Source organism: Streptococcus sp. SO4, assembly GCF_030440055.1.
Lineage (GTDB): Bacteria > Bacillota > Bacilli > Lactobacillales > Streptococcaceae > Streptococcus > Streptococcus nidrosiense.
The window spans coordinates 1-57,671 of the sequence record NZ_JAQFJI010000005.1 but is presented as its reverse complement, the minus strand read 5'-3'; the positions used below and the strand labels follow the sequence as shown (position 1 = coordinate 57,671).

The 57,671-nt window shown below is 40.7% G+C and carries 53 protein-coding genes, 13 tRNA genes and 1 rRNA gene (1 of these 67 running past the window's edge); 4 read left to right on the top strand and 63 right to left on the bottom strand.

All coding sequences use genetic code 11. The annotated features are described in order from the left end of the window. The 8 genes from PCY08_RS04160 to PCY08_RS04125 all read right to left on the bottom strand — a co-directional run. A protein-coding gene (locus PCY08_RS04160; RefSeq protein WP_301559510.1) for an SIALI-17 repeat-containing surface protein crosses the window boundary here: on the bottom strand, nucleotides 1-653 show its 5' portion. 2,617 nt of this gene lie to the left of the window's left edge; the window shows 653 of its 3,270 coding nt (coding positions 1-653); it begins with the start codon at nucleotides 651-653; its stop codon lies off the left edge, out of view. Nucleotides 654-1,276: 623 nt separating this feature from the next. After that, entirely contained in the window at nucleotides 1,277-5,431 is a 4,155-nt protein-coding gene (locus PCY08_RS04155) for an SIALI-17 repeat-containing surface protein (protein ID WP_301559509.1), read from the bottom strand. 371 nt (nucleotides 5,432-5,802) lie between these two features. Next, the gene (locus PCY08_RS04150) at nucleotides 5,803-6,786 is read right to left on the bottom strand and encodes an acetylxylan esterase (protein ID WP_301559508.1); all 984 of its coding nucleotides are present in this window, start codon (nucleotides 6,784-6,786) and stop codon (nucleotides 5,803-5,805) included. A 437-nt stretch (nucleotides 6,787-7,223) separates the two neighbouring features. Then, nucleotides 7,224-8,150 (bottom strand): ATP-binding cassette domain-containing protein, encoded by a 927-nt coding sequence (locus tag PCY08_RS04145; RefSeq protein WP_301559507.1) that lies wholly within the window; start codon nucleotides 8,148-8,150, stop codon nucleotides 7,224-7,226. A gap of 10 nt (nucleotides 8,151-8,160) precedes the next feature. Continuing rightward, a complete protein-coding gene (locus PCY08_RS04140; RefSeq protein WP_000589653.1) occupies nucleotides 8,161-9,228 on the bottom strand; it encodes an ABC transporter ATP-binding protein in 1,068 nt (355 codons plus the stop codon). 8 nt (nucleotides 9,229-9,236) lie between these two features. Next, the gene (oppC, locus tag PCY08_RS04135; RefSeq protein ID WP_075228298.1) at nucleotides 9,237-10,163 is read right to left on the bottom strand and encodes an oligopeptide ABC transporter permease OppC; all 927 of its coding nucleotides are present in this window, start codon (nucleotides 10,161-10,163) and stop codon (nucleotides 9,237-9,239) included. Continuing rightward, on the bottom strand, nucleotides 10,163-11,659 hold the full coding sequence (locus PCY08_RS04130) for an ABC transporter permease (RefSeq protein ID WP_301559506.1): 1,497 nt from the start codon (nucleotides 11,657-11,659) through the stop codon (nucleotides 10,163-10,165). The genes oppC and PCY08_RS04130 overlap by 1 nt, the downstream gene beginning before the upstream one ends. 65 nt (nucleotides 11,660-11,724) lie before the next feature. After that, nucleotides 11,725-13,704: a peptide ABC transporter substrate-binding protein gene (locus PCY08_RS04125; RefSeq protein ID WP_045762691.1), complete on the bottom strand. Its 1,980-nt coding sequence runs from the start codon at nucleotides 13,702-13,704 to the stop codon at nucleotides 11,725-11,727. A 182-nt stretch (nucleotides 13,705-13,886) separates the two neighbouring features. Here PCY08_RS04125 and PCY08_RS04120 point away from each other — a divergent pair. Beyond that, nucleotides 13,887-13,957, top strand: a tRNA-Cys gene (locus PCY08_RS04120). Between the two features lie 111 nt (nucleotides 13,958-14,068). On the opposite strand, the gene PCY08_RS04115 is transcribed toward PCY08_RS04120, so the two are convergent. The 11 genes from PCY08_RS04115 to PCY08_RS04065 all read right to left on the bottom strand — a co-directional run bounded on the left by PCY08_RS04115 (nucleotide 14,069) and on the right by PCY08_RS04065 (nucleotide 23,138). After that, nucleotides 14,069-15,400: a hemolysin family protein gene (locus PCY08_RS04115; protein WP_301559505.1), complete on the bottom strand. Its 1,332-nt coding sequence runs from the start codon at nucleotides 15,398-15,400 to the stop codon at nucleotides 14,069-14,071. 255 nt (nucleotides 15,401-15,655) lie between these two features. Then, complete coding sequence (locus PCY08_RS04110) at nucleotides 15,656-16,486, bottom strand: DNA/RNA non-specific endonuclease (RefSeq protein WP_301559504.1); 831 nt, start codon at nucleotides 16,484-16,486, stop codon at nucleotides 15,656-15,658. Between the two features lie 206 nt (nucleotides 16,487-16,692). Then, complete coding sequence (locus PCY08_RS04105; protein WP_080980079.1) at nucleotides 16,693-16,887, bottom strand: DNA-directed RNA polymerase subunit beta; 195 nt, start codon at nucleotides 16,885-16,887, stop codon at nucleotides 16,693-16,695. Beyond that, the gene (gene murA / locus PCY08_RS04100) at nucleotides 16,874-18,160 is read right to left on the bottom strand and encodes a UDP-N-acetylglucosamine 1-carboxyvinyltransferase (protein WP_301559503.1); all 1,287 of its coding nucleotides are present in this window, start codon (nucleotides 18,158-18,160) and stop codon (nucleotides 16,874-16,876) included. Before murA ends, PCY08_RS04105 begins: the two co-directional genes overlap by 14 nt. A gap of 25 nt (nucleotides 18,161-18,185) precedes the next feature. Next, nucleotides 18,186-18,416, bottom strand: coding sequence for a DUF1146 family protein (locus tag PCY08_RS04095; protein ID WP_000615324.1), 231 nt, complete (start codon nucleotides 18,414-18,416; stop codon nucleotides 18,186-18,188). 56 nt (nucleotides 18,417-18,472) lie between these two features. Then, on the bottom strand, nucleotides 18,473-19,510 hold the full coding sequence (locus tag PCY08_RS04090) for a SepM family pheromone-processing serine protease (RefSeq protein WP_000730763.1): 1,038 nt from the start codon (nucleotides 19,508-19,510) through the stop codon (nucleotides 18,473-18,475). Next, nucleotides 19,494-19,982 carry a pantetheine-phosphate adenylyltransferase gene (gene coaD / locus PCY08_RS04085; protein WP_301559502.1) on the bottom strand — a complete coding sequence of 163 codons (489 nt, stop codon included), beginning with the start codon at nucleotides 19,980-19,982 and terminating at the stop codon, nucleotides 19,494-19,496. Before coaD ends, PCY08_RS04090 begins: the two co-directional genes overlap by 17 nt. Further along, nucleotides 19,972-20,511 (bottom strand): 16S rRNA (guanine(966)-N(2))-methyltransferase RsmD, encoded by a 540-nt coding sequence (rsmD, locus tag PCY08_RS04080; RefSeq protein ID WP_301559501.1) that lies wholly within the window; start codon nucleotides 20,509-20,511, stop codon nucleotides 19,972-19,974. The genes coaD and rsmD overlap by 11 nt, the downstream gene beginning before the upstream one ends. A 60-nt stretch (nucleotides 20,512-20,571) precedes the next feature. Further along, nucleotides 20,572-21,564, bottom strand: coding sequence for an aspartate--ammonia ligase (gene asnA, locus PCY08_RS04075; protein ID WP_045762699.1), 993 nt, complete (start codon nucleotides 21,562-21,564; stop codon nucleotides 20,572-20,574). Between the two features lie 96 nt (nucleotides 21,565-21,660). Further along, nucleotides 21,661-22,344 (bottom strand): Bax inhibitor-1/YccA family protein, encoded by a 684-nt coding sequence (locus PCY08_RS04070; RefSeq protein ID WP_049502926.1) that lies wholly within the window; start codon nucleotides 22,342-22,344, stop codon nucleotides 21,661-21,663. 53 nt (nucleotides 22,345-22,397) lie between these two features. Continuing rightward, nucleotides 22,398-23,138: an RNA methyltransferase gene (locus PCY08_RS04065; RefSeq protein ID WP_301559500.1), complete on the bottom strand. Its 741-nt coding sequence runs from the start codon at nucleotides 23,136-23,138 to the stop codon at nucleotides 22,398-22,400. 33 nt (nucleotides 23,139-23,171) lie between these two features. On the opposite strand from PCY08_RS04065, the gene PCY08_RS04060 reads away from it, so the two are divergent. Together PCY08_RS04060 and yidC are read left to right on the top strand one after the other, a co-directional pair. Further along, nucleotides 23,172-23,450, top strand: a complete 279-nt coding sequence (locus PCY08_RS04060; RefSeq protein WP_001174501.1) for an acylphosphatase — start codon at nucleotides 23,172-23,174, stop codon at nucleotides 23,448-23,450. A 77-nt stretch (nucleotides 23,451-23,527) separates the two neighbouring features. Further along, nucleotides 23,528-24,454, top strand: coding sequence for a membrane protein insertase YidC (gene yidC, locus PCY08_RS04055; RefSeq protein ID WP_045762702.1), 927 nt, complete (start codon nucleotides 23,528-23,530; stop codon nucleotides 24,452-24,454). 83 nt (nucleotides 24,455-24,537) lie between these two features. Here yidC and pflA read toward each other — a convergent pair whose 3' ends face one another. From pflA to PCY08_RS03990, 13 genes are all read right to left on the bottom strand, one after another. Further along, nucleotides 24,538-25,332, bottom strand: a complete 795-nt coding sequence (pflA, locus tag PCY08_RS04050) for a pyruvate formate-lyase-activating protein (RefSeq protein WP_301559499.1) — start codon at nucleotides 25,330-25,332, stop codon at nucleotides 24,538-24,540. 133 nt (nucleotides 25,333-25,465) lie between these two features. After that, nucleotides 25,466-26,719: a diaminopimelate decarboxylase gene (locus PCY08_RS04045; protein ID WP_301559498.1), complete on the bottom strand. Its 1,254-nt coding sequence runs from the start codon at nucleotides 26,717-26,719 to the stop codon at nucleotides 25,466-25,468. A 72-nt stretch (nucleotides 26,720-26,791) separates the two neighbouring features. Further along, nucleotides 26,792-27,616 (bottom strand): pur operon repressor, encoded by an 825-nt coding sequence (purR, locus tag PCY08_RS04040; protein ID WP_045762704.1) that lies wholly within the window; start codon nucleotides 27,614-27,616, stop codon nucleotides 26,792-26,794. A 102-nt stretch (nucleotides 27,617-27,718) separates the two neighbouring features. After that, the gene (locus PCY08_RS04035; protein WP_301559497.1) at nucleotides 27,719-28,660 is read right to left on the bottom strand and encodes a 3'-5' exoribonuclease YhaM family protein; all 942 of its coding nucleotides are present in this window, start codon (nucleotides 28,658-28,660) and stop codon (nucleotides 27,719-27,721) included. Then, nucleotides 28,650-29,906 carry a DNA recombination protein RmuC gene (gene rmuC, locus PCY08_RS04030; RefSeq protein ID WP_301559496.1) on the bottom strand — a complete coding sequence of 419 codons (1,257 nt, stop codon included), beginning with the start codon at nucleotides 29,904-29,906 and terminating at the stop codon, nucleotides 28,650-28,652. Before rmuC ends, PCY08_RS04035 begins: the two co-directional genes overlap by 11 nt. 1 nt (nucleotide 29,907) lies before the next feature. Next, the gene (locus PCY08_RS04025; RefSeq protein WP_301559495.1) at nucleotides 29,908-30,570 is read right to left on the bottom strand and encodes a thiamine diphosphokinase; all 663 of its coding nucleotides are present in this window, start codon (nucleotides 30,568-30,570) and stop codon (nucleotides 29,908-29,910) included. Further along, entirely contained in the window at nucleotides 30,533-31,189 is a 657-nt protein-coding gene (gene rpe / locus PCY08_RS04020; RefSeq protein ID WP_301559494.1) for a ribulose-phosphate 3-epimerase, read from the bottom strand. Before rpe ends, PCY08_RS04025 begins: the two co-directional genes overlap by 38 nt. Before the next feature lie 10 nt (nucleotides 31,190-31,199). Beyond that, on the bottom strand, nucleotides 31,200-32,078 hold the full coding sequence (rsgA, locus tag PCY08_RS04015; RefSeq protein WP_301559493.1) for a ribosome small subunit-dependent GTPase A: 879 nt from the start codon (nucleotides 32,076-32,078) through the stop codon (nucleotides 31,200-31,202). A gap of 1 nt (nucleotide 32,079) precedes the next feature. Then, nucleotides 32,080-32,952 carry a 16S rRNA (adenine(1518)-N(6)/adenine(1519)-N(6))-dimethyltransferase RsmA gene (rsmA, locus tag PCY08_RS04010; RefSeq protein WP_301559492.1) on the bottom strand — a complete coding sequence of 291 codons (873 nt, stop codon included), beginning with the start codon at nucleotides 32,950-32,952 and terminating at the stop codon, nucleotides 32,080-32,082. A 19-nt stretch (nucleotides 32,953-32,971) separates the two neighbouring features. Beyond that, nucleotides 32,972-33,685, bottom strand: coding sequence for a dimethyladenosine transferase (locus tag PCY08_RS04005; RefSeq protein WP_301559491.1), 714 nt, complete (start codon nucleotides 33,683-33,685; stop codon nucleotides 32,972-32,974). An 89-nt stretch (nucleotides 33,686-33,774) separates the two neighbouring features. After that, nucleotides 33,775-35,202, bottom strand: coding sequence for an SseB family protein (locus tag PCY08_RS04000; RefSeq protein WP_045762711.1), 1,428 nt, complete (start codon nucleotides 35,200-35,202; stop codon nucleotides 33,775-33,777). Between the two features lie 132 nt (nucleotides 35,203-35,334). Next, on the bottom strand, nucleotides 35,335-35,898 hold the full coding sequence (gene rnmV, locus PCY08_RS03995) for a ribonuclease M5 (protein ID WP_045762712.1): 564 nt from the start codon (nucleotides 35,896-35,898) through the stop codon (nucleotides 35,335-35,337). Further along, nucleotides 35,895-36,671, bottom strand: a complete 777-nt coding sequence (locus PCY08_RS03990) for a TatD family hydrolase (RefSeq protein WP_301559490.1) — start codon at nucleotides 36,669-36,671, stop codon at nucleotides 35,895-35,897. The genes rnmV and PCY08_RS03990 overlap by 4 nt, the downstream gene beginning before the upstream one ends. Before the next feature lie 154 nt (nucleotides 36,672-36,825). Between PCY08_RS03990 and PCY08_RS03985 the strand changes: the two genes are divergently transcribed. Next, complete coding sequence (locus PCY08_RS03985; RefSeq protein WP_045762714.1) at nucleotides 36,826-38,670, top strand: APC family permease; 1,845 nt, start codon at nucleotides 36,826-36,828, stop codon at nucleotides 38,668-38,670. Nucleotides 38,671-38,852: 182 nt separating this feature from the next. Here PCY08_RS03985 and rpmH read toward each other — a convergent pair whose 3' ends face one another. The 31 genes from rpmH to rrf form a co-directional block, all read right to left on the bottom strand. Beyond that, nucleotides 38,853-38,987, bottom strand: a complete 135-nt coding sequence (gene rpmH / locus PCY08_RS03980) for a 50S ribosomal protein L34 (RefSeq protein ID WP_000831905.1) — start codon at nucleotides 38,985-38,987, stop codon at nucleotides 38,853-38,855. 144 nt (nucleotides 38,988-39,131) lie between these two features. Beyond that, entirely contained in the window at nucleotides 39,132-40,346 is a 1,215-nt protein-coding gene (locus tag PCY08_RS03975; RefSeq protein WP_045762715.1) for a pyridoxal phosphate-dependent aminotransferase, read from the bottom strand. 684 nt (nucleotides 40,347-41,030) lie between these two features. After that, entirely contained in the window at nucleotides 41,031-42,491 is a 1,461-nt protein-coding gene (gltX, locus tag PCY08_RS03970) for a glutamate--tRNA ligase (protein WP_301559489.1), read from the bottom strand. A 130-nt stretch (nucleotides 42,492-42,621) separates the two neighbouring features. Beyond that, a complete protein-coding gene (locus PCY08_RS03965; protein WP_000018249.1) occupies nucleotides 42,622-43,971 on the bottom strand; it encodes a glucose-6-phosphate isomerase in 1,350 nt (449 codons plus the stop codon). 169 nt (nucleotides 43,972-44,140) lie between these two features. Further along, nucleotides 44,141-44,830: a gamma-glutamyl-gamma-aminobutyrate hydrolase family protein gene (locus PCY08_RS03960; protein WP_045614750.1), complete on the bottom strand. Its 690-nt coding sequence runs from the start codon at nucleotides 44,828-44,830 to the stop codon at nucleotides 44,141-44,143. A gap of 288 nt (nucleotides 44,831-45,118) precedes the next feature. Further along, complete coding sequence (locus tag PCY08_RS03955; RefSeq protein ID WP_301559488.1) at nucleotides 45,119-46,885, bottom strand: ABC transporter ATP-binding protein; 1,767 nt, start codon at nucleotides 46,883-46,885, stop codon at nucleotides 45,119-45,121. Nucleotide 46,886: 1 nt separating this feature from the next. Next, complete coding sequence (locus tag PCY08_RS03950) at nucleotides 46,887-48,593, bottom strand: ABC transporter ATP-binding protein (protein WP_301559487.1); 1,707 nt, start codon at nucleotides 48,591-48,593, stop codon at nucleotides 46,887-46,889. Between the two features lie 191 nt (nucleotides 48,594-48,784). Beyond that, nucleotides 48,785-49,486, bottom strand: a complete 702-nt coding sequence (locus PCY08_RS03945; RefSeq protein ID WP_301559486.1) for a histidine phosphatase family protein — start codon at nucleotides 49,484-49,486, stop codon at nucleotides 48,785-48,787. 99 nt (nucleotides 49,487-49,585) lie between these two features. Next, nucleotides 49,586-50,023 carry a competence type IV pilus minor pilin ComGG gene (comGG, locus tag PCY08_RS03940; protein ID WP_301559485.1) on the bottom strand — a complete coding sequence of 146 codons (438 nt, stop codon included), beginning with the start codon at nucleotides 50,021-50,023 and terminating at the stop codon, nucleotides 49,586-49,588. Further along, nucleotides 50,001-50,462 (bottom strand): competence type IV pilus minor pilin ComGF, encoded by a 462-nt coding sequence (gene comGF / locus PCY08_RS03935; protein ID WP_301559484.1) that lies wholly within the window; start codon nucleotides 50,460-50,462, stop codon nucleotides 50,001-50,003. The genes comGG and comGF overlap by 23 nt, the downstream gene beginning before the upstream one ends. Continuing rightward, on the bottom strand, nucleotides 50,425-50,727 hold the full coding sequence (gene comGE, locus PCY08_RS03930) for a competence type IV pilus minor pilin ComGE (RefSeq protein ID WP_301559483.1): 303 nt from the start codon (nucleotides 50,725-50,727) through the stop codon (nucleotides 50,425-50,427). Before comGE ends, comGF begins: the two co-directional genes overlap by 38 nt. After that, nucleotides 50,690-51,124, bottom strand: a complete 435-nt coding sequence (gene comGD / locus PCY08_RS03925) for a competence type IV pilus minor pilin ComGD (protein ID WP_301559482.1) — start codon at nucleotides 51,122-51,124, stop codon at nucleotides 50,690-50,692. Before comGD ends, comGE begins: the two co-directional genes overlap by 38 nt. Then, complete coding sequence (gene comGC, locus PCY08_RS03920; protein ID WP_049528341.1) at nucleotides 51,087-51,410, bottom strand: competence type IV pilus major pilin ComGC; 324 nt, start codon at nucleotides 51,408-51,410, stop codon at nucleotides 51,087-51,089. The genes comGD and comGC overlap by 38 nt, the downstream gene beginning before the upstream one ends. Continuing rightward, on the bottom strand, nucleotides 51,411-52,454 hold the full coding sequence (gene comGB, locus PCY08_RS03915) for a competence type IV pilus assembly protein ComGB (RefSeq protein WP_301559560.1): 1,044 nt from the start codon (nucleotides 52,452-52,454) through the stop codon (nucleotides 51,411-51,413). Then, nucleotides 52,375-53,316 (bottom strand): competence type IV pilus ATPase ComGA, encoded by a 942-nt coding sequence (gene comGA, locus PCY08_RS03910; protein WP_301559481.1) that lies wholly within the window; start codon nucleotides 53,314-53,316, stop codon nucleotides 52,375-52,377. The genes comGB and comGA overlap by 80 nt, the downstream gene beginning before the upstream one ends. 58 nt (nucleotides 53,317-53,374) lie before the next feature. Beyond that, nucleotides 53,375-53,752, bottom strand: a complete 378-nt coding sequence (locus tag PCY08_RS03905) for a DUF1033 family protein (RefSeq protein ID WP_007555701.1) — start codon at nucleotides 53,750-53,752, stop codon at nucleotides 53,375-53,377. Nucleotides 53,753-53,889: 137 nt separating this feature from the next. Beyond that, a complete protein-coding gene (locus PCY08_RS03900; protein ID WP_000649456.1) occupies nucleotides 53,890-54,948 on the bottom strand; it encodes a zinc-dependent alcohol dehydrogenase family protein in 1,059 nt (352 codons plus the stop codon). Nucleotides 54,949-55,087: 139 nt separating this feature from the next. Then, nucleotides 55,088-56,239, bottom strand: a complete 1,152-nt coding sequence (nagA, locus tag PCY08_RS03895) for an N-acetylglucosamine-6-phosphate deacetylase (protein WP_045762732.1) — start codon at nucleotides 56,237-56,239, stop codon at nucleotides 55,088-55,090. A 158-nt stretch (nucleotides 56,240-56,397) separates the two neighbouring features. Next, nucleotides 56,398-56,481 (bottom strand) — tRNA-Leu (locus tag PCY08_RS03890). A gap of 9 nt (nucleotides 56,482-56,490) precedes the next feature. Then, nucleotides 56,491-56,562: transfer RNA gene (locus PCY08_RS03885), tRNA-Gln, on the bottom strand. Between the two features lie 13 nt (nucleotides 56,563-56,575). Beyond that, nucleotides 56,576-56,648, bottom strand: a tRNA-His gene (locus tag PCY08_RS03880). 13 nt (nucleotides 56,649-56,661) lie between these two features. Next, nucleotides 56,662-56,732, bottom strand: a tRNA-Trp gene (locus PCY08_RS03875). Nucleotides 56,733-56,743: 11 nt separating this feature from the next. After that, nucleotides 56,744-56,824 (bottom strand) — tRNA-Tyr (locus PCY08_RS03870). A gap of 12 nt (nucleotides 56,825-56,836) precedes the next feature. After that, a tRNA-Phe gene (locus tag PCY08_RS03865) sits at nucleotides 56,837-56,909 on the bottom strand. A 3-nt stretch (nucleotides 56,910-56,912) separates the two neighbouring features. After that, nucleotides 56,913-56,986: transfer RNA gene (locus PCY08_RS03860), tRNA-Met, on the bottom strand. 10 nt (nucleotides 56,987-56,996) lie between these two features. Further along, nucleotides 56,997-57,086: transfer RNA gene (locus tag PCY08_RS03855), tRNA-Ser, on the bottom strand. A gap of 6 nt (nucleotides 57,087-57,092) precedes the next feature. Beyond that, nucleotides 57,093-57,164 (bottom strand) — tRNA-Glu (locus PCY08_RS03850). Between the two features lie 9 nt (nucleotides 57,165-57,173). Continuing rightward, a tRNA-Ile gene (locus tag PCY08_RS03845) sits at nucleotides 57,174-57,247 on the bottom strand. Nucleotides 57,248-57,283: 36 nt separating this feature from the next. After that, nucleotides 57,284-57,354, bottom strand: a tRNA-Gly gene (locus PCY08_RS03840). A 5-nt stretch (nucleotides 57,355-57,359) separates the two neighbouring features. Further along, a tRNA-Val gene (locus PCY08_RS03835) sits at nucleotides 57,360-57,432 on the bottom strand. Nucleotides 57,433-57,436: 4 nt separating this feature from the next. Further along, nucleotides 57,437-57,552, bottom strand: a 5S ribosomal RNA gene (gene rrf / locus PCY08_RS03830). Nucleotides 57,553-57,671 lie beyond the last annotated feature (119 nt).

Below are 57,671 nucleotides of genomic sequence, written 5' to 3'. Positions count from 1 at the left end.
TATCTATCATAAAATTGGTCGCCGTTTTGATCGCGGCCCTCAATCAAGGCAACGTTGTTGTAAACAGCCATGGTGAAATATTCATTTCGAACCGTATCACTTGAGACTGAGAAAAGGTTGTAAAATGCTGGCGCAGAAGCATCTGGTTTGAACTCCATATGAATGGTCGCATTTTGAAGTTGTTTCAGTTTGCCCAATTGCTCTGTCAGATCAATTCTATTGCTATTTGCAGCATTAGTCTCTACATCTTCCTTTTCAAGAACAGTATTGACATTTTCCAACTCTCTAGCATAGTAATCACGTGGAAGCGCAGCTGGATCTTTTTCGGTTTCTCTAGTTGCTTCTGCCGTTTCTGCTGTTGCAGTTGTTTCTGCCGTTGCAGTTGTCTCTGTTCCAGTATGTGCTTCTGTAGATGCATGTGTGACTGTATCTACCCCATTAGACTCTGTCGCAGTCTTTTCAGTATCTACTGCTTTTTCTGCCTGATCCTTCTCTACTCCTAGTTCTGTCGTTTCCTTATTGGTAGTTGTTGATTCTTGTGCTAATACCGGCGATGCACCAAAAACAACTGCTCCAATCACTACTGAAGCGGCTCCTACTGTAAATTTGCGAATTCCGTATCGTTGTTTTCTATCCAACTGATTATGCTTCATCTTTCTTCCTTTCATTTTCAAAAATAAAGCGCTTTCTTTTTTGCTTAAAATTTTTAGCCATCTGACTAACTAACAAAAATTACTTTTTCACGAATGGTTACACTCGCTCTTTCAAATTTTCTCTCACTTAACGACCCATCGTTAACTAGAGTCTCCTACTCCTTTCAAATTTTATCTTATTCTCATTATATAATAAATTTCCCTATTTTAAGATAGATGAATATAGAACAGATTTCACTTTCAGTTTTTGAAACACAAACTCAGATATTTGAAACTACTTTCGGGTGCTTTAGATTTTTCTAACATAAAATTGCTTCATTTGGTCTAATCGTATTTTTAATGAATTTTATCTCAAACTTATACTCAATGAAAATCAAAGAGCAAACTAGGAAGCTAGCCGCAGGTTGCTCAAAACACCGTTTTGAGGTTGTGGATAGAACTGACGAAGTCAGTAACACATATACGGTAAGGCGAAGCTGACGTGGTTTGAATTTGATTTTCGAAGAGTATTAACTATTTGACTCCTGATTTATCTAGATCAAAAAGGCCGTAACTAGTTCTAGTCACGACCCTTTCTAATATAAGATCAAATTTCTCTATGAATTTCGTTGATTTTAACTATTTCATTGATCTTCTTTTTTCTTGCCCATGGCAAACATACCTAGGAGCATGCCTACAAGTCCTAGAGAGGCGAGAGGAGCAACAGCTTCACTTCCTGTTTCAGGAAGAAGTTGCTGACGAGCAGCAGGGGCTTGATAAGTTTTATCTTGTGCCATAGCTTGAACCACAATTGACTGTTCTCCCTTATACTCTGAGACCTCATGGATAGCAGCTTCAGCACTGTTTACACCACCTACATACGCTGGAACTTCTGTACTCGCAGCTTCTAGCCCATTAACACCGCCTGTGTACTCTGGAACTTCTAACTTAGCGGCCTCTACTCCATTAACACCACCTGTGTACTCTGGAACTTCTAACTTAGCAGATTCTACCGCATTGACACCGCCTGTATATTCTGGCACCTCTAACTGAGCGGCCTCTAATCCATTGACGCCACCTGTGTACTCTGGAACTTCTAACTTAGAAGATTCTACTGCATTGACGCCACTTGTGTACTCTGGAATTTCTAACTTAGCAGATTCTACTCCATTGACGCCACCTGTATACTCTGGCACCTCTAACTTAGCGGCCTCTAATCCATTAATGCCACCTGTGTACTCTGGGATTTCTAACTTAGCAGATTCTACTCCATTGACGCTACCTGTGTATTCTGGGACTTCTAACTTAGCGGATTCCAATCCATTGACGCTACCTGTGTACTCTGGGACTTCTAACTTAGCAGATTCTACTCCATTAACACCACCTGTATACTCTGGAACTTCTGCCTTAGCTCCTTCCTCACCATTGACGCCACCTGTGTATTCTGGAACTTCTAACTTAGTGGCCTCTACTCCATTAACACCACCTGTATATTCTGGAACCTCTAACTTAGCAGCCTCTAATCCATTCACGCCACCTGTGTACTCTGGGACTTCTAACTTAGCGGATTCTAATCCATTCACGCCACCTGTGTACTCTGGGGTTTCTGATGTAGCTGCTTCCTCACCATTGACGCCACCTTCAAAGGCTGGGACTTCTAATTTAGTTGCTTCCTCACCATTGACGCCACCTTCAAAGGCTGGAACTTCATGAACGTCAGACTCTCCTTTTGAGCTTTCTACTAGACTACCTTCTGGAACTTCATGGACCGCGGCTTCTTCACCGTTCACACCACCTTCAAAGGCTGTCACATTATGAACAGCTGCTTCCTCACCGTTGACGCCACCTTCAAATTCCGGAACTTCGTTAATAGTTCCTGGTGGATTTTCTTCAACCTCTATTTCTGGAACGTCATGAACAGCGGCTTCTTCACCGTTCACACCACCTTCAAAGGCTTGTACATCATGAACGGCTGCTTCCTCACCGTTGACACCACCATCAAAGGCTGGAGCCTCATGAACTTCACCTTCTTCACCATTGACTGCACCTGTAAATTCTGGAACTTCATGGATTTCTGCTTTTGCACCATTTTTCCCACCAGGGACTCCTGCACCTTCAAGACTTACAGGCAAATTATGCATGCTCTCAATTGCACCATCAATGATTTCTGTAATTTCTTGACCAATATCTTCCTTGTTAACTGCGAATAACAATGTTTTGGTATCGTATTGCGTCAAGAAAGTCGCAAAGTTCCCATTTGCCAATTTAAGAACTGGTGGTTGATTCACCAATACTTCAGAATCAAATTCTAGAGCAATGACATTTTTGCTCATCTCCACAGCATTTTTTACAGTTGCTTTTGTTGGAGCAATTCTATCCTTGCTTAAGAAATCCCAGTTGAATTTCTTATAAGACAAGGTGTATTCATTTTGAGTGGCAGTTGCATGCTCATAAAGCAAGCCAAATTCACCATTTCCAAGATCTTGCAATGAGTTATAGGCAAATTTGCCACTTTGAATTGGATTGTGCTTGAGCCAAGTTAGGTCTCCATTGGCTTCCACACGCGCTAAGTGCACCAGACCATTGTAACGTCCTGGCCCACCTGCATTACTGAGGATGATATATTCCTTACCATCTTGTACCGTATGAATGGCAGACATTTGAACGTAGACATCTTTGACATCTGAATAGCGTTTTACATCTTTTTCCCAAGTTGCTCCACCGTCTTTACTCGTTGCAACTTGCAAATCCCCTGTCAATCCACGCATGAAGAGTTTGAGATCCCCATTATTCAACTGAACAACAGTTGACTCAGTATTTTGAGCACCTGGATTATTCATAGTTGAAGAATGAATTGTTTGGTTGCCTACTGGACGGTTATCATTGACCGCTTCACCAGCGTGCCAAGTTTCACCATGGTCATCTGAGTAAATGACGCGTGAAGACTGAGAGCCACTTAGGTAGGATACGTTATTTGTAGTGTAGGCAGGGATAACAAGACGCCCTTTATGAGGTCCTGAATGTAAGGCAATACCTGTACCAGGTCCAGTACCTAAGAAGTGCATCCAGTCCTTACGAATGCCGTATGTAATATCTTTAGGTGCAGACCAAGTTTTTCCATCATCATCGCTATAAGACATCCAGAGATAGTTAGTGTTTGAAACTCTAAAGATATTCTTGTCGCTATAATCGAAGTAGACATTACCAATCAGTTCTTCACCCTTGTAAAGATCACCCTTATCACTATAAGCTGGTTTCTTAGGATCAACTACAACACGATATTCTGTCTTTCTATTTTCAGGGTCAAAGACTTCACCATTTTCACGTATTGTATAACGTCCCGCTTCACCTTTTTTGTATAGAACCTGATAAACCTTATCTCCAATTTGCTCATAGGCTTGTGGTGCTTTTCCTGGTAAATCTCTAACAGCTTCACCTTCTACGAACATATCAAAAATAGAGAAGATTCGCTTAGTTTTCGGATCTTGGACTAGGGCCATGTCAATGTTGACTGGTGATCCCGCATGAGCTCTTCTGGCATTCTCATTATCACGAGGATTTGAGATGACAATTCTATCTCCCCACGTTTTGCCCTTATCATCACTACGACGAATGACCATACCGATATCACCCCAGTCAGAGTGATGCAAACGACGTTCATCAGCTCCAGCAATCAAGGTTCCCTTATCAGTTTTCAGCAGGGCTGGAATGCGGTAGCTTGCGATACCATCTTTATTTGGCTTACGGTTCTCACCACCTTCAAAAACATCCAGTTTATCAGTAACTTCTGCTCCTTCAGGAAGTTTCTTCTCCAACTCTCCTCTTTCAAAAAGTTGGCTACGTTTTTTAACTTCTTCTTGAGAAAGAGCACGGTCATAAACAGTTAGATTACGGACTTTAAGATTAGCACCCCAGAAGTTTTTGCCTGTGCGTTTTGTTGTACCGATTTGTACATGGTTGGCATCTGGCATGTCTTGAATGAAACGACCAGACTGAGGACTTGTGCGCGACAAGACACCATTTACATAGACACGAACCTGACCTTTTGGTTGGTCAGCATTTGGTCTTTCAACTGTAAAGGTTACAGAGTTCCACTCACCTGGCTTAATCTTCAAAGGAGCAGTTTTATAATCACCATAGAATTGATTTCCATTTGCATCACGACCTTCAACGATAGCTGTGTTATCAAGGATAGCCATAGTGAAATACTCATTTACTTTGGTATCACTAGAAACTGAAAAGAGGTTGTAAAAACGTGGAGCAGATGCATCTGGCTTAAACTCCATATGGATGGTCGCATTTTGAAGTTTTTTAAGCTTGTCTAGCTCCTCCTTCATGTCAACTCTTTGACCGTTTGAAGGATTGGTTTCAACATCTTCCTTCTCTATTACAGCATTGGCATTTTCCAACTCTCTGGCATAAAAGTCACGGGGAATATTTCCAACTTCCTCGTCTTCACTCTCTGTAGCTGGAGTTTCGTTTGATGCTTCTGTTCCGGTTGGTTTTTCAGACCCTGGGTTTGCTTGCAACTCTTCACGGCTCACTTCTGTGCCCTTATCTGTTGCCGTTGCCAATTTTTCTGCGAGTTCCTTATCGAGATTCGTCAGATTTCCTGTCTCTACTTCCTTAGGCAATTCTGGTAAAGATTGCCCCGCTGTTTCACCATTCGTTGATGGTGCCTCTTGAGCCAAAACAGGGGCAGCACCAAAAACAACGGCTCCAATCACTACTGAAGCTGCTCCAACTGCAAATTTCCGAATCCCATATCTCTGTTTTCTATCAAAATCTCTCTGATTCATGTTTTCCCTTCCGTTATTTTTTTAAAAAATAAAGCGCTTTCTTTTTTGCTTAAAATTTTTAGCCACTCAGACTAGCTGCAAATAAGAAACTGTATTATTGAATGGAATTGCCATTCTTTGTAAATGAAATGCTGTTGCGCTTTTATAAATTCCAAGTTAAAAGATTCGCAACTAGCTATACTCCTTTCACTTTTTATCTTAATCATATTATATAATAAATATTCTAAATTTTAGACTTTATAATCTATAATAGATTCTACTTTCAAAGATATTTAGCAGTTTCAAACTACCTGAAACTACTTTCTCATTATCTGGGGCACATAAAGAAAAGCCTGTAGTTCATTCGAAACTACAGAGCCTTTTTTCAATTTTTAGTGACCAAGATAGGTAAAGGGGATCTCACTACCACACAACCAGTTGTAAACTTGATCATTGACATGAACATTCATGGCTTCATGAGCATATTCAGGCATGATACGATAACTCTTTTCACCAGTCAAACGGTTGTAAATAGCAAACTGAGTGATTGGATAGCAGACATCGTCATCAAGTCCAGTAATCATCCGAACTTCCCCCTTAATACGATGGGCAAGATTTTTTACATCGATATAGCTAAGTGTTTCCATAATCTGCTCTTCTGTCTCATGGAATGGATCATGGAACTTAAAGTAACGAAAGAGCTCATCATAGGCTTCGCTAGTATTTCCAATCTCTATCACTCGTCTAAAGTCTGACAAGAATGGATAAATAGCTACGGTTCGCTTAATCCGTGGATTTAACCCCGCAGCCACCAGAGCCAGCGCTCCTCCTTGAGAAGCTCCATAGCTTGCTAATTGGCCTTCATCCACTTGTGGGAAGCTAGCTACAATCTCAACTAATTGATAAATATCAAGATAAACATCCTTATAGAAGAGTTGCTCTTTTCCTTCTACTGCACCACGAATGATTTGACCCTTAACTGTATTTCCGAGAGGCGAGCGTAACCCATCTTGTGAGTAACCAGATTGACCACGGACATCCATAGATACAACACCATAACCAGCGACTGTAAAGGCCAACATATCTGTCCAATCCCAACAACGTCCCATATATCCATGGAAGTGAAAAATAACTGGTACTTTATGTTCAGATTTTGGTAAGACCACACGTGCATAAACAAGACCATCACGTGTACCTTTAAATGTTAACTCATAGCACTTCACGTTTGGAATACGAAATTCACGTTCCTCTAGTTGGTAATCTGGTAAGACTGAAACCTTCTCTATTTCCCCATCCCAAAAATCGTCAAAGTCTTGCGGAACTTCATCTCGCCCTCTGTAAGTTTTCATTTCTTCTATTAGTGCTGGATTTCTCATAAAACCCTCCTTAATTTTGTAACCGTTACCATAACTCTAGCACATAAAGGAAGGCAATGCAAGACTGATATTTTAAATAGAAAGTGATTTTAATTTTGAAGATTCATAAAAGCTTATCTGAAAGTAGTTTTATCCATTCCATTCTGTATACATTCAATACACTTTCAAAGAATAACAGCTTCTTTTCTCTCTCCTCCAAGAGTCATTGAAGACTAGTCTTATACTCAAATCCAAACTAGGTCAGCTTTATCTGCAACCTCAATGCCGTGCTTTGAACAACCTGCGGCTAGCTTCCTAGTTTGCTCTTTGATTTTCATTGAGTATTAGCATGTTTTCGGGTATATAGTTGTCTATCTTTAATCTAATGTTTTTTTACAAAAATAAAAAAGCTTCATAACCTTAATAGAATTGTTCTACCAAGATTACAAAACTCTTTCTTATTTCAAATCTTTTTTATAGCGTTCCAACTCTGCTTGGTTTGCCCAAACATAGTGACCTGGACGAATTTCTACCATAGAAGGTTTATCAGTTTCATAGTCATGTTGATCTGGATCATAGACTTTCAAAACTTTTTTACGTTCCAAGATTGGGTCTGGAATAGGAACAGCTGATAGAAGTGCTTGCGTGTATGGATGAACTGGATTGTTAAACAATTCTTCAGTCTCAGCCACTTCAACAATAACACCCTTATAAATTACCGCGATACGATCAGAGATGAAACGAACTACTGACAAATCGTGGGCGATAAAGAGATAAGTCAAGCCTAATTCCTTTTGGAATTTCTTGAGCAAGTTCAAAACTTGGGCACGTACTGAAACGTCCAAGGCTGAAATCGGCTCATCCGCAATTACGAAGTCAGGTTGCATAACCAAGGCACGGGCAATCCCGATACGTTGACGTTGTCCACCTGAAAACTCATGTGGGTAACGTGTCAAGTGTTCAGCTAAAAGTCCCACTTCACGAATGATATTTTGAACTTTTTCTTTTCTTTCTTCTTCATCTTTAAATAAATGGTGGTTATAAAGACCTTCAGAAATGATATAGTCAACCGTTGCACGTTCATTCAAACTTGCAGCAGGGTCCTGGAAAATCATTTGGATACGACGGATTAATTCCGAAGCTTGTTCACGTGATTTTTTACCATTAATTTTTTTACCTTCAAAGATGATATCACCTTTGCTGGTATCATTAAGACCGATAATAGCACGACCAATTGTTGTCTTACCACTACCAGACTCTCCAACAAGTGAGAAAGTTTCTCCTTTGTTGATAAAGAAGTTCGCATTTTTAACAGCGACAAACTTTTTGCTTCCTTCACCGAAGGAAATTTCTAAGTCTTTAATTTCTACTAATTTTTCAGACATTTCCTTCCTCCTAGTCCTCAAGATGAGCAAAGCCCATCTTTTCACGAATTTTATCGTGTAAGTCTTCAATCACTGCTGGTTTTGAAACTTTTGGAGCCTGTTCATGAAGCAACCATGTTTTCGCCCAATGAGTATCTGATACTGCAAACTGTGGAGCTTTTTCTTCGAAATCAATCTTCATCGCATAGTCTGAACGAAGAGCAAAAGCATCTCCCTTCAATTCAGTATAAAGCGATGGAGGTGTTCCAGGGATTGAGTACAATTCACCTTTGTCATCCGCAAGTTGAGGCAAGCTTGACAAGAGGCTCCATGTATATGGGTGACGTGGGTCGTAGAAGATTTCTTCAACAGTACCATACTCGACGATTTCACCAGCATACATAACTGCAACTTTATCAGCGATACTTGCTACGACACCTAGGTCGTGAGTGATGAAGATTGTTGTAAAGTGGTATTCGTGTTGAAGTGATTTCAACAAGTCAATGATCTGTGCTTGAATGGTCACATCAAGAGCTGTTGTCGGCTCATCACAGATAAGAATGTCTGGACGACAAGCAAGAGCAATCGCGATAACGATACGTTGACGCATTCCTCCAGAATACTGGAATGGGTATTCATCAAAACGTCTCTCAGCATCCGGGATACCAACCTTGTTCATATAGTCGATAGCCATCTCTTTAGCTTCTTGAGCTGTCTTGCCTTGGTGTTTAATAATAACTTCTGTGATTTGACTTCCGATTGTCTTGATAGGGTCTAGACTGGTCATCGGATCTTGGAAGATAGTTGCAATCTTTGCACCACGAATACTTTCCCATTCTTTATGAGAAGATAAGGTTGTCAAATCTTGTCCACGGTAATTAATACTACCTTGTGCAATACGACCATTTTCTTCCAACATTCCTGTAAATGTTTTTGTCAAAACTGATTTACCTGAACCTGACTCCCCAACTAACGCAAGGACCTCTCCCTCAATCAAATCGATGGAGACACCTCGAATAGCTGTCAAAATCTTGTCACGAACATCAAATTCCACGACAATATCTTGAGCAGTCAAAATTACATTTTTTCCTTTTATCATGTCTACTCCTATCTATGTGTACGTGGATCACTAGCATCCGCTAGGTTTTGACCAACAACGAACAGTGACAAGGATACCAAGACCAAAGTTGTCAATGGAATCCAGAAGAGGTATGCATTGGTTGTTACGTTCTGAGAATAATCTGAAATCAAACGTCCCAAACTTGGTACTGTGATTGGCAATCCAAGTCCAAAGAATGAAAGGAAAGCTTCATATGAGATAAAGGCTGGAAGCATTTGCGACGTACTCGTAACAATAACAGATACCAATTGTGGCATAATGTTTTTCATAATAATTTTGTAACTTGGTGTTCCCAAGGTACGTGAAGCAAGGTTGTACTCTAAATCACGGTAACGTAACATTTGGATACGAATTGAATGGGCAACACCAATCCAAGTGGTTACACTCATGGCAAAGATCAAATTCCAGAAACCTGCACCGATAGAGTAAGTCAAAACAATAACGATCAAAAGTGATGGGATATTGTTGATAACGTTGTAGACCTCCATCATGATACGGTCAACTGATTTTGAGATCCCCCAAATTCCACCAATGACAACACCGATAAAAAGGTTGACAAAGGTCGCAATGACAGAAATCAAGATAGAGTTACGAGCTCCAAACCAGACACCATCAAAGAGAGATTTACCATTACTATCTGTACCAAACCAATGCTCAGCATTTGGCTTAATGTAACGAGCGCTAAAATCATTTACCTTACTTACATCATTGAAGTCAAAATCAGAGAACATTGGGTAAATGAAACTCATCAAAACAACCGCAATCAAGATACCTAGCATGATTACTGTTGATTTTTTCTTCAAAAACTGTCTAAAAACAGAACCCCAGTATGAATAGGCAGGAGCATCAATTGCTTCAGAGGCATAATCATCACGTTTTACAAACTGAAATTTTTCATTACTAATTGTAGACATTATTTGCCTCCTTTCTCTGTCAATTTAATACGTGGGTCAATAATAGTCATCCAAATATCTCCGATAAGGTTTGAGAAGATTGAAACACAAGTGAAGATAAAGACAAGACCAACTACCATATTATTGTTTGAAGCTTTTACAGAGTCAATCAACATTTTACCCATACCTGGGAAGGCGAAGACTGTTTCAGTAAGAGTTGCTCCACCAATAACACCAATAATTGAGCCTGGGATACCAGAAACAAGTGGTACCATAGCATTTTTAAAGATGTGCTTATCAGAAATCTCTTTCTCAGACAAACCTTTAGCACGAGCAAAACGAACGAAATCTTGTGATTGCAAGTCAATCATATAACGGCGAATCCAAATTGCCATAGTAGGTGCTCCTAGCAAGCCCAGAATCACTGCAGGAAGGACATAAGAACGCCAATCACCAGCACCCAAGATTGGGAATGAGTCTGGGAAGCCGATTGAAGAACCAATCAAACGAATAATATAAACTAGGGCAATCGTTGGAAGAGCCAACAAGAACGTTAAAGTCCCTGTTGCGAAACTATCGATCCAAGTGTTTTTGAAACGAGCCATTGCTGAACCAAGAGGAATCGCAATCGCATATGAAATCGCAAGACCAATCAAACCAGTGATAGCAGAACTTGCAATCATAGATGGGTACTGATAGTTGCTTTCAGTAGCTGTATATGGATCATCTTTACCGTAGTTCGCTACTTCACGAGCATCTGCTTGACTCGGAGATTTATAAGTTCTTGAGTAAATGTTAACTGATGATGTTTTCTTACCAGTTGGGAATTGAACTTCAGAAGTCTTCGTTTGTCCTTGTCCTTGTGTAATAACTTGAAGAACAGGAGTATTTGCATAAGTTGGATAAGAATCTCCTAGGTTCAAGTTGACAAAGTTTTGGTGAACAAATGGGAACTGACTATTGAAGTACAAGAGGTATTTGTGTTTAGTACCTGAACCCACAAGAGACCAACCGATAGCAGGGTCATTCTCAAAGCGCAAATAACGCTCTAAGTTAGGATTCTCAGGGTCTTGGATCTTGTTTGTATGGTCAATATCAAGCAAGTTTGCGTAGAATTTGAACACACGCTCAAAAATAGGAATTTCACGAGTAGCATAGAATTGACCGCTCTCTGTAAACTCACCTAGAGTCCAACCATTACCAAGTTGTTGGATATATTTTTCATAGATAGCTTTATTTGTATCATTTGCATCTACTGTAACAGAAGAGTCAATGCTACTAGCTTTTTCCTGCAACTCTTTCGTATCGTAATATTCGATATACCCCATACGCTCATAAACGGTATTTTCATAGTTATCACGTTTATCAGCTGTTGTTGCAATTTTATTGTAGTTAGTATCTTGTTTGAAGATCAACTTCCGTGGAACCATCGTATAGATGATTGTGTAAATCAAGGTCGTTACTAAGAAAATAGAAACCAACGACCGCAAGATACGCATAAAAACATATTTTTTCATATTATTTCCTTTAAAATCCCAAAAGAACCTTCTCCTTTAGGAGAGAAAGTTCTGATGAGCATTATTTATTTCACATGACTCGCTAACTCTTTTTGAGCTTTTTCGTTTGATTCAGCTTTTTCTTTGAGCCATTTTTCACGAGCTTCTTTGTACTCTTTGGTTGTTACAGTGTTTGCTTGCAATTGAAGATATTTGAAGTAAATATCTGAGCCTTTATCACCAGATTGAGTGTAAGATGCTGAGAATGGCACTACACGAGAAATAACTGGTGCTGCTCCTGTAGAAGACATAGCTGGAAGGAAGAGTGAGCTATCTGTCAACCAAGCTTGAGCTGCTGCATATTTCTCATAACGTTTGTTAAGATCGCTTGTTTCACTAGCTGCATCATCAACTAATTTGTCATAGTCTTTCAAGCCAACTTGAGCGACCGCTGGGTTTGATGGATTATCATAGCCCATGTAAGTCTTAGTTGTTTCACTGTTAGTAGATTTTAGGATATCAAGGTAAGTTGACGGATCTTCATAGTCTGGGTTCCATCCAACGGCACCTGAAAGATCCCAATCTTCTGCTGCTGCACTAGCTGCATAATATGTGACGTTTTGTAATTCATCTGTAGTGATTTGTTGGATATCGATGACTACATTATCTGTACCCAAAGCAGTCTCAACAGATTGTTTAAATGATTGGATACGAGCAATATAGTTTTTAGATGCTTGGTCAACCGGAATGTCCAAATGAATTGGGAATTTCACGCCGTCTGCTTCCAAAGTCTTCTTAGCTTTAGCCAATTCTGCTTTCGCTTTATCTACATTGTAAAGTCCATCTTGAGCATCTGCAAAGTTTACATCTTTCCATTCATCACCATAAGAAACGACCTTCTCAGTAACTAAGTCGCCAAATGTTTTTTCACCTGCAGAAACGAAGTCTGGTTTTACAAAAAGGTTACGAACAGCAAGTGCTGCTCCATCTTTACCATTAATCTGAGCCGAATATGAAGTGCGATCAAATGCAAAGTTCAAAGCTTGACGGAAATCTTTATTAAGAAGGGCTTTCTTAGTAGAAGTTTTTTCTTCGTCAGTTGTTTTTGAAGTATACTTATAGCTTTGACGGTCAATATTGACACCCAAACCAGCAATACCGGCTCCTTGTGGAGTATAGTAGATATTATCTTTATATGTTTCTGCTACTTTAGAATAGTTTGAGCTAGTAGGGTAGAGACGGGCATAGCTGTATGCACCACTTGTAAAGTTACGCTCGATTGATTCTTGATCCGAACCATCATAATAAGCAAGCGTTACAGTATCGATGTGAACATTGTCTTTATCCCAATACTGTTCATTCTTCGCAAACTCGATAGAAGACTTAGCTGTCAATCCTTTAAGCAAGAAAGGACCATTGTAAAGCAACGATGTTGGATCTGTCGCCTTACCAAAGTCTTTACCTTTTGATTTTTCAAACTCTGCGTTCAAAGGCCAGAAAATTCCGTAAGACAGTTTAGAGTTCCAGTATGGTTCTGGTTGGTTCAATGTATATTGAAGAGTGTAATCATCGACTGCTTTAACACCTACGGCAGAGAAGTCTGTGTTGTTTCCTGACAAGTAGTCAGCCAATCCTTTAACAGAATTTTGTGCTAGGTAAAGAGCGGCTGATTTATTGTCGGCTGCGTGTTTCAAACCTGTAACAAAGTCATTTGCAGTTACTTCTGCATATTCTTCACCATCAGATGTGAACCATTTTACACCTTTACGAATTTTATACGTGTATGTCAAACCATCTTGAGATACTGACCAATCTTCAGCGACTGCAGGAGTAAGGTTACCATACTTATCATTCGTAAAGAGTCCATCGATACCGTTTGAAGTGGCAACTTTTGTACTTTGTTTCCCAGAGATAAGGTAATCCAATGTTTCTGGGTCAGCAGTGTATACATAACCATATGCTTTTGGTGCTTCAGCATTTGATGATTTTGAAGAACCACAAGCTGCGAGAACGCCTGTTGCAAGTAGGGCAACCCCTGCTACCGCAAAAATCCGACTTTTTTTCATGTTTAGTTAACTCCTCTATTAAAATTAATGAGATACTGTTGATTATACCATAATCCCTTTCAAAAGTAAACGAATTTTCAGAATATTTTGTCGCATACCATCTGATAAGCAGGAAAACTTACATTTTCAGAAAAGAAACTATTGACGAGATTTAATTTAAAAGGTATAATAATAAAAGTTAAGGCGGTATAGCCAAGTGGTAAGGCACGGCTCTGCAAAAGCTTGATCGTCGGTTCAAATCCGTCTACCGCCTCTATATTATCGAAGACTCCCACAGGAGTCTTTTCTTTTTAACTACTAGAAAGCTTTATCAGTTTAACTACTAGAAAAGCTTTATCAGTTCTTCTCTGATAAAGCTTTTGTTTTATTCTGTTTCTTCTTCTGATTCGAGTTCTTGGATTTGAACCTTAAGCTTGGTTACACGTCCATTTTTGACCTTATCATTGGTTAGGGTGATATGCTTATTGCTACTTTCTAACTCATAGCTAAGTTTTTCTGATGTTGGAATAGTTCCCACACCAGTCAAATAGTAACCTGCAATCGTATCTACATCGTCACTTTCAAGTTCAACATCGAAATAACTATTGAAGTCGTTCAAGTTCATCGTACCTTGAACAATGTAGGTATTCTCACCAATAGTGTAAACATAAACCTCAGCACGGTCAGTTTCGTCGTCAATCTCACCGACAATCTCTTCAAGAAGATCCTCTAGCGTAACTAGACCAGCCATACCTCCATACTCATCCAGTAGGATAGCCATCTGTCTTTGAGTATTTCTCAACTCTTTTAATAAATCATCCACAAAAATGGTCTCAGGTACAAAGAGTGGATCTTGTAAGATTCGCTTCCAGACAATATTGTCAAAACCACTGGCAAAGGCTTCTTTAAGAAGACTCTTAGTATGAATCAATCCAATAACATTATCCTTATCTCCATCATAAACAGGAATACGAGAAAAATTCTGTTTTAAGATACTTTGGATAATGGTCTGAGTGTCATCTTGAATATCTACCATGAAAGCATCGGTTCGAGGAACCATGACTTCACGTGCCATGAGCTCATCTAGCGAGAAAATCCCTTGTAACATTTCAATTTCATCAGCATCCAAGGTTTCTTCACTCTTAGACAACATGTACTCAATCTCATCACGAGTCATTTTTTCATCTGCATCGTCAAATGTCATCGGTGTCAATTGACTCAAGAAATTAGTTGATGCTGAGAGCATCCAAACGAAGGGACTCACAATCTTACCAAGAGCAATAATAAACGGTACTGTTCGGATGGCCAAGGCATCCTTAAGATTTAGAGCAATTCGCTTTGGATAAAGCTCGCCAAAAACAATAGAAATATAGGTCAAGAAAGCTAATGATAAGAAGCTAGCTACCGCATAGGCAGTTTCGCTATTTCCCATCCAAGAGGCGATCAATTCCCCAAGTGAATCTGCTAGTTTAGCCCCTGACAAGATCGTGATTAAGGTGATACCAACTTGAATGGTTGATAAAAAGTGATTCGGGTTTTCAAGTACCTTTAGTAAACGGATATAGCGTTTATCCCCCTCCTCAGCTTTTTGCTCAACACGTGAACGACTAAGTGAAACCAAGGCCATTTCTGTTGCAGAGAAAAAGGCATTTAAAAAGGTCAAAACAACTAATAAAACAAATTGCAGTAACAAATCCTGACTGCTCGGGTCTTCCATTTTCCTTCTCCTAAAAAGTATAATTGAAACTATTATACCATATTTTCCAATTTCTACACATTAATTTTCAATTTCTATGATAAAGGGGCGTGGAACAAAGAGCTGAACCCCTAGTCTTGATGCTTTAGTTCCAGCCTTGTGAATTTTCAAAAAAGCTCTTTAAAAATCTGAAAAGAGGAAAATACAACCAATCGTGTCAACAGTTCATGACTAATAAAAAACGAGGTTGGGATTTTCCCTCAACCTCTTGATCAATTAGTTATTTTTTGTGACTGTGACTTCACCTGTTCGGTAATCTAACTGAATTCCCTTTTGGACATTTGGAATAACGACGTTAAACTCCAATTCTCCATCAGAGGACTTAGCTTCAATCTGGGATGCGGACGGCACCAAGTCTTCCTCAGACGCATAGAGCAACGTCACACGGTAACGCACTCGTTTGTTTTGATCTAGGGCTTTTCGAACCAAACTCTCATAGTAGTTTTGGCCTGTGGAATCTTCTGCACGCGCTTGGTTGGCCCAAGCTGTCTGTACGGCAATATTTTTAGGATTGCTGGTAGAAGCATCGAAGCCATCTAAGCCACCTATCAAGGCATAGCCTAACAAGTGTCCTCTATCGACCGCATGGTTATAGCTTCCTTTTAGATTCTTAACCTGATGCCAACCCGCAGGCGTCCAAGATGTTGAACCATTGCCAGTTTCTTCACGGTCCTTGTACTGCCTTGTTGCTTTTGACATGATTGCATTCGCTACTGTGGGAACTGTCTCTCCTCCTACCGTTTTTGTCTTGTTATCCGCATAGGGTTTACTTGAAACCTTGGCGTCTAGATTGGTTTTATTGTTATTGACGATAAAGGCTCCTGCGCCATTCCACTCTAGCGTGCCCTTGATTTGTTTTTTAACCGAATCTGTTAGGACACTTTCTGCCAGTTCTTGACTTGGAGTATCAGACGACTGTGATTTTTGTTTTACTTGTGTTTGTGGTGCAGTGTTGGAAGACTGCATTTGTTTAATATAGTAGCTTCCTGCTGACAAGAGCAAAAAGAGCAAGAGGCCAATTAGGGCCTGCCTTGTTTTTTTATTCATATTTTCTCCTTGTACTCTTCGAAAATCTCTTCAAACCACGTCAGCGTCCATCTGCAACCTCAAAGCAGTGCTTTGAGCTGACTTCGTCAGTTCTATCCACAACCTCAAAACTGTGTTTTGAGTAGCCTGCGGCTAGCTTCCTAGTTTGCTCTTTGATTTTCATTGAGTATTACATTCACTTCCTAGAAAAAGACTGGTCTCCCAGTCTATTTTCCTGTAAATTTTGCGATGAGTTCTTGCCATTTTGCTGGCGCTAAAATAGCCCAAGGATCTTGACCTTTTCCTAGAATACCATAGCCAATCATCAAACCAATAGCAAGAGCTAAGAATCCTAGTAGTAATACTACAATTACTAGGATAAAGCGACGTAAGACATATTTGGATTGTTTATTCATCTTCATCAGCTTCCACACTTACCCGTTCAATCTTAGCTCCTAACTGAGCTAATTTTTCATGAAAACGGTAGTAACCCCTATCTAAATGGACAAGCTTTCCTACAACTGTTTCGCCTTCAGCTACCAAGCCTGTCAAAATCAAGGCTGCACTGGCACGTAAGTCTGTCGATAGAACTTCTGCACCTTGGAGAGGCTGTCCTCCGACGATACGGGCTGTATCACGGATGATTTCAGAGTGCAAGCCCATACGACGCATTTCCTCTAAATGTTGGAAACGATTCTCAAATACAGTCTCTACCATGGTTGACTCACCTTGAGCAACGGTCATTAGAGCAGTGAACTGCGCTTGCATGTCTGTCGGGAATCCTGGATGTGGAAGTGTCTTAACGTGGACAGCCTTTAATTTTTCACGTTGAGAACGAATACGAATTCCTTCGTCCTCATCGATGACTTCAACACCCATTTCCTGTAATTTAGCAATCAAGGGACGATTGTGTTCCCAGATGGCATCTTGAATCAAGACATCTCCACCTGTAATGGCAGCTGCTACCATGAAGGTCCCTGCTTCGATACGGTCTTGCACAACATTGTGGGCCGCACCGTGTAGTTGCTCAACACCAGTAATCGTTACAGTTTCTGTTCCTGCCCCCTTGACCTTGGCACCCATTTTATTTAGGAGAACAGCCAAGTCTACAATCTCAGGTTCACGCGCAGCATTTTCAATGACTGTAACGCCGTTAGCAAGAGTTGCTGCCATCATCAAGTTTTGAGTAGCACCTACACTTGGGAAGTCCATGTAAATGTGAGCTCCGTGCAAGCGTTCTGCCTTAGCTTCGATATATCCTGCCGTTTGAGTAATTTGAGCCCCCATCGCTTCGAGTCCCTTTAGGTGAAGGTCGATAGGGCGACTACCGATAGTACAACCACCTGGCATCGAAACTTTAGCATGTCCTACACGAGCCAAGATTGGTCCCAATACTACAATAGAAGCACGCATCTTGCTGACATACTTATAGGGAGCTTCTTCGGTGATGTCTCCAGTAGCATCAACTTCAACAACATGTGCTTCTTGATCAAAGTCTACTTTCGCATTTAATCCACGAACCACCTGATTCATGGTAAAAACATCCGATAAAATAGGAACATTTTTTAAGACCGTTTTTCCTTCACTTGCTAAAATAGTTGCTGCAAGCAGTGGCAAAACTGCATTTTTTGCGCCCTCGATGGTAACACTTCCAACCAAACGATTATCGCCACCTTGAACTACAATTTTTTCCATAGAGTATTTTCCTTCACTTACAATTTTAGAATAGTGTTCTAACTGCTTCTTGCCAAAGTTGGTAGAGGTTCAGAAAAAAGGAACTAATCAGATATCCTAAACCAATACTACACAATACTACCAAGAGTCGAACCTTCTTCGCATTATCCTTTGTCACCTTCAAAATTTGATCCCATCTGACCAAATCTTTCAAGAGCTGAAAGACTAGGTAGACAAAAAACATATGACTACTAAGGGTAAAAAACAATTGAATCATTTGCCTATTATACCATCTTCTTTTTTTCTACGCTAGTTTAGGGATTCGCCTACTGTTTAGGGATTGTTTTTCAAATAGTCAATCGCATCTTGAAGCGTTTTGACTGGAACGATTTTCATGTCTGTTTTAATCATTTGAGCTGCTTCTAGAGCTGTGTCATAGTTACTCTTGGCATTTGGATTGGCCTTTTTAGCTTCCTCAGTTACTGGATTGTTAGGAGCAAAGAATACAGTAGCTCCCTTTTTAGCTGCAGCAACAACTTTTTTATCAATTCCGCCAATGTCACCTACGTTGCCATCTCTGTCGATACTTCCAGTACCCGCAATAATCCGTCCATTTCGAAGAGTAGGATCTGCAATTTGCGTGTAGATGGATAAACTAAACATCATCCCAGCACTAGGACCACCAATGCCAGCAGTTGAAAACTTGATTGGTACATCACTAGATACTTCTGTGCGGTCAATCAAACCGATTCCGATACCATTCTTCCCATTTTCCAGAGTAATGATCTTTCCTTCAGCAGTTTTGACTTTTCCATCCTCCTCATAAGTAACCTTAACCTGATCACCTAGAGTTTGAGAATTAACGTAGTCCACCATCTCTTTTGAACTCTCAAAAGTTTTATCATTGACAGCTGTTACGGTGTCAGCAATATTAAGAACTCCCTTGAAAGTCGAGTTATCTGTTACAGTCAAAACATAGACACCCAGATATTTGAGCTCTATTTCCTTACCAGCCGTCTTCAAACCTTGATATTTGGCCATGTTTTGCGAAGTTTCCATATAAAACTGGTTGATTCGCATAAATTCCGCATCTGATGAACCACCAGTCATCTCTTTGGCACTATGTATGTCCGTAAAAGGTGTTAGCCAAGCATAGACTAAGTCAACCAGTCTAGCGTGCTTAACTCCAACCGTCACAAATTGGTAGGAACCTTCCTCTTGGTCAGGTTGGTTATTAACTTGTAAGACCTTTCGAATATCTTCAGAAGTTCCTGGCACCTCGATATAATAAGGCAGGGGCACTGTAAAAGCGATAAAAGTGATAATGAGCCCAATAATGAGATATAAGGGCCATCTAGTTTTTTTCTTCATTGTTTAACTCCTCTAGAACAGCATTTGGTACATACCCGCTGATATCTTGACCAAATTTCAATAGTTCTCTCACAGCCGAAGAGCTGATGTATACATGCTCTGGGCGACTGTGGAGATAGATTGTTTCCATTTCTCCCGCTAGTTGATGGTTGTAAAAATCAAAACTAGCTTCATACTGAAGATCTGTTGCATTGCGCAAGCCACGCACCAAGACCTCTGCACCTAATCTTCTAGCAACATCAACGACTAATTCATCGTGAGAAGCTATGACTTGGACATTTTTGAGATGTGCTAGTGCTTTTTCAACAGTTTTCTTTCGGCTCTCTATCGGTAAAAATCCCGTTTTATGTGGATTATAAAAAATTCCCACATACAATTGATCAAAGAGCTTACTTGCACGCTCAATGAGATCCAAATGTCCATTGGTCATCGGATCAAAAGAACCTGTAAATAGCCCAATCTTATCTGACATAAACCGTCACCTTACTAATTCCATATATTTTTTCCTTCCAGATGCCCAAACAGGCGATTTCTTCTGGAAGTTCTACTGATTTATCGGTCTCGCAGACCACCATGACATCTTCTGAAAAAAGATTTCTCTCTACCATTTTTTCAATATCTGAAACGATTTGTTCTTTTGCATAGGGAGGATCTAAAAAAATTAGATCAAAGGCACCATCCACCTGCTCCAATGCACGACTGGATTCCATTTTCAATAATTGAAATTTAGAGGTTTCCTTAGTCATCCGAATATTTTCTGCGACAATACTCTGGGCCCTGCGATCTTTCTCAACCAGTACTGCACTGGACATTCCCCTTGAAACGGCCTCGATGGATAAACCACCGCTACCAGCATAAAGATCTAACACACGTCCACCTTCAAAGTAGGGACCAATCATATTAAAAATAGCGCCCCTGACCTTATCTGATGTCGGTCTAGTTGTTTTCCCGTCTAGCGTCTTTAACGGACGCCCTCCGTAGATTCCTGATACGATTTTCATACCGTATATTATACCAAATTCTTATCAAAAAAAGAAAATCGAACCTTACGGCTCGATTGATTAAAGAATATTTTCGTAAGTATCTCTCACTTCTTGAGGCCAAACACTGGTTTGAACTTCTCCGATATGCTTTTTACGAAGTAGGAACATAGCCATACGAGATTGGCCAATTCCTCCACCAATTGTCAATGGGAAGAGGCCGTTTAAGAGAGCTTTGTGCCACTCCAAAGAAAGGCGGTCTTCGTCTCCTGTGATAGCTACTTGGCGACGGAGGGTGTCTTCATCGACACGAATGCCCATTGAAGACAATTCAAAGGCTGCACCCAAGTTATCATTCCAAACAAGGATGTCCCCATTCAAGCCATGATAGCCATTTTCAGATTCGGTTGTCCAGTCATCATAGTCTGGTGCACGTCCGTCATGAGGTTTTCCATCTGACAATTCTCCACCGATACCAATTAGGAAGACCGCACCGAACTCCTTACAGATAGCATTTTCACGTTCTTTAGGTGTCAAGTCTGGGTAGCGTTCCACCAACTCTTCAGTATGGATAAAGGTAATTTGTTTAGGTAGAATTGACTCAATATCGTAGCGAGCTTCTACTGCTAACTCTGTCAAACGAATAGCCTTATAAATCTTTTCTACCGTTTCTTTAAGATAGGCAAGATTGCGCTGTCCGTTTGGAATAACTTTTTCCCAGTCCCACTGGTCTACATAGACTGAGTGAGTCGCATCTAGGGAATCTTCGTCTGGACGAAGAGCCTTCATGTGAACAAAGAGTCCTTCTCCCTCACCAAAACCAAAACGAGCCAAGGTATGGCGTTTCCACTTAGCAAGGGAATGCACCACTTCATAGGTTTCATCTGGGATTTGCAAAACCTTAACAGAAACTGGATGTTCAATCCCTGAAAGGTTATCCTGCATCCCATCCCCAACCTTACTCAAGATTGGTCCCTGCACTTCCACAACTTCTAATTTATCTTTCAAATACTGGGTAAAGGTATTTTTTACAAAGGAAATTTCTTCCTGTTGATGGATAAAACTTTTCTTCATATATCTCTCCTTTTGAATAATAAGATGATTATACTCTTTTACCAGTAAAAATAAAAGTAAAAATTTAAAAAAGAGCTCATTTGAGCTCTAAAAGTATTAATCGTCACTTCCAAAGATACGCAAGAAGCTAAGGAAGAGGTTAATAAAGTCAAGATAGAGGCTAAGTGCCAATGAAATTGCCCAACCTGTAGCGACTTGACCATTTGATTCTTCATAAACATAGCGAATCTTTTGGTTATCCCAAGCAATCAAACCTGCAAAAACAAGAACCATGACAATACTGATAATGTAGTCGAAGAGGCCACTGTTTAAAAATACATTGACAATCATAGCCAAGATAAGACCCACCAGGGCTCCAATCAAAGCACGTCCGATACCACTCAAGTCCTTTTTAATCACAACTCCGATAATTGCCATGACAAAGAAGAGGGCAGCGCTAGAAATGAAAGCCGTTAGAACCGTTCCTGGTAGATAGAGTGATACGATGAAACTCAGTGAAAAACCGTTCACTACTGAATAGATGAGAAACATCGGAAGAGCTGCTGGGCTATTTTTATAAGCCATATTACTTGCTGCTATTACAAGAGCAACTTCAACTACTCCTGTTACGATTAACCATATGCGGGCGTTAAACATCAACTGAACAAGAAGGTCCTGGAAGGTCGTTAACATTAAGGCTGAAACAAGTGCAGATAAGGCGATCCCAATCCCTACAAAAGCATAAACTTTTGCATAAAATTGATTCAAGCCAGAACGTTCTTGAATAATTGTTTGATTCATATCTTTTTCTCCTTATGAAATCTTTTTACTGATTATAACAAAAATCAAATCATTTAACTCAAATAAAACATGAGTATGCCTGCAGCGATGGCAACATTGAGACTCTCTGCTTGCCCTTTCATGCTGATGTGGACTAATTGGTCTGCCTGGTCTGTCATGAATGGACTAATGCCTTGGCCTTCATTCCCCATGACCAAGGCAAAATCTTCTAGGCAAGCCAGCTCACGATAATCTTTAGAGTTTTGTGATAAGGTGGTTGCCAGAATTGGTAAACCGCTCTTTTTAGCTTGTTCCACAAACCCTTCGACAGACATGCGATAAATCGGCAAATGGAAATGACTGCCTTGCATGGAGCGAAGCGTTTTGAGGCTATAGATATCTGCTGACTTGCTGGAAACGATGACTCCAGAAAAACCTGCTGCATCTGCCGTCCGAATCATGGTCCCAACATTTCCAGGATCCTGCACATCTTCTAAAAAGAGATACTTTCCTTGGCTCAAATCTGGTAACTGCTCATCCTCCTTTTGAACAATGGCAACAATACCCTGAGGAGTTTGAGAATCTGCTAAATCGAGCAAGATTTCTTCTGTCACAAGGACAGTCTGAGGATAGTCTACTAATTTTTCACCATACTCTGCGAGGGCAAAAATTTTCTCAATCTTTGCACCTGCCTGAATAGCTTCTTCAAACAGATGCCATCCCTCAATCAGATATGAGGTTTTCCGATATTTTTTTTGATGCAATTTTTTGGCATTTTTCACCACAGAATTGGCTTTAGAGGTTATAATAGTCATAGAAATATTATAACACAATCAAGGAGGTTTGGTATGCAAAAGGTTAAAATGATCGCCCAAGGTCGCGTCCAAGGGGTGGGCTTCCGCTGGGGTGTCTATACCCTAGCTCTAGAACTAGGTGGCATTACGGGTCGTGTCTGGAATAACGATGACGGAACCGTTGAAATACTTGCCCAAGCAGAGTCTTCAGCCATTATGGCTAAATTTATCCAAGAGATCCGAAAAGGCCCTACCCCATTCTCTAAAGTAACCTATCTTGATGTTCAATTGAGTAACTTTCCATCTTATTCAGACTTCAAAGTCGCAAATTAGGTCTCTAGAACTATTGTATATTTTCCAAAAAAACAGTAGAATAGAAAGGTATAATTTTTAAAGAAGGAATAAAAACAGTGAAATCAATTAAACGAATCGCTCTCTCAGTCATGGGAGTGGCTATGCTATTAGTCTTGACAGGTTGTGTCCAGGTTGATAAATCAACAGGACTCCCAACTGGACCTGTTTGGGATTTCTTGGGTGCTCCGATGGGAGAAGCTATCAAATACTTCGCCAATGACCAAGGTCTCGGTTTCGGTGTTGGGATCATCATCGTAACCATTATCGTTCGCTTGATTATCCTCCCACTTGGTATCTACCAATCATGGAAGGCAACCCTTCACTCTGAGAAGATGAACGCTCTCAAGCACGTCCTTGAACCACATCAGACTCGTCTGAAAGAAGCAACGACTCAAGAAGAAAAATTAGAAGCTCAACAAGCTCTCTTTGCTGCTCAAAAAGAGCACGGCATCAGCATGTTTGGCGGCGTGGGATGTTTCCCTATCCTCATTCAAATGCCTTTCTTCTCTGCTATCTACTTTGCTGCCCAACATACTGAAGGAGTTGCCCAAGCAAGCTACCTAGGAATTCCTCTAGGCTCACCTAGTATGATTTTGGTTGCCTTTGCTGGTATCCTTTACTATCTTCAATCACTCCTTTCTTTACATGGAGTTGAGGATGAAACTCAAAGAGAACAAATCAAGAAGATGCTCTATATGAGCCCTCTCATGATTGTCGTGTTCTCTGTCTTCTCACCAGCCAGCGTTACACTTTACTGGGTTGTCGGTGGTTTCATGATGATTCTTCAACAATTTATCATCAACTACATCGTTCGTCCAAAACTTCGTAAAAAAGTACGCGAAGAATTTGCTAAGAACCCACCAAAAGCAAGCAAAACTTCAAGCACTCGTAAAGATGTAACCCCTGAACCAGCAACAGCTATCACAACTTCTAACAAGAAGAAAAACAAAAAACGCAATGCTGGAAAACAACATTCTAGATAAAAAATAAAAGGCTTAGCTTAAATGCTGAGCCTTTTCTATAGTCAAAAAGAGGCCGAGAAAAAATCCCGACCTCTTCTTTCATTTTATCCATGTACACGTTTCATGTAATCTTGATATCTTTCTGTATCCATCAATTCCTTAGCATTCTTAACGCGATCTGCTGTTGGAGGTTTAACTCCTTCAAGGGAATATGGAATCCCAAGCTCACGCCATTTGAACTCACCCATAGTGTGATAAGGCAAGATTTCAAACTTATCAACATTTTTGAGAGTTTTTACAAACTTACCAAGTTCAATCAAATCTTCATCTCTGTCTGTCAATCCTGGCACTAGCACGTGACGAATCCAAACAGGTTTACCGATTTCTGACAAGTACTGAGCACAAGCCAAGATGTTTTTATTAGTTTGACTGGTTACAATCTTGTGTTGTGCTTCGTTGATTTCCTTGATATCAAGGAGAACCAAGTCTGTCACGGCCATTAACTTGTTGAACTTTTCTAGATAGCGTGGTTTGTTACGGAATGGAAGGGCACAAGTATCCAAGGTACAGTGGATACCCTTTTCTTTTGCCTTGGTAAAGAGGGCAATCAAGAAATCAATCTGCAAGAGGGCTTCTCCTCCGCTGACTGTGATACCTCCCTTGTCTCCCCAGAAACCACGATAACGAAGCGCTTCTTCTAGAACATCATCTACTGTTCGTACACGAGATTTATTGGTTTCCATAGCCCAAGTATCAGGGTTATGGCAGTATTGGCAACGCATCTGACAGCCTTGCAAAAAGACAATAAAACGAATTCCAGGGCCATCTACCGCCCCAAAACTCTCTGTCGAATGCACCATTCCTGTCACTTGTCCATAGTCAATTATTTCCTCAGACATATCGTTACCTTCCTTGAAAACGTTTTATAGTCTTTATTATACCATGACTGAAAAGAAAAACCACAGATTTTGCCTATTTTTTAGAAAACAATCTGTTTTTCACTTTCAACTTTCATGATTTTCAAAATATTTATTAATCCTTGTCAAAATCAAAGCCATAGAGAGTCGCAAAATAATCCTCTGGTCGCTCTGCTCGGCGGATCAAGCGTGCTCCACCGTCCTCTGTATAGAGAATTTCTGCCGAACGAAGCTTGGCATTGTACTGGTAGCCCATAGAGAAGCCATGCGCACCTGTATCATGAATGACTAACAAATCACCAATTTCTGTTTGAGGTAGTTCACGATTAACTGCAAACTTATCGTTGTTTTCACAAAGAGAGCCAACAACATCAACTACTTCAGTCTGACCATCAGGATGCATCATATTTGTAATATGGTGATAAGCGCCATACATAGCCGGTCTCATAAGATTGACAGCTGACGCATCTACTCCTAGATAAGTACGATAGGTTTTCTTTTTATGAGTAACTTTTGTAACTAGAATGCCATGGGGTGCCAACATAAAGCGACCTAGTTCTGTAAAGATTTTAACCTGACCAAGACCTGCTGGTGTGAGGACTTCTTCATAAACCTGACGAACTCCCTCTCCAATCAAAGCAATATCATTAGGCTCCTGGTCTGGGCGATAGTTAACCCCGATACCTCCAGAAAGATTGATAAAGTCCAGTGAAATACCTAACTTTTCCTTGATTTCTACTGCCAATTCAAAAAGCTGACGTGCTAATTCTGGATAGTAGAGATGGGTCACTGTATTTGACGCTAGGAAGGAATGAATCCCAAAGGTTTTAGCTCCCTTTTCTTTCAAGATTGCAAAGGCTTCAAAAAGCTGTTCCTTAGTCATCCCGAACTTAGCTTCACCAGGATTATCCATAATGTCCGTACCTAGTTCAAATACGCCACCAGGATTGTACCGGCAAGAGATAATCTCAGGGATGCCTGCTGCACGTTCCAAATGCTCGATATCTTCAAAGGCATCTAAATTAATCGTCGCACCTAATTCACGGGCATAGGCATATTCTCTATCTGGAGTATTATTAGATGAGAACATCATATCGGAACCTGCAAATCCTAGTTTATGACTCATTAAGAGTTCGACATAACTAGAACAATCCACTCCACACCCTTCTTCTTGTAAGATTTTCAAAATAGCTGGGGTTGGGGTCGCTTTAACTGCGAAGTATTCTTTAAAGCCCTTATTCCAAGAAAAGGCCTTGTTTACTGCGCGTGCTTTCTCGCGGATACCTTTTTCATCGTAAAGATGGAATGGGGTTGGAAACTCCTCAACAATCTTTTCTAAGGCATCACGTTTAATAAATGGTGTTTTCATAGGACTCCTTCATATTCATTATCAAAGAAAGGCTGGGACGAAAGTTCCAACCTTTGTATTTCAAGTCAATTCTTATTTTTCTGTATCGAAGATATTTCCAACTTCAACAGCAATTTGTTGGTTCTTCACATCAATATTTGTGACTCTCAAGAGTGACTTGTAGTCGAACTGTTGTTCACGGTCTTCCTGCGCATTATCAGCAAAGACAGCTACACCAGCCAACTCTGAATCAAACTCAGACAAGAGGCTAATCATCCCGTTAATGGTTCCTCCACCCTTCAAGAAGTCATCGACGATCAAGACACGACTTCCTGCTTTGAGGCTACGTTTTGAAAGGAACATCTTTTCGATACGATCACTAGAACCTGAAACATAGTTGACACTAACAGTTGAACCCTCAGTGATTTTCAAGTCGCGACGGACAATGACAAATGGAACATTGAGAACATTTGCCACTGCATTTGCAAGCGGAACCCCTTTGGTCGCTACCGTCATAACGGCATCAATCTTCTGATCCATAAAGCTCTTAGCAATAATGCGACCGATGTTTTTCAAAATAGCTGGAGTGCTCAATAGGTCAGATAAATAAATGTAGCCACCTGGAAGAATACGGTCACTCTCTGAAAGTTTATCACGAAGCTCTTCGATAATCGCTTTAGACTCAAGGGTAGAGATCGATGGTGTAAAAATAACACCACCACCAGCACCTGTCACCGTTTGAATATGACCGATTTCAATTTCTTCGAAAGCACGCTTAATGATGACGATATCTTCAGAAATAGACGATTTGGCAGATTCATACTTTTCCGCAAAAGTGTTGAGACTGGTTAATTTGTATGGATTGTTAATCAAGTAATTGGAAATGACAACCATCCGATCACTTCTTCTTAATTTCATTATATTTTTACCATTCTTTTTTATTTAGTCTTTTTCTCATTATATCACACTAAAGCAAAAAAACGAACTTTATTGCCTAAATAAAGTTCATTTTTTTAGTTTCTAGTCTAATTTTGGCTTGTAGAAGGAACGATTGTCCATAGCAAAGACTTTATTGGTCATTTCTCCCTCATCAACAAGGGCCAGAGCTGTTGTCATCATCATCATGCTGGCATCCAAATTATCAATCATATGAATAATTTCTGCTTCCATCACTCGAGGACGAACTGGACTACCATACTCAAGGAGACCATGGTGACTGAGAATGACATGGCGAAGAAGTACAACCTCTTCTCTAGTATCATCAATGCCAAGCTCCATTACCGCTTTGGTAATTTCACTATCAATCAAAGCAATATGACCAATAAGGTTTCCTCTTACTGTGTACTCTGTCTGGTCGGGACCTGTCAACTCAATAACCTTGGCCAGGTCGTGCAGCATAATCCCCGCGTAGAGCAAGCTCTTATTGAGCTGAGGATAAATATCTGCTATCGCCTCTGCCAAACGAACCATAGTAGCAGTATGGTAAGCAAGACCTGTCTCAAAAGCATGATGGTTGGTCTTAGCAGCTGGATAGGAGTAGAATTCCTTGTCATATTTGGTGTAGAGTTTCCGAACAATTCGCTGCCAAATTGGATTTTCAATTTTAAAAATCATCTGCGCCATATATTCACGAATCTCTTTGGCATCTACTGGAGATTTAACCTTAAAGTCCGCTGGGTCGTTGGGTTCGCCAGGCTGAGGTAAGCGAAGGGTGATCTGATTAACCTGAGGGGTGTTATTATAAACTTCTCGGCGTCCCTGCATGTGGACTACTTTCCCTGCTGTAAAGGTTTCAACATTGTGGGGTTGAGCATCCCAGAGCTTCCCTTCAATTTCTCCACTATCATCTTGGAAGGTGAAGGCTAGGTAGTTTTTCCCAGCACGTGTCTGTCTCAGGTCAGCTGACTTGATCAGGTAAAAGCCTTCAAAAAGCTCATCTTTCTTCATGTGACTAATCTTCATATTCTTCCTCATCTTCTTGGAATTGGAGCAAATCAAGCGCAGGCTCACCTTCTGATAACTCAATGTGACGAAGCGTTCGCTCGATAGCTGTAGTACGACGGTTTAATAAATCATCAATATTGCCAGAGGCATGTTGGAGATGTTTTTGTGCCTTGACCAGAATCCCACCAAACTTGCCAAATTCGGTTTTGACACTAGCTAGGGTTTTACTAATATGGTCGGCACTTTTTTGAATGTTTAGAGTCTTGAAACCAACTGATAAGGAGTTAAGAAGAGCCGACAAGGTACTTGGACCTGCAACGATAATTTGCTCCTCCCGTCTCAAATCATCAAAGAAAATCGGATTTCGAACAATTTCCGAATAGAGTCCTTCTGTCGGAACAAACAAGACTCCAAAATTGGTTGTCCAAGGTGGCGCCAGGTACTTACTCTTAATATCCTTAGCAAAACGCTTGACGCTTGCTAGGAGAGACTTACGACAGCGCTCAATCTCGTCCTTGTCACCTGCTTCATAGGCTTCTTCCAGACGGTAATAATCTGCCAGTGGAAACTTAGAATCAATCGGTAGATAGACATATGCCTGGTCACCTTGTCCAGGTAACTTGATGGCGTATTCCACACGTTCACTAGAGTTTTCAACTGTTGCAAATTCTCGTTCATACTGGGCAGGTGTCATGATATCTTCAATAATCTGTCCCAGTTGTAATTCTCCTAGAATTCCTCGCGTTTTAGTTCCAGAAAGAACTTTATTTAGCGCACCAACATCACGCGCCACCGTCTGCATTTCACCCAGGCCTCGATTGACAGATTCCAGTTGCTTGGAAACTGTCTCAAAAGAGGCCTGCAAGCGTGTCTGCAAGGTTTTTTCTAGCTTTTCCTCAACCGTTTGGCGCATCTGTTCCAAGCGTTGCTCATTTGATTCCTGCAAGGCCTGAAGGCGTTGGTCAGTCTTATCTCTGGTTTGGAGAAGGTTTTCATTCATCTCTTGTCGAACCTGAGTCAAACCTTGGTGCAATTCAATCCGCACCTCCTGCAAACGGTCACTAACTGCCACTTCAAGATTTTTTTGGTCAAGCTGACTAGCTTGTCTGGCTTGTTCAAAACGATAATCCAGCTGATCTGAAAGATTATCTGCCTGGTCTTCTAAACTCTTGGTCAGATATTTTTCCTGCTTGTCCTGCCTTTGCCAAATAAGAAAGAGGCCGGCTAGATTAGCAACTAATAAAACAACAAGTAAACTTTCCATCCTACCTCCTGTCCTTACTATGCAGCACAACCACATAGCCATCTGGGCAAGTCACTGACACTTCCCTATCTATATATTCGTTAGAAGCGTAAACTTTCTTAAAGAAAAAATTCTCCTCTGTCAGTTCATACTTGGCACCGAGTATTGTCAAACGACTATCCCTCACAGGCATAAAGGCCAAATAATCATAGTCCGAACGTGGTTCAAGTCGACTGATTCCTTCTGGGCAATAGCTAATCAAATTTTGCCCATCCTCAATCTCTATTTGACGCATATAGGGCGCCAATTTAAGGTTGCTGGGTAGAAAGACATTAGCTAACATATGGTCAATGCGACCACCCAGAGCACCGAAAATAGTGACCTGAGCTTGAGGACTTTTTTCAAAAATAGTGAGAAGGGCTAATTCCAAATCGGTATCGTCTTTTTCTGGTTGGGCTTGAACAAACTGCTGGGCATGTTTTTGAATCAACTGACGTTCTTCTACAGTCACAGAATCAAAATCCCCAACTGCAAGAGCAAGAGGAAGTTTTTCCTCCAAGACCCAAAGCGAGCCTCGATCCACACCGACGAAGCAATCAAAATCTGTTCGATAGTGACCACGGTCTCCACCAGCAAAAACTGCAACTTTAGTCCAGTTGTTTTCTGAGAGCTTGCACTCGTTCATTGACATCTCCCTTAAAGACATAGGATCCTGCTACAAAAACTGTTGCACCAGCTTCTTTGGCTTGAGCTATGGTCTGATCATCAATCCCACCATCCACTTCAATTTCAAAATTCAATCCTTTTTCCTCACGAAGGGCAGCCAATTCACGTACCTTATCCATGGTTTCTGGCAGAAAGGCTTGCCCACCAAATCCAGGGTTAACTGTCATGACTAATACTTGGTCAACTAAGTGTAGCACATGCTTAATCGCCTCAACAGGTGTACCAGGATTAATAACGACTGAAGGTTTGACACCAAGAGAACGAATCTTTTGAAGAGCACCATGAATATGAGGTGTTGCTTCCACATGGATGCTGATGATGTCTGCACCTGCACGCGCAAAGTCTTCTAAATGATGTTCGGGATTTGATACCATCAAGTGGCAATCAAAGACCATCTTGCTGTGGGGGCGAAGACTTTCAACCACACCTGCACCAAAGCTAATCTGAGGTACAAAGTGACCATCCATAATATCGATGTGGGCATATTCAGCCCCAGTTGCTTCTAGTCGTTTAATTTCACGTTCAAAGTTGGCATAATCCGCTGCCAGAATTGACGGAGCAATCTTGTATTGAGACATAGGCTTCTCCTTATTTTGGAATTTTTTTGCTGACTTTTTTATAGGTTTCTCTACGATTTTCAATCTCACTAAGGAATTGCAGGTAGTTGTCAAAACGGAAGGTAGCAATGATGCCCTCTTCTACTGCTGGTTTCACTGCGCAAGATGGCTCATGGGTATGGGTACAAGTACGGAACTTGCAGTCTCGACTGACACTAGCAATTTCTGGAAAGGCTTGATTAAGGTCTTCTGCTGTTGTTACCTCGTAATCCAGCGATGAAAAACCTGGTGTGTCTGCGATTTTCCCACCATTGAGATTGTAAAAACTAACTGCTCGAGTGGTGTGACGACCACGACCCAGACTGTCTGAGATTTCTCCCGTTTCTAGATTGAGATCAGGTGCGATTTTATTGAGCAAAGTTGACTTTCCAACACCCGTCTGCCCCATAAAGACCGTAACCTTATCTGTCAACAAGGGTAAAAGTTCTTCTTTACTCGTCACAAAATCGTAACCAATAGCACGATAGGTTTTCTCGTAAAAATCCAGTTCTCCCCCATCTTCCAGTAAGTCCATTTTGGAAATATAGACGATAGGATGAATGCCCTTATGCTCCAAAAGGACCAAGAAGCGATCCAGCAAGTTGCTATTAAAGTCAGGTTCTTTAACAGACATAATGACAACGGCCTGGTCAATATTGACAATGGGTGGGCGAACCAGACTATTTTTTCGTTCATGAATCTTGAGAATATAACCTTCGGAATTTTCCTCCGCAGAAAAATCTACCCAATCTCCAACGTAGGGCGTGTGACCTTTTTTACGGAAATTCCCACGCGCGCGTGTTTGATAAACCTGACCATCACTTTCCACATAGTAGAAGCCGGCCAAAGCTTTAATAATTTGTCCCTGCATCTTAGAGTCCTTGTCCTTTAAGCGCATCTGCTAGACTGGCAAATTCTTCTAAGCCAAGAGCTTCACCGCGTACACTTGGGGATAGTCCAGCCTGGTCCAAAGCCTTAGTCAGTTTGTCCTTGACTTCCTCAGTCTTGCCAAAGAAACCTGTCAGATTATTCCACAAGGTCTTGCGACGATGAGTAAAACTGGCCTTGGAAACCTTAAAGAAGAATTTCTCGTCTTCCACTGCTACAGCCGGTTCTGGACGACGGACCATTTTCAGGATAGCTGAGTCTACATTTGGTGCTGGCACAAAGACCGTACGAGGTACAATAAAGGCAACCTTAGCTGTCATGTAATACTGAACGGCAATCGACAAGCTACCGTAAGCCTTGGTATTTGGCTTAGCAGAGATACGATCCGCCACTTCTCTTTGCATCATGACCACAAACTCACTAAAAGGAATGCCACTTTCAATCAAGTGCATGAGAATAGGTGTCGTGATATAGTAGGGTAAGTTGGCCACTACCTTGATTGGTAAATCAGGATTTTTGAAATTCTGGATATGCTGCGCCAAATCAACCTTGAGAATATCTTCGTTAACTACGGTTACATTATCAAAATCACGCAAGGTATCAGCTAAAATTGGTACCAAGCGATGGTCAATCTCAAAGGCCATAACTTCAGCTGCACGCTCAGCCAAAAATTCCGTCAAGGCACCAATACCCGGCCCAATCTCAATGACATTGACCTGGTCATCAATCTCAGCCGTATCCACAATTTTTTGAAGGATATTGGTATCGGTCAAGAAATTTTGTCCGAAGGACTTTTTAAAAGTAAAGCCGTGACGCTCCAGCACTGCCTTGGTCACGCTATAATCTGCAATTCTCATTTATTCTCTTTTCTATTTATTAGCTAAAAATAATATATAAAACCCACATAATTCCTAGTGCCAACAAAATCCAAAACACTAAAAGAACACGAGGTTTGTTCCCTTTTGAATCAGATCCAGTCATATCAAGCACTTTCTTATCTTCTTGGGGGTTCGTTTTCTTGAGTTCATCCTGATAGGCAACCGAATCTAGAATATTGTCTTCTGGCAATAATTCTGAAGCATAATAGTCAGGAAAACCCATAGCAAGACCAATTAAGTTCTCTTCTGTCAAAGAAAAATCTAAATCTTTGGGTTGATTTTCCCGAATAGCCCGTATATTTTTTAACAGTTTATCAGAAACAACAGACACTTGGTCCATAAAAACAACATCTAAGACATCAAATCCGAGCACATCACCATCTTTTACGTTTGCAAGAATATAACGGACAAAGTCATCATATAGTTGCACGGATTGCGGGGCATTCTCTTCTAAAAAAGATCGGTTTTTGAGGGCATTCTGCTGGAATTTTTCAATAGAAAGCAAGATATCTACATTCTGCTCTTGGTAAAATCTTTCTGCTTGCTCTTCATCTTCTTCCAGTTTTTCTGCTGTTTCCCAGAGAGCAATAGGAGCTTTTAAATCTTCTTCATCCCAAAACAATTGCCAAAAATAGGGTATTGTGTAAATTCCCTCTGTTAGAATACGGGCTTCATCTTCGTTTTTTAAGTAAATATAAGTTCTATTTGCCATATCATTTCCTTTCACAATCTTTGAAAAAGGTTAGTGGTTCAAGTAGGATGTAGATAAAACTATATAGTTTCCCAATGTAAAGAAACTCTCTAATCTTTAGCTCTGCCTTCTAGTTCCTCACTGAGCTCTTGCATCTCTTTAAAAGCTGTTAGACTAACATAGGCACCCGCTTCATAGTATTCCGTTGGATTAATGGCATAGTCAAAAACTTCAATCATGCCTCCCGCTTCTTCAATCATGCCATTCCATTTTTCGTCAAAGACCATTCGCAGACGTTTCCAATCGGTAAATACCGGCACAGAATTTCTGCCATCTTTTCCTTCTTTGACTGGAATGTTGAAACTAGAATCTTTTTCTAAAACGAAGGAATTTCCTTCCTGACTATCGCCCTTAAATTCCGAAGCCGCATCTAGAGGAATTAGGAATTTAGCTTTCGGCATAGCTTCTGAAAAGAACTTATAATAGAGCTTATAAATTACTTCTTCATCTTCTGTCGTCGGGCTATCCAATTGTCCCATCAACAACATCCATCTTACTAGGTCAGGATTCATTACAGGAACTTGTATTTCTGGTAAATCAGAAAAATCTGGTTTTTGAACCAAGGCAGGAGCGCTGATGCTGACTTCCTTAGAATTAAAGATTGCTCCCAAGGCACCATTTAAGTAAAAGGCTGTCCCAAGGAAATTCTCAATCCCTTTTTTATCTTCCGTATTTTCAATCAGTTTTACCACTGAGTTTGGTCGACCATCAATGGTTTCCTGAAATTGGCGATACCAAGATGGGGTCAAAAGCATAATCATGGGATCAGTACACAGATAACCTTCCTCACCTCTGTCATAGGTCGTTGAGAAAAGGTAAGGTTCGCCTGTTTTTTCCGAATAAACTGCATAAACTGAATCTACTGCTAACAACTTGTCTTTGACGATTTCCGCTAGACGTTCCAACTTGCGAGTGTTGGCTTGATAGCTTTCTTCGCTTTCAGTTTCCTGATTTTGACGGCATTTCCATAAAAAGAGACGTAAAATCTCTACACTGTCATCAAGGCTAGCTGCCAAATAGTCTTCATTAGTCAATTGACCCTCTTGAATGGCTACAAAAGCACGATACAGAGCATCTGAATAGCTTGATAATTTTTGCTCTTCCTCAACACCTGAACTAAAGAGCACACTTCCTTTTTTCAATTTATCCAAAGAAGGAAGCCTATCAACCACTAGATGCGCGAGAACTTCATCAGTAAGACTATCTGCATCTTTGTTTTGACTGCTAAGCTTTTTAACCTCTACAGTACCAAGAGTATCCATTCCTTGGTCAGGATTGCAAAACTGCAACTGATCCCCAACCTTGATACTACCTTCTAGACTTCCAACAATCAATAATTGATTCGTTTCCTTCATCGGGAACAAATCTAGAACACCAATACATGCATTGTTTTTAGATTCTTCTCTTTCTTTCTGTGCTTCACTTATTTCAGTTGCCTCTGCAGTTTCTGTCTTTTTTAAAAAATCAAAGATTCCCATAACTTTTCCTCACTAACTCCATACAAGGCTAATCCTGTGGAGCACTTTTCTAATGCTTGCTATCAAGCCTGATTAAACCGTATATGATTACTTCTATTGTATCATATTCCCCCTACATTTTGGGACGGTTTCTCAATTCTCATACGACTTCATGGCATCTTCAACTTCAGCTAAACTGATGCCGAATAATTCCAAACGCTTGAGAAGTTGCTTCCCATTGGAATAACCAATACGAAGGCTTTCTCCTAGATATTCTCTGCGTTTTCGGCTATCTGCGCCTGCTAGAAAACCAAGACGAATCAAGTCACTACGGCTAATGTCAAAGTCGCTTTCTGCTTCAAATTGCTCTGTGACTTGTTCCAGCGCTGTTTTCAAGTCTTCATAACTGGCATGTTCGATTCCTAGGGAACGTCCTTTGGTCTTGGACTTTGGCACTGCCTCATCACGTTTGAGAAAAGCGTGTTGAACTGTTGGAACAGCCGTCATAATCATCCGGCGAATGCGTTCCCCATTAAAGTCAGGATCTGTAAAGACAATCACCCCATGACGTTGATGTAGACGTTGGATTCGTTCAAGATCTTGCTCATTGATAGCAGAGCCACGAGTCTCATAGGTCTCCACATCAAAATAACGTTTGAGATTGGCCGTATCATCACGCCCTTCGACTACGACGACTTGGGAAATTTTCTTTTTCATAATTTACTTTCCAGTCCAAAAATTCGTTCCGCATTTGCACTTGTCGCAGCAGCTAATTCTTCTGTCGATACGCCACGCAAATCTGCAATAAAGTCCACTACATAGCGCGTGTAAGCTGTCTTGTTTTCACGACCACGCTTGGGAACGGGTGCCAAGTAAGGCGCATCTGTCTCCACCAAAATCTTATCCAAAGGTAACTCTTTGGCAGCCTCCTGAATGTCTGTCGCTTTTTTAAAGGTAACCACTCCAGAAAAGGAAATGGTCATACCTAACTCCACAAACTTTTCAGCCCATTCCAGAGAACCTGAGAAGGAGTGCATGATGCCGCCACGGGGACCGACTCCCTCACTTTTGATAATCTCATAGGTATCTTCTAGCGCATCACGGGTATGGACCACAAAAGGCAAGTCCAGTTCCTTAGATAGCTGAATCTGACGACGGAAAACTTGCTCCTGCACTTCTTTAGGGGCTGTCATCCAGTGATAGTCCAAACCAATCTCACCCAGGGCAACAACTTTAGGATGTTTTAGTTTTTCCAGCAAGTAATTCTCAACTTCCCTTGTATAGGTCCCTGCTTCTGTCGGATGCCAACCAATCGTCGCATAAAGTTGGTCATATTCTTCCACCAATTCCAAGGCTCGCTCAATGGTCGGTTTATCAAATCCAACAATATTCATCCGAGTTACACCCATTTCAGCTGCTAAGGCTATTTCTTCTGCTTCTCTTCCTGAAAATTCTTCCACATTCAAGTGGGTATGTGTATCAAAAATCATGTATATTCCCTCGTTTTTTCTACCTTCTATTATACCAAAAAACTAGTCTCATTCTTATAGGAAAAAATATTTTGAAATCATTCATTTTTTCTTGACGACTTATTTTCATAGCAGTATAATAACTCTTGTTGAAATTTTCAGAAAAGGAAAGAAAATGTTTACGAAATTAAAATATACCTTTATTGGTCGTCCCCTTAAGTCCTTAACTGAAGGCGAGGGAGGACTACTTGGAAAAACACAGGCACTTGCAATGCTTTCAAGTGATGCCCTATCTTCTATCGCTTATGGACCTGAACAGGTCGTTCTTGTCTTGGCTAGCCTATCTCCACTTGCTATTTGGTGGAGTCTCCCTATCGGCATTTTTGTCCTCTTGCTACTTGCTAGCCTGACCATTTCCTACCGACAAATCATTCATGCCTACCCTCAAGGTGGGGGTGCCTATATGGTAACACGAGAAAATCTTTCTCCTGAGCTCGGTTTGATTGCCGGTGGAAGCTTGCTTGTTGACTACATGCTAACAGTTGCCGTATCCGTCGCTGCAGGTGCTGATGCGATCACAGCAGCACTTCCTGCTCTCCATCCCTACAACCTCCACATCTCCATTTTTCTGGTCTGTTTACTCATGCTTTTGAATCTGCGAGGCTTGAGGGAATCTGCTAGTTCTCTGATGATCCCTGTCTATCTCTTTATCTTTAGTACGGTCTTCCTCTTATTGTTTGGTATTTTCCAACTATTGACAGGTTCTCTCAGCTATCATGCAACTTCCTCTATTGGTCAAACTGTCCCAAGTCTCTCAATCGTCCTGATTTTAAGAGCCTTTACCAGCGGTTCAGCTTCATTAACCGGGGTTGAAGCCATCTCAAATGCCGTTCCATTTTTCAAGACTCCTAAAGAGAAGAACGCTGCTCAGACACTGACCATCATGTCTCTGATTCTTGGATTTCTATTTGCAGGAATTACCTTCCTAAACTACTGGATGGGGATTACACCTCAACACGGAGAAACAATCCTCTCACAAATGGCTAAAGGAATTTTAGGGGATTCAGCTCTCGGCCAAGTTGTTTATTATCTCTTCCAATTCTCAACTGCTCTAATCCTAGCCGTTGCTGCAAATACTGGTTTTTCTGCCTTTCCGATGTTGGCTTACAATATGGCTAAGAACAAATACATGCCCCATCTCTTTATGGAAAAAGGAGACCGCCTTGGTTATTCAAACGGTATTTTGACCTTAGCCTTTGGCGCTATGATTCTTCTGCTCATTTTCAACGGAAATACAGAACGCTTGATTCCTCTCTATACTATCGGAGTTTTCGTACCTTTTGCACTTTCTCAAACAGGGATGATTCGCCACTGGAAAAAAGAAAAAGGCTCTCAATTCTTGAAGTCAGCTTTTGCAAATATCCTCGGAGCCATCATTTGTTACGCTATCGTTCTTATCTTACTCTTCTTCAGACTTGGAGATATCTGGCCATTCTTCCCTATTATCCTGGTCTTAACCTTCCTCTTTTTGTCTATCCACAGTCATTACCAAAAAGTGGCCAAACAGCTTCGACTTTATGAAGGGATTCAAAAACAAAGCTACGATGGCAATGTCGTCCTTGTCTTAGTAGGAAATGTTACTCGAGTCAGTGTTGGAGCGATTAATTACGCTCAAAGCATAGGAGATGAAGTTTTGGCCATGCACATTTCCACCAAGGAAACCGAAGAAAAAGACCAAGAAATCCTCCAAGAATTTGCTGACTACTTCCCAAATATCACTCTAAAAAACATTAATACCAGCTATCGCGATATCATCACACCTACAGTTCGATATGTTCGAAAAATCTCTCAAGAAGCCAAGAAAAAGAACTACACAGTTACAGTTCTAGTACCCCAATTTATCCCTAACAAACCTTGGCAAAATATCCTCCACAATCAAATGAGCCTTAAATTAAAATACGCTCTCAGATGGCACGAAGATGTCGTCGTTGCTAGCTATTCATATCATTTGAAAGAATAAAGAAAAGCTCAAAATCAGAAATTCACCTTCTGATTTTGAGCTTTTTTCTATATGCTGTCTTTCCAATACATCTGCTGAAGTTTTTATTCTAAAAAAGGTATTTTAGAAAATTCACTTTTTTAGGCAACAGAAAAGCCAGTAGACTCGAGTTCCTACTGACTTCTTTGTTGAATTCGTTTGGATTATGCAGCCAAAACTTTGCGTCCTTTACGACGACGAGCTGCCAATACGCGACGACCGTTTTTAGTTGACATACGGTTACGGAATCCGTGTTTGCGCGCACGACGTAGTTTACTTGGTTGATAAGTACGTTTCACGATGAATACCTCCTCATAGATTTTGTATTCGTTTAGCCGGCTATAAAGTGATCAGTTACTAAACATACTTTACTATTCTATCTGATTCTTTCGCATTTGTCAATAGCTCTGGCAAATGTTTCCAGCTTTTTTGCTATGAAAGCCTTATCTACGATACTGCTTCAAGAAACGAGTCATCTTTTCTTGGATTTGGGCTAACTCATCTACGCGTGGCAGATAAACGATACGGAAGTGATCTGGTTCTTTCCAGTTAAAGCCTCGTCCATGAACCAAAAGTACTTTTTCTTGCTTCAAGAAATCAAGAACAAACTGTTCATCATCATCGATACGATACATATTGCGGTCAATTTTAGGGAAGATATACAGTCCTGCTTTTGGCTTAACCGCGGACAAACCTGGGATATCTTGAATGGCATTATAAATGAAGTTTCTTTGCTCGTAGATACGACCACCTGGTAAGAGTAATTCGTCCACCGATTGGTGACCACCGAGTGAAGTTTGAACAACCTGTTGAGCCAAGACGTTGGAACAAAGGCGCATGTTTGAAAGCATGTTGAGACCTTCAATATATCCCTTTACATGATGTTTAGGTCCAGACAAGACCATCCAACCCACACGAAAACCAGCGATACGGTGAGATTTAGACAGACCATTCATGCTGACACAGAAAAGGTCTGGAGCCAAACTTGCTACTGGTGTGTGGACATTGCCGTCCATAACCATACGGTCGTAAATTTCATCCGCAAAGATAATCAAGTCATTTTGACGAGCAATCTCAATGATATCTAGTAAGAGTTCTTTAGGATAGAGGGCTCCCGTTGGATTATTTGGATTGATTAAAACGATAGCCTTAGTATTTGAACTAATCTTAGACTTAATGTCATCTAGGTCTGGATACCATTCAGCTTCTTCATCGCAGACGTAGTGAACGGCATTTCCTCCAGCCAAGCTAACTGCAGCTGTCCAGAGAGGATAGTCAGGCATAGGAACCAAGACTTCATCGCCATTGTCCAAGAGACCTTGCATGGACATGACAATCAACTCACTCACACCATTTCCAAGGTAGATATCATCGATGCCTACATTAGGGAATTTTTTCAATTGGCAATATTGCATAATTGCTTTACGGGCTGAAAAGATACCTTTTGAGTCCGAATAACCTTCACTATCACGCGCATTCATAATCAAATCATGGATGACCTCATCTGGTGCTGTAAAGCCAAACTCAGCTGGGTTTCCTGTATTCAAGCGAAGGATTTTTTCTCCATTTGCTCGCATACGCATGGCTTCCTCAAGAACTGGTCCACGGATGTCATAAGCCACATGCTCTAATTTGATTGATTTGTTAAATTCTTTCATTTGAGTTCCTCAATTCATCAGGATAGTTAATATTATACCACTTGATAGAAAAATCGTAAATCGCCCAGTACTATTCCACAAAAAAACCTTGCTTAACGCAAGGTAAACAGAGCAAGGTCGATTTCTTTCTATTTTTGGGAGAAGAAAGAGAAAAATATGCACCTCTAGTAAGATATACATCTAAATCTAAAGTCTCGCATATAAACTTCGAATCGAAAACGAAGGCATCGTTATGGGTGATAGTTGCATGAACTCATGAATTTCTTCCTGTGTCCAGCAAAGCGCAAAGAAAAAATAAGTCGACTCAACAAACAACATAGACGATGTCTGGGCTAATTCGAGTCTGTTTGTAAAGAATTTTACCATATCACTGACTTCTTTCCCTGCCCTGTCACTTAGTATTATACACTAAAACTTTTGCATTTTCAAATAAGTACATATAAAAAGATCTCTTTTTAAAGCGTCACTTAAAAATTTATACTCAATGAAAATCAAAGAGCAAACTAGGAAGCTAGCCGCAGGCTGTACTTGAGTACGGCAAGGTGAAGCTGACGTGGTTTGAAGAGATTTTCGAAGAGTATTAATTGAATATGATTCTGCTTTGGCAATAAAAAAGAGAGAACCATGTGATTCTCTCAGATTTTACTACTACAAATATCTAGAACGAAATTTAATTTCGCCAGATTATTTCGTAATTTCAGCCAACATTTTTTCAATATGTTGAATTGATTTTTCACGTCCAAGCAAGTAAATAGTATCTGGCAATTCAGGACCATGCATTTCACCTGAAACAGCGATACGGATTGGCATGAAGAGGTTTTTCCCTTTGATACCTGTTTCTTTTTGGACTGCTTTGATTTGTGGGAAGATATTTTCTACCACAAACTCGTCATCTGACATAGCTTCAAGTTTGGCTTTGAAGGCTTCAAGTACAGTTGGCACCGTTTCACCAGCCATGACTTCGCGTTCAGCTTCTGTCAATTCTGGGAAGTCTGAGAAGAAAAGGTCTGTCAATGGAACGATTTCGTCAACTGACTTCATTTGTGGTTTGTAGAGTTCCACCAATTTTTTAGCCTTGTCTGTCAAACGTCCTGCTTCTTCAAGGAATGGTTTTGCCATTTCAAAAATAGTCTCAAGATCCGCATTCTTGATATACTCATTGCTCATCCAGTCCATTTTCTTTTGGTCGAAGGCTGCTGGAGACTTGCTAAGACGGTTTTCATCAAAGAGCTTGATGAGTTCTTCACGAGAGAAGATTTCGTCTTCCCCGCCAGGGTTCCAGCCAAGAAGAGCGATAAAGTTAAAGACTGCTTCTGGAAGGTAGCCCTTCTTACGGTAATCTTCGATGAACTGAAGGGTGTTGGTGTCACGTTTAGACAACTTCTTACCAGTTTCAGAGTTGATAATCAAAGTCATGTGACCGAACTCTGGAGCTTCCCAACCAAGCGCTTCATAAACCATAAGCTGTTTTGGCGTATTAGCAATATGGTCATCTCCACGGATAACGTGAGAGATTTGCATATCATGGTCATCAATGACAACGGCAAAGTTGTATGTTGGGTAACCATCTTTCTTTTGGATAACCCAGTCCCCACCGATATTACCACCTTCAAACTCGATATCACCTTTGACCATATCATGCCACTTGTAGATACCAGACTCATTCACTGCCAAACGAACCGTCGGGATAATACCTGCAGCTTCACGTTCTGCAACGTAAGCTGCTTTTTCTTCCTCGCTCATGCCAAGGTATTCGTTAATGTAGCGAGGCGTTTCACCTGCTGCTTCTTGGCGTTCACGTTCTGCCGCTAATTCTTCTTCTGTAACGTAAGATTTGTAGGCTTTTCCTTCAGCTAAGAGTTGGTCGATATATTTTTGATAGAGTTCCAAACGCTCAGACTGGCGGTAGTTTTCATGAGTTTCTGGGCTTTCATCCCAATCCATGCCTAACCAACGAAGGTTTTCAAGCTGTGATCGTTCTCCATCTTCGACGTGGCGCTTACGATCAGTATCTTCGATACGGATAATAAAAGTTCCACCATGGTGGCGTGCATACAAGTAGTTAAACAATGCTGTACGGGCATTTCCGATGTGTAATAGTCCTGTTGGACTTGGTGCATAACGCACACGAATATCTTTTGACATAGTTTCTCCTGTAAAGTCTCTAGGCATCTGCCTTTTTGCTCTCTATATTATATCACAAGTCTTGCCAGAGTCCAATTTCTCTTTTCAAGAAAAAGCAAAAAGAGTGGTAAAACCACTCTTTTCAGCTCTATTATAGACGAGCGTTGAGTTCTTTGCTCAATTCTTCAAATCCTGGTTTTCCAAGAAGGGCAAACATATTGCGTTTGTATGCTTCAACACCTGGTTGGTCAAATGGGTTAATCGCATTCAAGTAACCTGAAAGGGCAATGGCCAATTCGAAGAAGTAGATTGTGTAGCCAAGAGTGAAGGCATCTTGCTCAGGAAGAGTCACATACATGTTTGGTACGTCACCGTCAGTGTGGGCAAGAAGAACACCGTCAGTCGCTTTTTTGTTAACGAAGTCAACGTCTTTTCCTTGAAGGTATCCAAGTCCGTCAAGGTCTTCTTCCAAAGTAGGGATGATCACGTTCTTACGAGGTTTGTCAACACGGACAACTGTTTCAAACATGATACGAGTTCCTTCTTGGATAAATTGACCCAATGAGTGCAAGTCTGTTGAGAAGTTAGCTGAAGTTGGGTAAATACCTTTTTGGTCTTTCCCTTCTGACTCACCAGCCAATTGTTTCCACCATTCTGAGAAGTATTGAAGTGATGGCTCGTAGTTTACCAAGATTTCAGTAGCATATCCTTTACGGTAAAGGATGTTACGAACTGCAGCGTATTGGTAAGCTTCGTTTTCTGAAAGTTTGTCTGATGTGTAATCTTTACGAGCAGCATTAGCACCTTCCATAAGGGCTTTGATATCTGCACCTGATGCAGCGATTGGAAGCAATCCAACTGCGGTCAATACTGAGAAGCGTCCACCGATATCATCTGGAACTACAAAAGTTTCCCAACCGTTAGCATCTGCTTCAACCTTAACTGCACCTTTTTGGCGGTCAGTTGTTGCATAGATACGTTTGTTAGCTTCTTCTTGACCGTATTTCTTAACCAAAAGTTCTTTGAAGACACGGAAAGCGATGGCTGGTTCAGTTGTTGTACCTGATTTAGAAATCACGTTTACTGAGAAGTCTTTATCTGAAACATACTCTACCAAGTCAGCAAGGTAAGTTGATGAGATTGAGTTCCCAGCATAAAGGATTTGTGGTGCTTTGCGTTCTTCTTTGGTTTGCAAGTTTGCAAAATGGTGGTTCAAGAAGTCAATGGCTGCTTTCGCTCCAAGGTATGATCCACCGATACCGATAACAACCAAAACATCGCTGTCTGATTTGATTTGTTCAGCAGCTTTCAAGATGCGGTCAAATTCTTCGCGGTCGTAGTTTTCAGGAAGGTCCAACCAACCCAAGAAGTCGCTACCAGCACCAGTTCCTTTACGGATCAATTCGTCTGCTGCTGTAACTTGTGCTTGCATGTACTCCACTTCATGTGGTGCAACAAATTTGTCTAATACTTTTGAATAATCAAATTTAATATGTGACATAGTATTCCTCCAAAATTTCTTCTTTTCTATCATAACGCTTACTAACAATTTTTTCAAGTTTTTATACTAAAAATTTCCAATTTTTATCACCATTCAAACGTTTGCGTAAAAATACAACTCTATAAAGATTCGTAAACAATGAATAAAAAAACGACTAAATTTCTAGTCGTTACAATTCATTCAATAAATACTCAAATAACTCTAAGTTGCCATCTTCTTCATTGACCAAGAATTCTGGATGCCACTGGAGACCAATAATACGGTGTTCGTCGATAGATTCGATTGCTTCAACAGTTTGGTCACGTGGATCTACTGCTGTTACGCGGAAATTTGGAGCTAAGTCTTTAATGCTCTGACGGTGCACTGAATTAACTTGACTTTCTTTACCAAACAATTTTGACACAACACTTCCATCCACTGTCTCAATAGAATGTGAAGTCCCAAAAGGTAGGCCTTGCCAATGACCTTCAATCTCCTGATTGAGCGTACCACCAAAGGCAACGTTAACTAGCTGGACACCACGGCAAATGGCTAAAATTGGCTTATTCTGACGTAGGGCCTCTTGTAAAAGTGCCAACTCAAACTCATCTCGAGCTAGATTATAGTCATCGCTATCAATCGTTTTTTCCTCACCATAAAACTGAGGATGGACATTTTGTCCTCCAGTCAAGATAAGCTTATCAATCATTTCTACGTAGTCGTGGACAACTGACTCATCACCAACTGGAATCACCAAAGGAAGTCCGCCAACCTGACGAATACTCTCAGCGAATTTACAAGAGACTGATGAATGAATATTTTTTCCTTCTGCGTCCACAGGACATAGATTTGCTGCAACTCCAACAACCGTTCTTGCCATTACTGATTTCCTTTCGTTTTCTATTGATGATCTTATCTTACCATCCTTCCCCACACCTGTCTAATATGTTTTTTTTAAGTCCGTGATAAATTTTTTTTATCAGAAAAAGTTGCCCCAGACTAGGACAACTTTTTTGCTTATACTCAATGAAAATCAAAGAGCAAACTAGGAAGCTAGCCGCAGGTTGCTCAAAACACAGTTTTGAGGTTGTGGATAGAACTGACGAAGTCAGTAACACATATACGGCAAGGGGACGCTGACGTGGTTTGAAGAGATTTTCGAAGAGTATTATTCAAAGACAAATTGATTGTGATACAGTTCGGAGTAAAAGCCTCCAAGCTTGAGTAATTCGTGATGATTTCCTTGTTCGATAACCTCACCATCCTTAAGGACAATAATCTGATCGGCATTGAGAATGGTTTTTAAGCGGTGAGCAATGACAAAACTAGTTCTTCCTGCCACAATAGCTTCCATGGCATTTTGAATCTTGCTTTCTGTCACAGTATCAACGTTTGATGTTGCCTCATCCAAGATTAAGACCTGTGGATCTGTCATCAAGGTACGAGCGATGGAAATCAACTGCTTCTGACCGGTCGAGAAGACACTCTGGTCATCATCAATCAATGTATCATACTTGTCTGGCAAACTTTCGATATATTCATGGATATGCGTGGCCTTGGCTGCTGCTTCAACCATTTCCTGACTGGCATCTGGTACACCAAATCGAATATTGTCTCGAATGGTTCCACTAAATAAAACAGAATCCTGTAAAACAATTCCTACCTTACTTCGCAAACTATCTAAATCAAACGCGCGAATATCTGTTCCATCAAAGCTGATACTACCTGCATCCACATCATAAAAACGATTGATGAGGTTCATAATGGTTGTTTTCCCTGAACCTGTCGGACCAACTACCGCAATCATTTTCCCTTTTGGAGCTGAGATGCTGACATCTTTCAAAATGGGTTTTCCTGGCAGGTAGGAGAAGTCTACATTACGAATCTCCACACCTTCTTTTAATTCGTTAAAGACGGGAGCATCTTGAGGACGAACTTCTTCTTCTGCATCAAACATTTCTTGGATACGGTCTGCACCTGTAAAGGCCAGTTGCAAACTTCCCCAGCTCGCAGCTAATTGGATAATGGGCTGGTAATACTGTTGCGAAAACTGAGTAAACATGACAATCAAACCCAGAGCAGTTGCTGTCTCGATGTTCTTATCATTCAGTAAGACAGCTGAACCAACAAAAATAACTACTGCTGTATTGACCAGGCTCATCCCATTCATAACAGGAAAAAGAATTCCTGAAAACATTCTGCCCTTGAAAGTGGCCTTTCGAACCCGTTCATTCTGCTCGACAAAACCAGCAATCACATCTTCTTGAATGCCTTGAACAATAACGGCTTTTTGTCCAGAGATACTCTCATCCATATAAGCATTGAGCTTCCCAACTTCTTTTTGTTGGAGGTTGGTGTATTTCCGCGCTAGCTTTAAGATAAAAAAGACCATGATAACAGCTATTGGAGTGCTGGCAATTGTGATTAAAGCCAAGGTGACATTTTTTGCGAACATGACAATCAGTAAGCCAATATAAAGGGCAATATTGGTCATGACAGACACTAAACTTTCGTTGAAAGCTTGGAGAATATTATCCAAATCACTGGTAAAACGAGACAGGATGTCTCCATCTTGATGGCGGTCAAAGAAGGAAACTGTCAAGCGAGAAAGCTTGCCAAAAAGTCCCTTACGCATCTCATTTGTAGATTCCGCAATAATGCGGCTCATCAAGACCATATAGATGAGACTAGACACTACTAAAACAATCAAAATATAGGCAAGATTGATTAGGAGTCCCAATAGACTTTGCCAAACCATATCTGGATTTCCATTTTGATAGGCTATAACCAAATTAGCCAGCTCTGTGACTGTTTGACCTGCAAATACTGGAAAGAGGGCTTGTGCTACCGTTGCAATGATAATCATAACAATGACAACGATAAAGGATATCTTGTAAACTTTAAAATAGTTCCAAAAAAATTCAAATGTCTTCATCCTACTCCTCCTTTCCTTTTTGCGTTTCGTAAATTTCACGATAAACTGGGTTTGTTGCAACCAAGTCAGCATGTTTACCTTGACCAATCAAGCGCCCTTGGTCAAGCACTAAAATTTTATCCGCATGAACAACAGAGCTAATCTTTTGCGCGATGATAACCGTAGTCGTCCCCTTCAAATCCTTGTTGAGAGCTTCTTGGACCAAACGTTCTGATTTGGCATCAAGGGCAGAAGTTGAATCATCGAAAATCAAGATACGAGGATTGCTGACAATCCCACGCGCAATGGACATTCTTTGTTTTTGTCCACCAGAAAAGTTAGTTCCACGTTCCTCGACCGGACTTTCAAAAGCCAAGTCCATGCGACTAATAAATTCACTAGCTTGTGCGATACGAGCTGCGCGTTCCATCTCTGAAACTGTTGCATCTCCCTTTCCTTGTCTGAGATTATCTGCGATGGTTCCACTAAAGAGAATAGCTCTTTGCAAGACGATAGAGACTGTCTTACGAAGCGTCCCTTCGCTAACTGTCCGAATGTCCTTTCCACCAATTTTGATAGTACCTTGCTGAGGATCAAATAGTCGTGGAATCAACTGAGCCAAGGTTGATTTACCTGCACCAGTTGCTCCGACAACCCCAACCATCTCACCAGCTGCAATATCGAAAGATACATCTTTTAGGATAGGTTCCTCATCATTTGGATAGGTGAAGGTCACATTTTCAAAACTGAGACTTCCTTCCAATTCTTCATCTTCCACATCCTTGAAGGTCATAGCCGGTTCTGTATCAAGGATTTCACGAATACGACGGAGGGAAATCATGGCACGAGTGACTGAATTCCCCAAAAATCCGACCATAACAATGGTAAAGATAATCTGACTCAAATAGTTTACAAATGAAGCAATGGAACCAACGACTGACGGATCTGACTCTGCCATACCTGCTACAAGCCAAATTGAGAGAAAAACAGCCCCATACGAAATTAACATCATTGCAGGTTGCATAACAGAAAAGGCATAACCAATATAAAGGTTTTCTCCCAACAATTCATCTGACACCTGCGTAAACTTATCAAACTGCTCTTTTTCTCTGACAAAAGACTTAACCACGCGTACACCACGCAAATTTTCTTTAGCAATGGCATTGATACGCTCTAGTAAGGTCTGGAACTTTGAAAAGCGTGGTCCCACCACTCCCATCATAAAACCCATTATGACAACAATCAGAACGACCATTAGAACTAGCACCCACCATAGAGAAGGTAGGGTGACAACTGCTAGAATAAAGGAACCGATAAACAAAAGTGGTAGTCGAAAGAGAATTTGGAAGGTCATCATGACTACGTTTTGAATCTGGTTGATGTCATTGGTCATACGAACAACAAGGTTCCCTGCGTTATATTCCTCAATATTAGCGTATGAAAAAGTTTGAATCTTACGAAAGGCATCTTCCCGTAAGTCTGACGAGACTCCTTGAGCAATGTAGGCGGCTAGCACAACATTGATGCCACCTGCAATCAAACCAATCAAGGCAACAAGGATTAACCAAAAACCGATACTATAAATAGCTTCATTATCACCAGTTAGCAGTGCTTCTAAAACTTCCTGCAAATAACGCGGTTGCAGGAGTGAACTCGTTACCATTAGACCTGTCATAATTAAGGAAGCTAGAGCCTGCCATTTATAGGCTTTTATTTTCTGAAACAGCATATTTCCCCCTTCTAAGATAGACAAAAGGGAACGACAACTCTGTCAGTCCCTTCTTATGCTTTCATGTTGATGCTATTCTAACAAAAAAGAATGCTATTGTCAAAGCACTCAGCTCTCGCAAGCTTGTACAATGACGACATCAGCATTCTATTGAATCATCTAAAACATCTTCTAATTTAAGTAGAGAATTTTTATTGTTCTGAACTAGCTTGCTCTTCTAGTTTAGCTCGACCAATTTCACGGTAGCTACGGTCCCCAACAATCTCAACTGAGAACTGACCATCCTGGTACTCGAGAATTGTGACACTACCATTATCAAGGCCATGCGGATGCATTCCGTTGATTAGATAGACAATGGTTCCAATAGTCATTCCATGGCTGACTACGAGAGCATTCCCACCCCCATTAGCTTCCATTTCCTTGGCAATGGCTTCAAAACCTTCCCAGATACGACCACTTAGTTTTTCCCAACCTTCAGCCCAACCTGCTGTGTCTACTTCTACCAGACCTTCAGCTAGCTCAGCATAGGACAAACGATGCACATGATCGACATTAAAAATACGAGGAATGATCCCCATAAAAAGGTCTCCATCATAAGCACCATCAAAACTACCAAAGCACCATTCACGGATTCGCTTATCCATACGATAAGGAATTTGCCCTGTTAAACCTAGTTCCTCAAGGATAATTCCCATTGTCTGAATGGTTCGTCCAGAGTCGCTTGAATAAGCACGCTCAAACCTTAAGACAGACTCACGCAAACCAATCCCCAATTCATGAATGCCTCGTTCCCCTTCAGCTGTCAGTGGAGTATCACTCCAACCTTGAGCACGCCCAATCGTATTAAACATTGTTTTTCCATGACGCACTAGATACAATTTTACACTTGACATTTTCCGTCCTCCATATGTATCTATTATAGCATGATTTCAGACAAAAACCTCGTCCTAACTTACTAGCCTTCAATCTCACAACTGAAGCAAAAATCCAAGCTATTCTGTATCTTTCTTTGAAGGAGTAACTTCAGAAGACTTTGCAGTTTCTTTTTTTACCTGTTCTTCTTTTTTCTCCTCATTTCCTTCTTTGGACTTATTTTCTGTCTTCTTAGTCTTTTTATCGGTCTTTTTCAAAGGAGAAAAGTGAAATTCAAACTGATTTTTTCCAGTGTCAACAATTGCTGTAAACCCCTTTTGGTCATTACGATAAGTTGACTTCCCTGCATCAAATGACTGCTGACCACTCTCAGAATTAGCTTTTTCATAGGTTCTCTTAGCCATTGCAAAGGCAAGAAGTTTTTCTTTATTCAGTGCATAATCCTGATGATGAGCTACTTGCCGATTTAGATAAAACTGCAACAAAAGACTAAAAATTCCAGCAATAGTAACCGCGTAAAGGAGAACTCCAGCTCTAATTTTTTTCTTTTTCCACACGATAGATAAACTCCCTCTCTAGTCCCTTTTCAAACTGAAAATTAAAATGAACATTTTGCCCGTTTTGGTAAATATGAGCTGATTTCAGACCGTAGACCATCGGCTGGTAGCCACGTCCACTGGCATCTGTTTTTCGAAAATCATTTGACTTTGATTTTCCCATGGAAATGGGGTTCCCATCCTGTTTGAGGTAAAGTCTATCATTCTCCACTTTTTCAAATTGGGCTCGATTCAGCTCTGCTTCCAGCTGATCCACAAATAAGAGCCATTCTTTTTGCTCACTTTTCTGCTGGTAGCGCACCTCTGAAACCAAGAGTTGGCTCATAGATTGAAAAAGAAGTAAACTCCCACTAATCACAAGAAGAGCAACCAGAGATTCTAAAAGTGTAAAAGCTCTGACTCTACTTATCTTGAATCGCCAGTAATTTTTCAGTTCCATGATACACCTCCAAACCTCGCTCATTCGAGACAACATCAATCGTAAGCCCATTAACCGTCAACTGCTTTTGTCCAGTCTGCAAAGCCATACGGGCCACTCGCAAAACTTCTTCCTGTTTTAGAAGGTCTGCTTCTCTTTTTCTATTTTCTTGAATCTGCCCCAGCAAGAGGGTTGCAATACTGGCAAAAACAGCTAGTGAAATCACTGCCTCCAGTAAAATAACCGCCTTAATTTTTTGCTTCTTGAATACGTTTAATCTTTCCATTTCCTAGATATAGTTGGTAGCGAACTACTTCTTTCCTTGTTTGAAATCTCACACTTGCAAGAGACGAATTTCCTCCAGCCTTATCAAAGGAAATTGACTGATTAGACTGCAATTGAATTCCTTTAGGGATGGCTAATTTCTGATAGCCATTTCCAATACTTCTCTCTTCCAAAATCAAGTTGATCTTCTGCTGACTAGCCAGACTTCGCTTCTGGGTTTCTCGATAAAGTTCCTCAAACTCCATAAAGAAAATCTGCTCCTCCACAGTCTCAAAAGTGGATTGAACTGAACTTGACAAACCCAGAGCTAACAGGCTGACTATCCCTAATACCAATAGACTTTCTAGCATGGTAAAAGCCCTAATCCGCAACTGTTTGACTTGTCTTTTGTTTTGCATGGTATTCCTTATAGGCTTTTGCTTGCTCAGCAGTGATGCGTCCATCTGCCTCTAGTTTACTTAGACTAGCATCCTCATTTTTATCTAGAGTATAGAGTTCAGCTTGGCTTTCTACCACCTTGACGACTGCTGCTTTCCCCTTATCATTCACTGCATCCTTTTGCTTAGTTAGGTTTGGCACAAACAGTAAGAGTAGAACACTAATAATAAGGAGGACCACTAACATTTCCACAAGAGTGAATCCTTTCACCTTGGCTTCTTTTAATTTCATCATCATTTTTTTCATCTAAAAATTTACCTCCATATTTTGATACATAGGCAGCAACATAGCTGCGTACAATAAAACGATTAGCAGAGCTACAAAAATAAAGACCAGGGGTTGAACTAAGTTCATCGTACGATTAACTCGAGTAAAGAATGCCTCCCAAGTTTTCTCTGCATAGATTTCCAATTCGCTTCCCAACTTGGATTTGACCTCTCCATATTCAATAATTAGTCCCAACTCTCTTCTAAAAAAAGGATAATCCTGCACAACCATAGAAAATTCATGCCCATTTTGCAAGGACAGGGATAAATCATGTCCGATTTCCTTAAAAAGAGGATTCCCTTGCTCCTGCATCATCTGGAAAATCTGTGACAATTCTAACCCCTGTCCAATCATATTTCCCCATTCTCGAGCATAATAGGCAGTTAGATAATACTGGATAAATACACCTAGAAAGGGGATTCTAGCTAGAAAAGAAAAGACTTGTATCTTCCTAGATTTTCTGTAAAAAATCAATCCTATTAAAGATGCAAGACTTAACGCTAGAGTAAGCCCCAAAAAAATCTGTGGTAGATTACTAATCACTAAGGTAGCTATGTTACTACTATCCAGTTGGGGCAAGAGATAATTTCGCAACCCCAACATAATGAGCAGTAAGAAAGCTAACAAAATGATTGGATAGGTCGCAACTTCGATTAACTTTTTCTTGACCTTAGCAAGATTATCTAGATACTCTTCAATTTTCCCTAAACTCAAATGAAGATTCCCATGAACTTCAGCCAAGGAAAGTTGCGTGACAATTGAACTTGAAAAACCTAAAGTCCCCATCATTTCCGAGAAGGATTTTCCCTGCGAGAGTCCTAGACGCATCTGCGATACATATTCCTTTTCCAACAAGAGACTTCTATCTAAAAAGGAAATGATTTCTACCAGATGAAAACCACTGGAAAATAAATTGTTAAAGAGAGTGATGATTTTCTTCTGCTTACTGGTAGCTAATTTTCTCCGTTTCAGCTTGAAGGGCAGTGATATGTCCTTCTTTAAGAAGCTGGTCAATTTGTCTATTCCACTTTTCTGCCTGGTGTTCTTGGTAATTTTTGTTTGCAAAATCAATAATTCCTCCTCCCCCGATTAGTCTCTGGTAACAAACACCTTGTAAAACAACTGCCAGTTCATCTTCACTGACGCCAAGTTCTAAAAGACGCTCATAGACCCCACGAATACTCTTGGCATGGATTGTCGAGAATACCGTGGCACCTGTCAGACTAGCTCGTACAACGGCACGAGCTGTTTCACTATCTCGTATTTCTCCAATAATTAAAAGATCTGGCCGATGACGTAGGGAGAGTTTTATCAAGTTCTCATAGCTCAGTCCAATAGCTTCATTGAGTTGTAATTGCAGCATCTCTTCCTGCTTAATTTCTACTGGATCTTCAATAGACATGACCTGCTGTCCCTTAAACAATGACTTGGCTAATTCATGCATCAAAGTAGTTTTGCCACTTCCTACGGGGCCTGCAAAAAGATAAAGCCCGCGTTGCCTAAAGCCCTTTTCCAGTTCTATAAGGTCCTGAAACCAGAAGCGCAACTCTTGTTCTTGATCATGCAAAAGCCGGATTACTAGACTCTCATGACCACGATAATCTCCCACCGTCGATAAGCGTAATGAAGAAACCTTATCTCCATGCTGATAATCACAGGAACCAAGCTGACTACGGCGTTTTTCTCCAACGTTCATCCCCGCAATAAACTTAAAATGACCAATGACAGCCCCCAACTTTTCAAAGTCATAGGTGTTAATCAAATGTCTCTCATCTCCAACTCGCATATGTAGCTCATAAGTCTTTTCTTTAGGAACAAAATAGATGTCCTGAGCTCCTTGTTTTTTGGCCAGTGTAATCAATTCTTGTGCAAGTGTTTGTACCATATCTTCCTCCTCATTCTTATTATTCGAAGAAAATATAAAAAAAGAAGAAATAACTTCATTAAAAAGTTGTTTCTTCTTTTTTTATGCGACAAGTACGGTGGATTTCTAAACCAGTCTGCTTTTCGTAACCAGGTCTAAATTTTTCATCAGGAATGACTTGACCATCTTCCAACAAAGCCAAGGAATGATATTGCTGAAGAAATTCATCGCATTCTTCACACCAGCGTTTATCTTCTGGATCCCAAAAAATAGTCATCAAGTCTCCTCTACTTTTGTAAAGGGGAATCTCCTTTTCTAACTCAAACCAACAAGACTTATAATATTTCAAGGCGTCATAATAGTTATCAAATTTTTTGCTCGCAATGACGTCGTCTTCCCAGCCTTCTATAAACCACCACGGTTCAAAATCTCCGTACATTTTTATAACTCGATACATAGTTTAACTTCCTTTGTACCGTATATTATAGCGAAATTTTGAGAACAATGAAAGAATTTTGCTCATTTTCACGAATTATATAACACTTTCAAAAAATCCAGCTATTCAAAAACGAATAACTGGATTTAAAAACAAGATTAACCTTCTGAAATATCGTTTTCAATAATCACTTTAATCGCATGATGATCGGCGGCCTTACTAAATACTTCATAGGCCTTTTCTATTTCACTAAGTTTGAAATAATGAGTTACCAATTTTTCAGGTTCAATTTTATGACTTTCTAAGGCTTTCAAAAGCTGAGGAGTTGTATTGGTAGAAACCAATCCAGTAGTTACGTTAATGTTCCGAATCCAAAGAGTGTCCAAATCAAACTGAACTGGTTTACCATGCACACCACAGTTGGCTACTGTTCCATCTACACCGATAATCTTTTGGCAGAGATCAAACGTTGCAGGAATACCTACCGCCTCAATAGCAACATCTACACCTCGACCATCTGTCAGATCATAAATTTCTTGAATTGCCTTTTCAGGGTCTGAAGAATTAATCTTATGAGTAGCACCGAAAGAAACTGCAGTATCCAAGCGGTTATCGTCTAGGTCCACCATAATCAATTTAGCTGGTGAATAGAATTGTGCCGTCAAAAGAGCTGCCAATCCAACTGGCCCTGAACCAACGATAGCTACACTACAACCAGGCTCAACTTTCCCTTTTAAGACACCAATTTCATAGCCAGTTGGCAAGATATCAGATAACATAACCAAAGCTTCATCAGACAAGTCAGCTGGAGTATGATAAAGAGTATTGTCAGCATGAGGCACACGAAGATATTCTGCTTGCATACCGTCGATCAGATGTCCAAAAATCCATCCACCTTCGTCTTCACAGTGAGCATAGATTCCTTTTTTACAATAGTAACACTTGCCACATGCACAAACGCAAGAAATCAAAACCTTATCACCCTTTTTGAAGTTTGAAACTCCTGCTCCGACTTCCTCTACAATACCAATTCCTTCATGTCCTAGGATAGTCCCACTCTTACAAGCAGGAACATCCCCTTTAATAATATGAAGATCTGTACCACAAATAGTAGTCTTAACGATACGCACAATAGCATCTGTTGGCTTGCGAATAACTGGTTTGTCTACATCAACAAATGACGCAAGGCCTGGTTTAACGTAAGTATAAGCTTTCATAAGCAATCCTCCGCTTTTTTATTTGTATTATTTATATCATAATTGTAAGCCTTTCCAATACAAAAATCAAGTAATTTGTGAAAGAAATAACAAATTTATTTAAAAAAAGAAGAAACGAAAATCGTTTCTACTTTTTAGATTATGCTTGATAACGTTTTTCACCATCTAGATAAGTTGCTACTAATTCCAAATCTTTATCTAACACGATAAAGTCTGCATCGTAGCCTTCACGAATTTGTCCACAGACGTCATCGATATGAACTGATTTAGCTGGGTTCAGACTAGCCATCATGACTGCTTCATGAGGATTTGCAATTCCCCACTCAACGACATTTTTCAAACCATCTTTAAGTTTGAGAATGGAACCTGCCAAGTTACCTGTAGATTTAAGGCGAGCAGTCCCATTTGCAACTACAACTGGAAATTCACCTAACATATAATCGCCATCTTGCAAACCACCGGCTGTCATACAATCAGTGATAAGGGCAATATTTTCAGTTCCCTTTTGTTTAAGAAGAATTTCGCAGGCCTTAGGATCCACGTGATGGCCATCACAAATCAATTCTGCATAAGTGTGTGGTAACTCATACATCGCACCAACCATACCAAGTTCGCGGTGTGTTAAACCACGCATTCCATTATAGGCATGAACCCAAACACTAGCCCCGGCATCAACAGCTTTTTTAGCTTCATCAAAGGTAGCATTAGAGTGACCAAGAGCAACAGTTACACCTTCACCAGTAATAGTACGTACAAAGTCCTCAACCCCATCACGTTCAGGTGCAAGAGCAATTTTATTAAGAAGACCATTAGCAGCCTTCTGCCAAGCACGGAACTCATCCATACGTGGATCTTTCATATAGGCAGGATTTTGAGCTCCCTTAAATTCTTCGGTGAAGTATGGTCCTTCAAAATAAATACCACGAATCTTAGCGCCAGATGCTTCTTGATAGCGTGCACCAATGTTTTCAGTAACAGCCAGCAATTGTTCGTATGATGAAGTTAGTGTAGTTGGTAGGAAACTAGTAACACCTGTGCTAAGAAGACCTTCACTCATCGTATGAAGAGTTCCTTCAATATTATTATCCATGACATCCACACCACCAAAACCGTGAATGTGGGTGTCAACGAGACCAGGTGCGATACTATAACCAGAATAATCTAAAATTTCAGCATCCTCAGAAATCTCTTCAACATGCTTACCAAACTTGCCATCAATAAGTTCCAAATAACCTCCACGACGAATACCATGTGGATAGAAAAATTGATCAGCTTTAATATACTTAGGCATAATGATAACCTCCTTAAGAAATAATCTACTATTTATTATGTCAATTACATTATAAACCTTTCAAAACAATTTGTAAATGGTATAGACCTTTTTTAGTGAAATTTTAATAAATTATTCAACAAAAAAGACAAGGTCCAAAAACCTTGTCTTTAATACTATACCGGCGGCCGGGGTCGAACCGGCACGTCCTTGCGGACACTGGATTTTGAGTCCAGCGCGTCTGCCAATTCCGCCACGCCGGCAAATAGTAACTGGGGTAGCTGGATTCGAACCAACGCATGAGGGAGTCAAAGTCCCTTGCCTTACCGCTTGGCTATACCCCAATAATATAAAATAGGCGAGTGATGGGGATCGAACCCACGCATGCCAGAGCCACAATCTGGTGTGTTAACCACTTCACCACACCCGCCATAATTTTAAAACACGGGCAGTAGGAATTGAACCCACACTGAAGGTTTTGGAGACCTTAGTTCTACCTTTAAACTATGCCCGTAGTTAAGGTTATGGAAGGGGAGGGATTCGAACCCCCGAACCCGAAGGAGCGGATTTACAGTCCGCCGCGTTTAGCCTCTTCGCTACCCTTCCAAAATATTTAAATGGCGCGAGACGGAATCGAACCGCCGACACATGGAGCTTCAATCCATTGCTCTACCAACTGAGCTACCGAGCCTTATTGCGGGAGCAGGATTTGAACCTACGACCTTCGGGTTATGAGCCCGACGAGCTACCGAGCTGCTCCATCCCGCGTTAATAATAAAGGAGGATGTGGGATTCGAACCCACGCACGCTTTTACACGCCTGACGGTTTTCAAGACCGTTCCCTTCAGCCGGACTTGGGTAATCCTCCAATAAATAGTCCGTACGGGATTCGAACCCGTGTTACCGCCGTGAAAAGGCGGTGTCTTAACCCCTTGACCAACGGACCATATTTCAATGGGCACGAGTGGACTCGAACCACCGACCTCACGCTTATCAGGCGTGCGCTCTAACCACCTGAGCTACGCGCCCAAGTTAAAAAACTTGGTAAATGAACGAAATGTTCAAAGCGGGTGACGAGAATCGAACTCGCGACAACAGCTTGGAAGGCTGTAGTTTTACCACTAAACTACACCCGCTAAAATGGGAGTTAACGGGATCGAACCGCTGACCCTCTGCTTGTAAGGCAGATGCTCTCCCAGCTGAGCTAAACTCCCTTTAGCTAAGCGACTTCCTTATCTCACAGGGGGCAACCCCCAACTACTTCCGGCGTTCTAGGGCTTAACTTCTGTGTTCGGCATGGGTACAGGTGTATCTCCTAGGCTATCATCACTTAACTTTGAGTAATACCTACTCAAAATTGAATATCTTTCAAATTTCACTTAAAATAATCACGCTTCGTATTCTCAGTTACTTTGGATAAGTCCTCGAGCTATTAGTATTAGTCCGCTACATG

What these genes read in the sequence shown, in the direction of transcription:
- PCY08_RS04155 (WP_301559509.1), bottom strand. Translation starts at nt 5,431, where the DNA reads ATGAATCAGAGAGATTTTGATAGAAAACAGAGATATGGGATTCGGAAA.
- PCY08_RS04150 (WP_301559508.1), bottom strand. Translation starts at nt 6,786, where the DNA reads ATGAGAAATCCAGCACTAATAGAAGAAATGAAAACTTACAGAGGGCGA.
- PCY08_RS04145 (WP_301559507.1), bottom strand. Translation starts at nt 8,150, where the DNA reads ATGTCTGAAAAATTAGTAGAAATTAAAGACTTAGAAATTTCCTTCGGT.
- PCY08_RS04140 (WP_000589653.1), bottom strand. Translation starts at nt 9,228, where the DNA reads ATGATAAAAGGAAAAAATGTAATTTTGACTGCTCAAGATATTGTCGTG.
- oppC (WP_075228298.1), bottom strand. Translation starts at nt 10,163, where the DNA reads ATGTCTACAATTAGTAATGAAAAATTTCAGTTTGTAAAACGTGATGAT.
- PCY08_RS04130 (WP_301559506.1), bottom strand. Translation starts at nt 11,659, where the DNA reads ATGAAAAAATATGTTTTTATGCGTATCTTGCGGTCGTTGGTTTCTATT.
- PCY08_RS04125 (WP_045762691.1), bottom strand. Translation starts at nt 13,704, where the DNA reads ATGAAAAAAAGTCGGATTTTTGCGGTAGCAGGGGTTGCCCTACTTGCA.
- PCY08_RS04115 (WP_301559505.1), bottom strand. Translation starts at nt 15,400, where the DNA reads ATGGAAGACCCGAGCAGTCAGGATTTGTTACTGCAATTTGTTTTATTA.
- PCY08_RS04110 (WP_301559504.1), bottom strand. Translation starts at nt 16,486, where the DNA reads ATGAATAAAAAAACAAGGCAGGCCCTAATTGGCCTCTTGCTCTTTTTG.
- PCY08_RS04105 (WP_080980079.1), bottom strand. Translation starts at nt 16,887, where the DNA reads ATGAAGATGAATAAACAATCCAAATATGTCTTACGTCGCTTTATCCTA.
- murA (WP_301559503.1), bottom strand. Translation starts at nt 18,160, where the DNA reads ATGGAAAAAATTGTAGTTCAAGGTGGCGATAATCGTTTGGTTGGAAGT.
- PCY08_RS04095 (WP_000615324.1), bottom strand. Translation starts at nt 18,416, where the DNA reads ATGATTCAATTGTTTTTTACCCTTAGTAGTCATATGTTTTTTGTCTAC.
- PCY08_RS04090 (WP_000730763.1), bottom strand. Translation starts at nt 19,510, where the DNA reads ATGAAGAAAAAAACTAGATGGCCCTTATATCTCATTATTGGGCTCATT.
- coaD (WP_301559502.1), bottom strand. Translation starts at nt 19,982, where the DNA reads ATGTCAGATAAGATTGGGCTATTTACAGGTTCTTTTGATCCGATGACC.
- rsmD (WP_301559501.1), bottom strand. Translation starts at nt 20,511, where the DNA reads ATGAAAATCGTATCAGGAATCTACGGAGGGCGTCCGTTAAAGACGCTA.
- asnA (WP_045762699.1), bottom strand. Translation starts at nt 21,564, where the DNA reads ATGAAGAAAAGTTTTATCCATCAACAGGAAGAAATTTCCTTTGTAAAA.
- PCY08_RS04070 (WP_049502926.1), bottom strand. Translation starts at nt 22,344, where the DNA reads ATGAATCAAACAATTATTCAAGAACGTTCTGGCTTGAATCAATTTTAT.
- PCY08_RS04065 (WP_301559500.1), bottom strand. Translation starts at nt 23,138, where the DNA reads ATGACTATTATAACCTCTAAAGCCAATTCTGTGGTGAAAAATGCCAAA.
- PCY08_RS04060 (WP_001174501.1), top strand. Translation starts at nt 23,172, where the DNA reads ATGCAAAAGGTTAAAATGATCGCCCAAGGTCGCGTCCAAGGGGTGGGC.
- pflA (WP_301559499.1), bottom strand. Translation starts at nt 25,332, where the DNA reads ATGTCTGAGGAAATAATTGACTATGGACAAGTGACAGGAATGGTGCAT.
- PCY08_RS04045 (WP_301559498.1), bottom strand. Translation starts at nt 26,719, where the DNA reads ATGAAAACACCATTTATTAAACGTGATGCCTTAGAAAAGATTGTTGAG.
- purR (WP_045762704.1), bottom strand. Translation starts at nt 27,616, where the DNA reads ATGAAATTAAGAAGAAGTGATCGGATGGTTGTCATTTCCAATTACTTG.
- PCY08_RS04035 (WP_301559497.1), bottom strand. Translation starts at nt 28,660, where the DNA reads ATGAAGATTAGTCACATGAAGAAAGATGAGCTTTTTGAAGGCTTTTAC.
- rmuC (WP_301559496.1), bottom strand. Translation starts at nt 29,906, where the DNA reads ATGGAAAGTTTACTTGTTGTTTTATTAGTTGCTAATCTAGCCGGCCTC.
- PCY08_RS04025 (WP_301559495.1), bottom strand. Translation starts at nt 30,570, where the DNA reads ATGAACGAGTGCAAGCTCTCAGAAAACAACTGGACTAAAGTTGCAGTT.
- rpe (WP_301559494.1), bottom strand. Translation starts at nt 31,189, where the DNA reads ATGTCTCAATACAAGATTGCTCCGTCAATTCTGGCAGCGGATTATGCC.
- rsgA (WP_301559493.1), bottom strand. Translation starts at nt 32,078, where the DNA reads ATGCAGGGACAAATTATTAAAGCTTTGGCCGGCTTCTACTATGTGGAA.
- rsmA (WP_301559492.1), bottom strand. Translation starts at nt 32,952, where the DNA reads ATGAGAATTGCAGATTATAGCGTGACCAAGGCAGTGCTGGAGCGTCAC.
- PCY08_RS04005 (WP_301559491.1), bottom strand. Translation starts at nt 33,685, where the DNA reads ATGGCAAATAGAACTTATATTTACTTAAAAAACGAAGATGAAGCCCGT.
- PCY08_RS04000 (WP_045762711.1), bottom strand. Translation starts at nt 35,202, where the DNA reads ATGGGAATCTTTGATTTTTTAAAAAAGACAGAAACTGCAGAGGCAACT.
- rnmV (WP_045762712.1), bottom strand. Translation starts at nt 35,898, where the DNA reads ATGAAAAAGAAAATTTCCCAAGTCGTCGTAGTCGAAGGGCGTGATGAT.
- PCY08_RS03990 (WP_301559490.1), bottom strand. Translation starts at nt 36,671, where the DNA reads ATGATTTTTGATACACATACCCACTTGAATGTGGAAGAATTTTCAGGA.
- PCY08_RS03985 (WP_045762714.1), top strand. Translation starts at nt 36,826, where the DNA reads ATGTTTACGAAATTAAAATATACCTTTATTGGTCGTCCCCTTAAGTCC.
- PCY08_RS03975 (WP_045762715.1), bottom strand. Translation starts at nt 40,346, where the DNA reads ATGAAAGAATTTAACAAATCAATCAAATTAGAGCATGTGGCTTATGAC.
- gltX (WP_301559489.1), bottom strand. Translation starts at nt 42,491, where the DNA reads ATGTCAAAAGATATTCGTGTGCGTTATGCACCAAGTCCAACAGGACTA.
- PCY08_RS03965 (WP_000018249.1), bottom strand. Translation starts at nt 43,971, where the DNA reads ATGTCACATATTAAATTTGATTATTCAAAAGTATTAGACAAATTTGTT.
- PCY08_RS03960 (WP_045614750.1), bottom strand. Translation starts at nt 44,830, where the DNA reads ATGGCAAGAACGGTTGTTGGAGTTGCAGCAAATCTATGTCCTGTGGAC.
- PCY08_RS03955 (WP_301559488.1), bottom strand. Translation starts at nt 46,885, where the DNA reads ATGAAGACATTTGAATTTTTTTGGAACTATTTTAAAGTTTACAAGATA.
- PCY08_RS03950 (WP_301559487.1), bottom strand. Translation starts at nt 48,593, where the DNA reads ATGCTGTTTCAGAAAATAAAAGCCTATAAATGGCAGGCTCTAGCTTCC.
- PCY08_RS03945 (WP_301559486.1), bottom strand. Translation starts at nt 49,486, where the DNA reads ATGTCAAGTGTAAAATTGTATCTAGTGCGTCATGGAAAAACAATGTTT.
- comGF (WP_301559484.1), bottom strand. Translation starts at nt 50,462, where the DNA reads ATGGAACTGAAAAATTACTGGCGATTCAAGATAAGTAGAGTCAGAGCT.
- comGE (WP_301559483.1), bottom strand. Translation starts at nt 50,727, where the DNA reads ATGGAAAGATTAAACGTATTCAAGAAGCAAAAAATTAAGGCGGTTATT.
- comGD (WP_301559482.1), bottom strand. Translation starts at nt 51,124, where the DNA reads ATGCAAAACAAAAGACAAGTCAAACAGTTGCGGATTAGGGCTTTTACC.
- comGC (WP_049528341.1), bottom strand. Translation starts at nt 51,410, where the DNA reads ATGAAAAAAATGATGATGAAATTAAAAGAAGCCAAGGTGAAAGGATTC.
- comGA (WP_301559481.1), bottom strand. Translation starts at nt 53,316, where the DNA reads ATGGTACAAACACTTGCACAAGAATTGATTACACTGGCCAAAAAACAA.
- PCY08_RS03905 (WP_007555701.1), bottom strand. Translation starts at nt 53,752, where the DNA reads ATGTATCGAGTTATAAAAATGTACGGAGATTTTGAACCGTGGTGGTTT.
- PCY08_RS03900 (WP_000649456.1), bottom strand. Translation starts at nt 54,948, where the DNA reads ATGAAAGCTTATACTTACGTTAAACCAGGCCTTGCGTCATTTGTTGAT.
- nagA (WP_045762732.1), bottom strand. Translation starts at nt 56,239, where the DNA reads ATGCCTAAGTATATTAAAGCTGATCAATTTTTCTATCCACATGGTATT.